The 57,671-nt window shown below is 46.9% G+C and carries 45 protein-coding genes and 1 tRNA gene (1 of these 46 running past the window's edge); 29 read left to right on the plus strand and 17 right to left on the minus strand.

Features of this window, described 5'->3' with window-relative positions; genetic code table 11:
* The 5 genes from NDA06_RS06885 to NDA06_RS06905 form a co-directional block, all read left to right on the plus strand.
* Window positions 1-327, plus strand: a 327-nt coding sequence (locus NDA06_RS06885) for a GFA family protein (protein WP_348251698.1), incomplete at its 5' end; no start/stop codon positions are given.
* A 1,040-nt stretch (window positions 328-1,367) separates the two neighbouring features.
* The gene (locus tag NDA06_RS06890; protein WP_199324008.1) at window positions 1,368-3,713 is read left to right on the plus strand and encodes a CHASE2 domain-containing serine/threonine-protein kinase; all 2,346 of its coding nucleotides are present in this window, start codon (window positions 1,368-1,370) and stop codon (window positions 3,711-3,713) included.
* Window positions 3,714-3,959: 246 nt separating this feature from the next.
* A complete protein-coding gene (gene bchI, locus NDA06_RS06895) occupies window positions 3,960-5,081 on the plus strand; it encodes a magnesium chelatase ATPase subunit I (RefSeq protein WP_190531894.1) in 1,122 nt (373 codons plus the stop codon).
* A 169-nt stretch (window positions 5,082-5,250) separates the two neighbouring features.
* Complete coding sequence (locus NDA06_RS06900) at window positions 5,251-6,033, plus strand: ABC transporter ATP-binding protein (RefSeq protein WP_190412037.1); 783 nt, start codon at window positions 5,251-5,253, stop codon at window positions 6,031-6,033.
* An 88-nt stretch (window positions 6,034-6,121) separates the two neighbouring features.
* Window positions 6,122-7,537: an MlaD family protein gene (locus tag NDA06_RS06905; RefSeq protein ID WP_190985185.1), complete on the plus strand. Its 1,416-nt coding sequence runs from the start codon at window positions 6,122-6,124 to the stop codon at window positions 7,535-7,537.
* Between the two features lie 172 nt (window positions 7,538-7,709).
* Here the strand turns inward: NDA06_RS06905 and NDA06_RS06910 are convergent, their stop codons facing one another.
* From NDA06_RS06910 to rimI, 4 genes are all read right to left on the minus strand, one after another.
* The gene (locus NDA06_RS06910; protein ID WP_190412039.1) at window positions 7,710-8,006 is read right to left on the minus strand and encodes a DUF3288 family protein; all 297 of its coding nucleotides are present in this window, start codon (window positions 8,004-8,006) and stop codon (window positions 7,710-7,712) included.
* A 14-nt stretch (window positions 8,007-8,020) separates the two neighbouring features.
* Window positions 8,021-8,827 (minus strand): MOSC N-terminal beta barrel domain-containing protein, encoded by an 807-nt coding sequence (locus tag NDA06_RS06915; protein WP_190985184.1) that lies wholly within the window; start codon window positions 8,825-8,827, stop codon window positions 8,021-8,023.
* Between the two features lie 341 nt (window positions 8,828-9,168).
* On the minus strand, window positions 9,169-11,649 hold the full coding sequence (locus NDA06_RS06920) for an ATP-dependent Clp protease ATP-binding subunit (protein ID WP_190438830.1): 2,481 nt from the start codon (window positions 11,647-11,649) through the stop codon (window positions 9,169-9,171).
* Between the two features lie 273 nt (window positions 11,650-11,922).
* Window positions 11,923-12,573 (minus strand): ribosomal protein S18-alanine N-acetyltransferase, encoded by a 651-nt coding sequence (gene rimI / locus NDA06_RS06925; protein ID WP_347277014.1) that lies wholly within the window; start codon window positions 12,571-12,573, stop codon window positions 11,923-11,925.
* Between the two features lie 71 nt (window positions 12,574-12,644).
* Here rimI and lysA point away from each other — a divergent pair, with 71 nt between their 5' ends.
* From lysA to NDA06_RS06940, 3 genes are all read left to right on the plus strand, one after another.
* Window positions 12,645-14,111 (plus strand): diaminopimelate decarboxylase, encoded by a 1,467-nt coding sequence (gene lysA / locus NDA06_RS06930; protein WP_190985182.1) that lies wholly within the window; start codon window positions 12,645-12,647, stop codon window positions 14,109-14,111.
* 517 nt (window positions 14,112-14,628) lie between these two features.
* On the plus strand, window positions 14,629-15,543 hold the full coding sequence (cdaA, locus tag NDA06_RS06935) for a diadenylate cyclase CdaA (protein WP_190412044.1): 915 nt from the start codon (window positions 14,629-14,631) through the stop codon (window positions 15,541-15,543).
* Window positions 15,540-16,289 (plus strand): isoprenyl transferase, encoded by a 750-nt coding sequence (locus NDA06_RS06940; RefSeq protein ID WP_190985181.1) that lies wholly within the window; start codon window positions 15,540-15,542, stop codon window positions 16,287-16,289. Before cdaA ends, NDA06_RS06940 begins: the two co-directional genes overlap by 4 nt.
* Before the next feature lie 97 nt (window positions 16,290-16,386).
* On the opposite strand, the gene NDA06_RS06945 is transcribed toward NDA06_RS06940, so the two are convergent.
* Both NDA06_RS06945 and NDA06_RS06950 read right to left on the minus strand, forming a co-directional pair.
* The gene (locus NDA06_RS06945) at window positions 16,387-16,659 is read right to left on the minus strand and encodes a DUF3143 domain-containing protein (RefSeq protein ID WP_190412046.1); all 273 of its coding nucleotides are present in this window, start codon (window positions 16,657-16,659) and stop codon (window positions 16,387-16,389) included.
* 38 nt (window positions 16,660-16,697) lie between these two features.
* A complete protein-coding gene (locus tag NDA06_RS06950) occupies window positions 16,698-17,309 on the minus strand; it encodes a J domain-containing protein (RefSeq protein WP_190985180.1) in 612 nt (203 codons plus the stop codon).
* Window positions 17,310-17,477: 168 nt separating this feature from the next.
* Between NDA06_RS06950 and NDA06_RS06955 the strand changes: the two genes are divergently transcribed.
* Entirely contained in the window at window positions 17,478-17,609 is a 132-nt protein-coding gene (locus NDA06_RS06955) for a hypothetical protein (protein WP_277879603.1), read from the plus strand.
* A 184-nt stretch (window positions 17,610-17,793) separates the two neighbouring features.
* Here the strand turns inward: NDA06_RS06955 and NDA06_RS06960 are convergent, their stop codons facing one another.
* Genes NDA06_RS06960 through NDA06_RS06970 form a run of 3 tightly spaced genes read right to left on the minus strand, consistent with a single transcriptional unit; the run spans window position 17,794 to window position 20,321 of the window.
* On the minus strand, window positions 17,794-18,036 hold the full coding sequence (locus tag NDA06_RS06960) for a hypothetical protein (protein ID WP_190985179.1): 243 nt from the start codon (window positions 18,034-18,036) through the stop codon (window positions 17,794-17,796).
* Window positions 18,037-18,038: 2 nt separating this feature from the next.
* A complete protein-coding gene (locus NDA06_RS06965) occupies window positions 18,039-19,448 on the minus strand; it encodes an O-antigen ligase family protein (protein WP_190985178.1) in 1,410 nt (469 codons plus the stop codon).
* Window positions 19,449-19,478: 30 nt separating this feature from the next.
* A complete protein-coding gene (locus tag NDA06_RS06970; RefSeq protein WP_190412048.1) occupies window positions 19,479-20,321 on the minus strand; it encodes a YaaW family protein in 843 nt (280 codons plus the stop codon).
* Between the two features lie 80 nt (window positions 20,322-20,401).
* On the opposite strand from NDA06_RS06970, the gene NDA06_RS06975 reads away from it, so the two are divergent.
* From NDA06_RS06975 to NDA06_RS06985, 3 genes are all read left to right on the plus strand, one after another.
* Window positions 20,402-21,520 (plus strand): FAD-dependent oxidoreductase, encoded by a 1,119-nt coding sequence (locus tag NDA06_RS06975; protein ID WP_190682617.1) that lies wholly within the window; start codon window positions 20,402-20,404, stop codon window positions 21,518-21,520.
* Between the two features lie 17 nt (window positions 21,521-21,537).
* Window positions 21,538-22,053, plus strand: coding sequence for a GrpB family protein (locus NDA06_RS06980; protein WP_190525499.1), 516 nt, complete (start codon window positions 21,538-21,540; stop codon window positions 22,051-22,053).
* A gap of 421 nt (window positions 22,054-22,474) precedes the next feature.
* The gene (locus NDA06_RS06985; protein ID WP_190438806.1) at window positions 22,475-23,446 is read left to right on the plus strand and encodes an orange carotenoid protein N-terminal domain-containing protein; all 972 of its coding nucleotides are present in this window, start codon (window positions 22,475-22,477) and stop codon (window positions 23,444-23,446) included.
* A 174-nt stretch (window positions 23,447-23,620) separates the two neighbouring features.
* Here NDA06_RS06985 and NDA06_RS06990 read toward each other — a convergent pair whose 3' ends face one another.
* Window positions 23,621-24,988, minus strand: a complete 1,368-nt coding sequence (locus NDA06_RS06990) for a CCA tRNA nucleotidyltransferase (RefSeq protein WP_190682620.1) — start codon at window positions 24,986-24,988, stop codon at window positions 23,621-23,623.
* Between the two features lie 174 nt (window positions 24,989-25,162).
* Here NDA06_RS06990 and NDA06_RS06995 point away from each other — a divergent pair, with 174 nt between their 5' ends.
* The 3 genes from NDA06_RS06995 (at window position 25,163) to NDA06_RS07005 (ending at window position 29,089) form a co-directional block, all read left to right on the plus strand.
* Entirely contained in the window at window positions 25,163-25,411 is a 249-nt protein-coding gene (locus NDA06_RS06995) for a Ycf34 family protein (protein WP_190438801.1), read from the plus strand.
* 604 nt (window positions 25,412-26,015) lie between these two features.
* Window positions 26,016-28,499, plus strand: a complete 2,484-nt coding sequence (locus tag NDA06_RS07000) for an ATP-binding protein (RefSeq protein WP_242047387.1) — start codon at window positions 26,016-26,018, stop codon at window positions 28,497-28,499.
* Between the two features lie 146 nt (window positions 28,500-28,645).
* A complete protein-coding gene (locus tag NDA06_RS07005; RefSeq protein WP_190412119.1) occupies window positions 28,646-29,089 on the plus strand; it encodes a response regulator in 444 nt (147 codons plus the stop codon).
* Window positions 29,090-29,185: 96 nt separating this feature from the next.
* Here the strand turns inward: NDA06_RS07005 and NDA06_RS07010 are convergent, their stop codons facing one another.
* Entirely contained in the window at window positions 29,186-32,539 is a 3,354-nt protein-coding gene (locus NDA06_RS07010) for an EAL domain-containing protein (protein ID WP_190985177.1), read from the minus strand.
* Window positions 32,540-32,991: 452 nt separating this feature from the next.
* Between NDA06_RS07010 and NDA06_RS07015 the strand changes: the two genes are divergently transcribed.
* Window positions 32,992-33,624 (plus strand): DedA family protein, encoded by a 633-nt coding sequence (locus NDA06_RS07015; protein ID WP_190412055.1) that lies wholly within the window; start codon window positions 32,992-32,994, stop codon window positions 33,622-33,624.
* A gap of 92 nt (window positions 33,625-33,716) precedes the next feature.
* On the opposite strand, the gene NDA06_RS07020 is transcribed toward NDA06_RS07015, so the two are convergent.
* Entirely contained in the window at window positions 33,717-34,919 is a 1,203-nt protein-coding gene (locus tag NDA06_RS07020; RefSeq protein WP_190412056.1) for an argininosuccinate synthase, read from the minus strand.
* A gap of 191 nt (window positions 34,920-35,110) precedes the next feature.
* Here NDA06_RS07020 and NDA06_RS07025 point away from each other — a divergent pair, with 191 nt between their 5' ends.
* The 11 genes from NDA06_RS07025 (at window position 35,111) to NDA06_RS07075 (ending at window position 48,641) form a co-directional block, all read left to right on the plus strand.
* Window positions 35,111-36,052: a glycosyltransferase gene (locus tag NDA06_RS07025; RefSeq protein ID WP_190412057.1), complete on the plus strand. Its 942-nt coding sequence runs from the start codon at window positions 35,111-35,113 to the stop codon at window positions 36,050-36,052.
* Window positions 36,053-36,328: 276 nt separating this feature from the next.
* Window positions 36,329-37,126, plus strand: coding sequence for a 30S ribosomal protein S2 (gene rpsB / locus NDA06_RS07030; protein ID WP_190412058.1), 798 nt, complete (start codon window positions 36,329-36,331; stop codon window positions 37,124-37,126).
* Window positions 37,127-37,167: 41 nt separating this feature from the next.
* Window positions 37,168-37,827, plus strand: coding sequence for a translation elongation factor Ts (tsf, locus tag NDA06_RS07035; RefSeq protein WP_190412059.1), 660 nt, complete (start codon window positions 37,168-37,170; stop codon window positions 37,825-37,827).
* Between the two features lie 501 nt (window positions 37,828-38,328).
* A complete protein-coding gene (locus NDA06_RS07040; protein WP_190985176.1) occupies window positions 38,329-40,635 on the plus strand; it encodes an ATP-binding protein in 2,307 nt (768 codons plus the stop codon).
* On the plus strand, window positions 40,580-41,026 hold the full coding sequence (locus NDA06_RS07045) for a response regulator (RefSeq protein ID WP_190412061.1): 447 nt from the start codon (window positions 40,580-40,582) through the stop codon (window positions 41,024-41,026). The genes NDA06_RS07040 and NDA06_RS07045 overlap by 56 nt, the downstream gene beginning before the upstream one ends.
* Window positions 41,027-41,107: 81 nt before the next feature.
* On the plus strand, window positions 41,108-42,280 hold the full coding sequence (locus NDA06_RS07050; protein ID WP_190985175.1) for a hybrid sensor histidine kinase/response regulator: 1,173 nt from the start codon (window positions 41,108-41,110) through the stop codon (window positions 42,278-42,280).
* A 422-nt stretch (window positions 42,281-42,702) separates the two neighbouring features.
* Window positions 42,703-43,632, plus strand: coding sequence for a hypothetical protein (locus NDA06_RS07055; RefSeq protein WP_190985174.1), 930 nt, complete (start codon window positions 42,703-42,705; stop codon window positions 43,630-43,632).
* A gap of 99 nt (window positions 43,633-43,731) precedes the next feature.
* Entirely contained in the window at window positions 43,732-46,242 is a 2,511-nt protein-coding gene (gene recG / locus NDA06_RS07060; RefSeq protein ID WP_190985173.1) for an ATP-dependent DNA helicase RecG, read from the plus strand.
* Between the two features lie 88 nt (window positions 46,243-46,330).
* A tRNA-Val gene (locus tag NDA06_RS07065) sits at window positions 46,331-46,402 on the plus strand.
* Window positions 46,403-46,811: 409 nt separating this feature from the next.
* A complete protein-coding gene (locus tag NDA06_RS07070; protein WP_190531813.1) occupies window positions 46,812-47,585 on the plus strand; it encodes an ABC transporter permease in 774 nt (257 codons plus the stop codon).
* A gap of 165 nt (window positions 47,586-47,750) precedes the next feature.
* Window positions 47,751-48,641 carry an ATP-binding cassette domain-containing protein gene (locus NDA06_RS07075; RefSeq protein WP_190527660.1) on the plus strand — a complete coding sequence of 297 codons (891 nt, stop codon included), beginning with the start codon at window positions 47,751-47,753 and terminating at the stop codon, window positions 48,639-48,641.
* Here NDA06_RS07075 and NDA06_RS07080 read toward each other — a convergent pair.
* Complete coding sequence (locus tag NDA06_RS07080; RefSeq protein ID WP_190527658.1) at window positions 48,638-49,243, minus strand: hypothetical protein; 606 nt, start codon at window positions 49,241-49,243, stop codon at window positions 48,638-48,640. The two genes, NDA06_RS07075 and NDA06_RS07080, sit on opposite strands and share 4 nt — an antisense overlap.
* A gap of 241 nt (window positions 49,244-49,484) precedes the next feature.
* Window positions 49,485-50,444 carry an aldo/keto reductase gene (locus NDA06_RS07085; protein WP_190985172.1) on the minus strand — a complete coding sequence of 320 codons (960 nt, stop codon included), beginning with the start codon at window positions 50,442-50,444 and terminating at the stop codon, window positions 49,485-49,487.
* A gap of 170 nt (window positions 50,445-50,614) precedes the next feature.
* Between NDA06_RS07085 and NDA06_RS07090 the strand changes: the two genes are divergently transcribed.
* On the plus strand, window positions 50,615-51,199 hold the full coding sequence (locus tag NDA06_RS07090; protein ID WP_190424916.1) for a DUF1802 family protein: 585 nt from the start codon (window positions 50,615-50,617) through the stop codon (window positions 51,197-51,199).
* 150 nt (window positions 51,200-51,349) lie between these two features.
* Here NDA06_RS07090 and NDA06_RS07095 read toward each other — a convergent pair whose 3' ends face one another.
* A complete protein-coding gene (locus tag NDA06_RS07095) occupies window positions 51,350-54,949 on the minus strand; it encodes a PAS domain S-box protein (RefSeq protein WP_190985171.1) in 3,600 nt (1,199 codons plus the stop codon).
* A 1,133-nt stretch (window positions 54,950-56,082) separates the two neighbouring features.
* Between NDA06_RS07095 and NDA06_RS07100 the strand changes: the two genes are divergently transcribed.
* Window positions 56,083-56,331 (plus strand): hypothetical protein, encoded by a 249-nt coding sequence (locus tag NDA06_RS07100; RefSeq protein WP_190412071.1) that lies wholly within the window; start codon window positions 56,083-56,085, stop codon window positions 56,329-56,331.
* Window positions 56,332-56,501: 170 nt separating this feature from the next.
* Here NDA06_RS07100 and NDA06_RS07105 read toward each other — a convergent pair whose 3' ends face one another.
* A complete protein-coding gene (locus tag NDA06_RS07105; RefSeq protein ID WP_190531312.1) occupies window positions 56,502-57,464 on the minus strand; it encodes a PrsW family intramembrane metalloprotease in 963 nt (320 codons plus the stop codon).
* Between the two features lie 41 nt (window positions 57,465-57,505).
* Window positions 57,506-57,671, minus strand: the end of a protein-coding gene (locus tag NDA06_RS07110) for a ChaN family lipoprotein (protein ID WP_190985170.1). 719 nt of this gene lie beyond the right edge of the window; the window shows 166 of its 885 coding nt (coding positions 720-885); its start codon lies beyond the right edge, outside the window; its stop codon occupies window positions 57,506-57,508.

The raw sequence follows: 57,671 nt of genomic DNA on the forward strand, positions 1-57,671 counted from the left end.
CATAAGGCAGATGACTGCAACTGTTCCATCTGTAGGAAGAAGGGATTTTTACATCTAATTGTGCCGTCCGAACGTTTTACCTTGCTAAGCGGTGCAGACTTATTGACAACCTACACCTTCAACACGGGTGTTGCTAAGCACACCTTCTGCCGTATTTGTGGGATTCACCCTTTTTATCGTCCCCGTTCCCATCCCGAATCTATTGATGTCAACGTGCGTTGTCTGGATGAGGATGTGGTGTCTCGCTTTCGCATTGTGCCTTTTGATGGGGTTAATTGGGAACAAAACGTACACCTAATTCGCTCTGAAGCATCGGACACGGATTAATAAATCCTCTCACCCAGCTTATCTATCATTGTAGGTTGGTTTGAGGTCATGTAGACGGAGTCTTCAAGAGAGAGTGACCCAACAAAAACTAAGGGAGGTGTTGGGTTTCGTCTTTGTGCGAAACCCAACCGGAAAGTCTGAAGTGAGTGCGAATCAATTTAAGTAGCTGGAACCTGCGAAAATTAACATTTTGCCCGATTGACTACCATTTATCGCAGTCCTCTCCAAACTATTGGGGAGAAAGCCAGCTTGGCGCTGAAATCAAGAGAATTGAGGAGCGTGAATCTTATCTGCCTGCATGAGGACAAAATAGGTAGGATTATTTTTATAAAATACGCTTATAGCTCCAAGGAAATTATTTTTAATTGTTAATTTTGTTTCAATATTGGCTGAATTATTAAATTGAAACTGTAAAAAGCTTAGCCGTCAACAAAGCCAGAAGAGAGTATAGATTAACGTCTAATAAAAAATCCGAATTCAGGAGCAGACAAAAATTCTCATTATTCCTAGCAATGCGACCGATTTTAGCTTAAAAATCCTTCTTTTAGAGGAAAAACTAGAAGCAATGAGTCTATTTTTCTACTGTCTACTACCAACTTTGCCGTCTCTCCCCTCGCACGCTCAATTGCTAAAGAATCTGCCAACACCGAAACTAGCGATGAATGTACCTCAAGCGAAAGAACACGCAAAATAACCACTTAAGAAAGTTACCACCAAGACTTAAGTATGGTAAAGAAGGACTAGAGTGACAAAAGACTAAAGGAAAATAACCGAGCGATCGAAACGGCAGAGCGATACTCACAGTCAGTTACGAACACTAGAATGCAAATAGGGACAGGAGGCATTTATTTCTAAAAGCCATGCAGGCTTGAAGTGGCAAAAGCAGGCTGTTATCGGACAGCAGGGCTAGGGTAACGCAAGCAAATTTGTACGCTGTAAGTATTCCCATACGTCGTAGCGATCGCTTGTTAAGATCGGTAAGTTTTAACCATTCCAACCTTTTAATTAAGCTTTTTACTTTCTAACCTGACAACGTTCCTGTGATAGATCGGCTTTCAAAGGGGAATTTCCATACAGTGCGATCGCACCTAAGACGCACTGCTGCCTTAATCTTGGGACAACCAGCACTTGTGGTCAGTGTGGTGGTCTCCCTCTTAGTGCTGGGAGTCCGGCAACAAGGTCTGCTGGAGACGCTGGAACTAGGTGCTTATGACCAGATGATGCGGTTACGACCAGCCGAAGAGCCAGATCCCCGGATCTTGGTGGTCGCTGTCACCGAAGCAGACATCCAAACCTACAAGCAATATCCCCTGTCTGACGAACGAATGCATCAGATGCTGGCAAAACTGCTGGCAAACGAGCCGCGTACTGTCGGGCTAGATATTTATCGCGATTTGCCAGTAGAACCAGGTCATGCGGCATTCTCCAAGCTGATGAGTAGCGATCGCCGCATCGTTCCGGTGTGTGCCGTCAAAGAGTCGGAAGGTCCTGGCACTCCACCACCACCCAATATTGCTGATGACCAGGCTGGCTTTGCCGATATCGGGAGGACTGATTCTGATGGCGTTATCCGTCGGGGTTTGTTATTTGTCTCTCCCTCCGCTCACAAGCCTTGTCCTAACCCGAACTCCTTTAGCTTCCAACTGGTTCAACGTTACTTGGAAAAAGAAGGAATCGTTGCTTCAGACACCCCACCTCTCCGTTGGAACAACACTGTCTTCAAACCTCTGGAGCCTAATGATGGAGGATATCAAGGTCTGGATGCACGGGGGTACCAAATCCTCATCAATTACCGCTCTGCCAATCGCCCTTTTAACCAGGTAACGATGAGTCAAGTCCTCAACGGTCAGTTTGACCCTAGCTGGGTAAAAGACCGCATCGTTCTCATCGGGGTTACTGCTTCCAGTATTGATGACGCCTTCTATACTCCCTACAGTGGCGCACAGAAGGGAAATCGGAAAATGCCTGGAGTTGTCACTCATGCCCATCTGGTAAGCCAGATGCTCAGTGCTGTCCTGGATGGGCGTCGTTTATTTTGGTTCTGGTCGGATTGGGGAGAAGCTTTGTGGGTATTGGGTTGGTCTGTAACTGGCGGGTTGATGGCTTTGCGGCTGCGGCATCCAGGGCACTTGTTACTGGGACAGGGAGCCGCGCTGGGTGTCCTGTTTGGGACGTGTTGGGTGCTGTTTACCCAGGCGGGATGGGTGCCAGTGGTTCCCTCTGCGATCGCGTTGGTGGGTACGGCTGCCGGTGTCGTGGCTTATAGCTCTCACCAAGCCGAACAAAATCAGAAAAAAATCGCGCTTCTGGTTCAGGAACAGCAATTCAACCTGGCGCAGATGCAAGCACTTCTCCAACAGAAAAATCAGGAATCTGAGATTGAGGAGGTAGCAACTGCGATCGCGCCAGCTCCCCTATCAGTTCTGCCTAATCGCGATGATTATGATGATGATGATGAGACTCAGCCGTGGCAGCCTAGCTTAGATGTAATTACAGAACCTGAGCGACTGGAGCGCCAGCGATTATTAGATTCCTCTCCCGTAAAGTACGGCGACTCCCTGCGACCATCTCTATTGATGGGACGCTACAAGATTCTTCGACCTCTGGCTTCGGGCGGGTTTGGTCATACGTATTTAGCCGAAGATACCATGCGACCTGGTAAGCCCCAGTGTGCGGTTAAGCATTTAATGCCTGCGCTTCGGGATGAAAAATTCTTGAAATTGGCAAAACGGCTATTTTTTACAGAAGCCGCCATTCTGGAAAGCTTGGGGCACCATTCTCAGATTCCGCAGTTACTTGCCTATTTTGAAGAAAACGAAGAATTCTATTTAATTGAAGAATTTATTAAAGGTCATCCGCTCACGGATGAACTATTGATAGATAAGCGCCTACCGGAAGCGCAAGTGGTGGAAATCCTGTGCGGGGTGCTGGAAATTCTGGTATTTATCCATGAAAACCAAGTCATCCACCGGGATATTAAGCCGAGTAATATTATTCGCCGAGAAAAAGACGGTCGCTTAGTTTTAATTGACTTTGGGGCCGTGAAACAGATTCAGCCCCAAGAAGAAAGCGAACAGGAAAACCGCACGATTGCTATCGGCACCCGTGGTTATACTCCAGCTGAGCAATACGACGGACACCCTAGGTTCAGCAGTGATATCTATGCCTTGGGCATGATTGGGGTGGAGGCAGTGACGGGGATACCACCGAGCAAGCTGGAAACTGACCGGAACACCGGCAACATCAATTGGCGCGAATTTGCCTCAGTGCGAGACGAATTTGCCGAGATTTTGGATAAGATGGTGCACTTCCACTTTGTGACTCGTTACCAGTCAGCTACAGAGGTGCTACAGGAGTTGAAACGGCTTCCTAGCGCTCCCGCGTAAACATCATCCGGTAGTCAGGCGGTAGTCAGGATGTGGGTGCTACAGGTGCAGGGGGATTGACATCGTTTGAAAAATGTTTTAGATGAAGATTTGCCTAAAAAATGCGATCGCTTCAGAAAAATTGAACCCATGCGTTTGGCAAAATTCTGAATTCACTCATCTTCAATGGATTCGGAATTTTCGGTTCGGATGAAGCGAAAAGTGGCACAATGAAAGGCGGTGAATAATAAGATGGGTAACAATTCTGTGAGTCCGACAGCCTCAGCGTCCCCTACGGCACGCCGTGTCGTTTTTCCTTTCACTGCTATCGTGGGTCAGGAAGAGATGAAACTGGCCTTGCTGCTGAATGTGATTGACCCCTACATTGGCGGCGTGATGATTATGGGCGATCGCGGAACGGGCAAATCCACCACGATCCGGGCTTTGGCTGACCTGTTGCCAGAAATCGAAGTCGTTGCCGATGACCCGTTTAATAGTCATCCAAGAGACCCCGATTTGATGAGCGACAGCGTGCGCGATCGCTTGGCGAAACAGGAAGAAATTCCCGTCGCCCACAAAAAAGTGACGATGGTTGACCTGCCGCTCGGTGCGACAGAAGACCGCGTCTGCGGCACTATTGACATTGAAAAAGCTTTATCCCAAGGAGTCAGAGCTTTTGAACCCGGACTCCTCGCGAAAGCCAACCGGGGCATTCTCTATGTGGATGAAGTCAACCTACTTGACGACCACCTAGTCGATGTGCTGCTCGACTCAGCGGCAAGCGGCTGGAACACCGTCGAACGGGAAGGAATTTCCATCCGTCACCCGGCGAGATTTGTTCTAGTCGGTTCCGGCAACCCGGAAGAAGGCGAACTGCGACCTCAACTGCTCGACCGCTTTGGAATGCACGCAGAAATTCGCACGGTGAAGGAACCGGCGCTGCGAGTGGAAATTGTAGAGCAACGGGCTGAGTTTGACCAAAATCCCCCGAAGTTTCTGGAAAAATATCTTCCGCAGCAACAAGCATTGCAACAAAAGCTCGTCAGCGCTCAAGAACGCCTGTCCTCGGTGACGATGGACTATGACTTGCGGGTGAAAATCTCCGAAGTTTGTTCGGAGTTGGATGTAGACGGCTTACGGGGCGATATGGTTACGAACCGAGCCGCTCGCGCGATCGCTGCCCTAGAAGGACGCACTGAAGTCACCGTAGACGATATCCACCGCGTCATCACCCTGTGTCTGCGTCACCGGCTCCGCAAAGACCCCTTGGAGTCCATTGATTCCGGCTACAAGGTGGAAAAAGTGTTTGGTCGCGTCTTTGGACTGGAAGCGTCCTCAGCAGAAACCAACACAGCTACAGCGAATGGAGTTCGTCAGGGTGTTCGGTAATCAGGACTGAGAGTGTGTTGAGTGTTGAGTGATTAGAGAGTTTTTCGATTCAACGCCCATAAATTAAAATTAAAAATTTTAATTTATGAGCGTTGAATTTTGAGTTATAAAAGAGTTCTTTAATTCAAAACTCAAAACTCAAAACTTTTTACCAATCCCCAATCTTTCTATGGCAGAGCCACTCATCGAACTAAAGGGAATTTCTAAATCCTTTGGCAACAATGTCATCTTAGATGGGGTCGATCTGACAATTTATCGGGACGATGCGCTGGCAATTATTGGCCCCTCCGGGACTGGTAAATCGACGATTTTGCGGATTATTGCGGGACTTCTGGCTCCTGATTCTGGTGAAGTTTATATCCTGGGAAAGCGACGTCGCGGCTTAATCGAAGATGCCGAAGATCCCCTTGGAATTGGGATGGTGTTCCAACAAGCGGCTTTATTCGATTCGCTGACGGTGGAAGAGAATGTCGGCTTTCTGCTGTTTCAGCGTTCTAAACTGTCACGTCGGCGGATACGAGAATTGGTGGAGGAAAAGCTAGAGATGGTTGGGTTGCCAGGGGTTAGCGATCGCTACCCCTCGCAATTATCGGGTGGAATGCGAAAGCGGGTGAGCTTCGCCCGTGCAATTATGTCCAATCCAGACCATCCCCAAGACAACCCAGAAGTTTTACTCTATGATGAGCCTACTGCTGGTCTTGACCCCATTGCTTCCACAGTGATTGAAGATTTAGTTCGTCAGTTGCAGCAAATACCAGACAGTTGTAGCAGTTATGTCATGGTGACGCACCAAGAAAGCACCATTCGCCGCACTGCTGACCGAGTGGTATTTCTCTATCAGGGACAGGTACAGTGGGAAGGTGCCGTCAGCGAGATTGATACCACCCAAAATCCTATCGTTCAACAATTTTTTAGTGGAAGTGTAACCGGCCCAATTCACGTCATCGGCTAAAATCAATTAAAAATTAAAAATTAAAAAAGGCAGAATTTTTAATGTAAGCATTTTTAATTCTTAATTGTTAATGGTATGAGGAGAACAGATGCGATCGCGAACGGTTCGAGAAGGCTCCGTCGGTTTGTTAATCCTGCTGTCCCTTTTCTTGTTTGGGGGTCTGATTTTGTGGATACGCGGGATGAACCCCGGTAGCCGTAGCTACACAGTCGTGGCAGAATTTGTCAATGCTGGCGGGATGCAAGCTGGCGCACCCGTCCGCTATCGCGGCGTCAATGTTGGGAAAATTACCGCCATCAACCCAGGCTCGAATGGCGTCGATGTGGTGATGGAAATTGCACCGGCTGACTTACTGATTCCGCGTGATGTCGTCGTTGAAGCCAATCAATCCGGTCTGCTCAGCGAAACTTCGATTGACATTACTCCCCTGAAGCCCTTCCAGCCAGACGCGAAGGTAGCGAATCCGCTCGATCCGCAATGCCAGTCTAGCCTGATTGTTTGTGACGAGGATCGCGTGCAAGGTCAAATTGGTGTCAGTTTTGACGAACTGCTTCGCAGCACTACCCGCATCGCCAATCTCTACAGCGACCCCGTATTCTTTGCCAACCTCAACTCAGTTGCTAAAAATACCAGCGTCGCCGCCGTTGGGGTATCTCAACTTACCCGCGAACTCACAGGTTTGAGTCGCTCAGTGCAACAAGAAATTAAAAACTTCTCAGTCGCAGCCAATTCAGTGACGAGTGCTGCCAATCAAACCAGCAATCAAGTTGCTTTGGCAGCCAATCAGATTTCTAGGACCGCGAATCAATATAGCGGGACTGCCACCCAGGTAAATCGGCTCGTCGATAATATGAATAGTCTGGTCGTAGGCAACCGCTCGACTCTCGTCAGTACCTTGAACAACTTTAGCCAAGCCAGCGAACAGCTGCGCCTGAGTGCAAGTAACCTAACAGGGCAAGTCAACCAGTTTGGAGGTGGACAACTACGGCGTAACTTAGAACTCGTGTCTGCAAATGCGGCGCAGGCGTCCATCAATGCAGCGCAAGCATCTGCTAACTTTCGCGATCTTTCCACCGCTCTTAACAGTCCAACGAATTTGGTTGTATTGCAACAAACTTTAGACTCAGCGCGGATGACGTTTGAAAATGCTCAGAAAATTACATCTGACCTGGATGATTTGACAGGAGATGAAGCTTTCCGTAACAATTTGCGAAATTTGGTGAATGGACTCAGCAATTTGGTGTCTTCGACAGAAGACCTACAGCAGCAAGTTCAAGTGGCTGAGGTTCTAGAACCTGGATTGCCAGCAGTCAATCAGGGAACCGGGATCGGAACGCAGCAGAATAATTCTTTGCTCCCCCTTGCATCGCCTTCCTTGACACCCATCGCCCAAAAGAAGCAGTTAAAGTCTGTACAGCGCGAACCAATGGGAAAGGCGTTACCTTCTGCTTACTGGGAGGAAGAATCTATTCAGCCACTAGCTGACTCTGAAAATAAGAATTAGCAAGCCTCAGTTCCATGCTCTCGCCTGGAAGGAGAGAGGCTTTCAATGATTCCTCGTCCTTACAAGGCAATGCATCACCTACACCTGTTGGAATTATGTAGGGGTGAAGCATTCGCGCAAAAACATTTGGGTTTTAAAGATACTGTATCCAAACGAGATTTGCTCTAGCACGCTAATTCCAATCTTCTTCATCTTGCCGCTTGCTGCGACTTTTATAGACAATACTTGTGGCATGAATCTGACGAGTTTTTTCAAAGAGTGCATCTTCTGTCAAGTTCCACTGGCGGAGAATCATATCCAGGTCTTGTTGAATCTCCCTTGCCCCTGGAAAGCCACGATAACGAATGCGTAGACGGGCGAGTTCCGCCAGATTGAAATCATTCATTTCCCCGGTTAAGAGGCTGTTAACGAGTTGGCGATCGCGTCCTTGGAGGGGATGCTGTTGATCTTTGTTTCCTGTCTCTGCCATATAATCTCTAATTTTTAGTTTTTAAGTGTTTGAATTTCCACTTCGTCTCCCACCTGTAAAATATTACCGGCTTCCGATTCAGGGATGCGCGTGTTTACCGAGAGTCGGTAAAAGTGATTGAATCGAGATGAGTCTACCCAACTGGGCAAAGTTTCTTTCCGCGCTTGCACAAATAATTTTTGAAAATTAGGGTAAACCTCACCCCTTAGAGAGTCTCGTGTCGGCACCACACAACGCTGACAGGGATTGACCCCATTTATCTGCACATCTCGCACCAGAAACGGCACCACATCCTCTTCCGCCCCAAACAGCCGATCTTCCCAAAATGCCGGGACGCCCCCAATTTCCAGATTTGCCCGCAGGCGTCGCCGCAATTCATCCCCCGTCAGAGGAGGAAACCAGGAGGCAACTGTCTCCAGCGTGGCGGTACTGATGACTGTTGGCCCGGAGGCATTGGTATCATCTGGAAAGCCAGAGACTAAGTTCTGGCAGAGTTTTACGGGAAAGTCGAAATAGTCGCTCAACCAAGCTTCTAGTTCAGTCCGTTCCCGATTGATGTGAAAAATGTGGGTTTGTTCTGTTCCTTGGACTTCTAAGCAAACACGAGTAATCTTCTCAGTATCCGTATCAATGTCAAAAGAAGTCCGCAGTAAGTGAACTTTCGGATTGCGCTTGGCATTCACGAATTGACCTTGAGCGTCACAGATAGCAAACTCTCGGTCATACTGTAATGCACCACTTTTAAGGATGGTTGCTTTAGTAACGGAAACACCATCTAGAGATTTGATTGGATAAACCAGAATGCGGGCAAGGTAAGACACGGTAATCAATTACAAATTAAAAATGCTTGTATTAAAAATGGACAACTCTTTTTCAATAGAATTTTTGCTTTCATTAGATATTCCGAAAGCTTACCCTATCTTTCGGCGGGGAACGGGAAGCCGCTTCGCTTCTACATCTGAGTTCATCTGTGTTTGAAAATTAAAAGTTCGGTATTTTTGCAAGAAGTTTATTGTTGATTTTTCAGCTTTCTTGAAATTAGGCAATACTCTAATCAAACGCCCGCTACATACAAAAACGGTAGAGAAACTATTGCTTCTCTACCGTATAACACTAAAAATTAAAAATGAATCATGACAAATTCATTTTTAATTTTTAATCTTTAACTTTCAGCCGCTTGGGGAAGTAATTCTCGCTTCTGACCTTGCAGCACTTTCACTTCCTTCGTGGTTTCATCGACATCCACAATTGCCGTGTCTCCATCTGAGACGCGACCGCTGAGGATTTCTTCCGCCAAGCTATCCTCTAACAGGCGCATGATGGCGCGACGCAGCGGACGGGCACCATAGCTGGGGTTATATCCTTCTTCCACCAGACGATCCTTGAAGCGTTCCGTAACTTCTAAGATAATTCCCTGTTCGCTCAACCGTCCGATCACCTCTTTGAGCATGATGTCGGCGATTTCCTTCACCTCGTCCTTCGTCAATTGGCGGAAGACGATGATCTCATCGAGACGGTTTAAGAACTCTGGGCGGAAGTATTGCTTCAGTTCTTCGTTCACCAGCGAGCGAATGCGGGTGTATTGTGCCTCTGCTTCGTTCTCTTGGGTATCGAAGAAGCCAAGCCCTGTGCCACCTTTCTCAATCACCTTAGAACCGATGTTGGAGGTAAGAATCAACAGCGTGTTCTTGAAGTCTACCGTGCGTCCCTTGGCATCGGTCAGGCGACCGTCTTCCAAGATTTGCAGCAGCATATTGAATACATCCGGGTGGGCTTTTTCGATTTCGTCGAATAGCACCACGGTGTAAGGACGACGACGTACTGCTTCGGTGAGCTGACCGCCTTCGTTGTAACCGACATAGCCTGGAGGCGAACCAATCAGTTTGGAAACCGTGTGGCGCTCCATGTATTCGGACATATCTAAGCGAATCATCGCTTCTTCCGAACCGAAGAAGTAAGTAGCCAAAGACTTTGCGAGTTCCGTCTTACCTACACCCGTCGGCCCTGAGAAGACAAAGCTGGCAATTGGTCGGTTGGGGTTCTTTAAGCCGACCCGTGCCCGACGAATGGCTCTGGAAACTGCTTTGACGGCTTCTTCTTGACCGATCAGCCGATTATGCAGCGTGTCTTCCATGTGCAGCAGCTTCTCGGATTCGGATTCGGTGAGCTTGTTCACCGGCACTCCAGTCCAAGAGGCGACAATGTGGGCAATGTCTTCCTCGGTAACGACGGGGGAAACATCATCGCGTTTGTCGGATTCGGTCTTTTTGCTTTGAGCGATCGCGCGAATTTCGGCTTTGATTTCCATTTCGCGATCGCGCAGTTCTCCTGCCCGGTCGAAGTCTTGACTGCGGACTGCGTCATCCTTATCCTTGAGAACCTGACGCAGTTCTTTATCCAATTCCTTCGCTGCGGGGGGCAACTGAGAGTTGAGCAGGCGCACGCGGCTTCCGGCTTCATCAATCAGGTCAATCGCTTTATCCGGCAAGTAGCGGTCGGAAATATAACGATCTGAAAGCTTGGCAGCAGCTTCCACGGCTGTATCGGAGATTTTTAGCTTGTGGTGTTGCTCGTAACGTTCGCGCAATCCATATAAAATCTCAATAGTTTCGGCAACCGTCGGCTCACCCACCATCACCGGCTGGAATCTACGCTCTAGGGCGGCATCCCGCTCGATGTGCTTGCGGTACTCATCTAGTGTGGTTGCACCGATGCACTGCAATTCCCCTCTCGCCAAGGCGGGTTTCAGGATGTTTGCCGCGTCGATGGCACCTTCTGCGGCACCTGCACCAATTAGGGTGTGAACTTCGTCGATTACTAGGATGACATTTCCGGCGCTGCGGATTTCATCCATAATTTTCTTTAAGCGCTCTTCAAATTCACCCCGGTATTTGGTGCCCGCTACCAGCAAGCCAATATCCAGCGTGACTACGCGCTTTTCTTCCAAGATGTCCGGTACATCGTTGTTTGCGATGCGACTCGCCAACCCTTCAGCGATCGCTGTCTTACCAACTCCGGGTTCCCCAATCAGCACTGGGTTGTTCTTCGTGCGGCGTCCCAGGATTTGGATGACCCGTTCGATTTCTTTCGCCCGACCGACGACTGGATCGAGTTTGCCTTCTGATGCCATCTGGGTCAGGTTAGAGCCAAACTCATCTAATGTCGGGGTCTTGGTGCGTCCGCTACTTTGCCCCGCAGAGACTTCTGCCGTCTCTCCCAGCATTCTAATCACTTGCGTCCGCACTTTCGTGAGGTCAACCCCTAGGTTTTCCAACACTCTGGCGGCAACCCCTTCTCCTTCTCGGATCAGACCCAGTAGCAGGTGTTCCGTCCCTATGTAGTTATGCCCTAGTTGGCGAGCTTCTTCTAGAGATAACTCCAGGACGCGCTTGGCTCTGGGGGTGAACGGAATTTCTACCGCCACAAAGCCAGAACCACGACCGATAATTTTTTCCACCTCAATCCGAGCATCCTTGAGGTTGACGCCCATAGATTTCAGGACTTTGGCGGCGACGCCGGTTCCTTCTCCAATTAGACCCAGGAGGATCTGCTCCGTACCGACGAAGTTGTGTCCCAGGCGACGAGCTTCTTCCTGGGCCAGCATGATTACCTTAATGGCTTTTTCTGTGAAGCGTTCAAACATGGCGGATTTCGTTTCCCCTGCTGCGTGCCTGTAATGGTGATTCTAGCATAGGGTTTTTATCCGGCTGTCACATTGAAGATAGATGAAATCTATCCCGCGAGATTTTTCTGACTTTGTTAGTAGAACTCAGCGATCGCTAGTCTCTCGCTACTATCTAAAGTTAGAAAATTGACGGGGCAAAAAAGTGAGTAAATTGACACATTGGCAAAAAACGCCAGTTGAACCACCATGTCCCCTACAACCTTATAACCGAACCTTATAACCGTCAACCTTCTATTCTTGAACTTCATCGGCTTCCAAGAACTGCCGATGAGAGTAACGGAAGCGATCGCCAATTGAGGAATGCCAGTCGCTTAAGGTTTGCGGAAATTCGGGTGCTTGAAGACCGCTACGCCACAAAATCAAAGCATCTTCGCCCGTATCTTTGTAATAGCGCCGACGCCTACCAACTTCCTGAAACCCAAATTTCTCGTAGAGAGACTGGGCAGGTCGATTCGATGCTCTCACCTCCAGCGTTGCCCACTCCAACCGGCGCTTCCAGGCTTTTTTGAGCAAGGCATAAAGCAGTGCCTGCCCCAAGCCCTGACCCCGATAGTTGGGATGTACTCCCAAAATCGTAATGTGTGCCTCCTCTAAGATTGCCCAGAGACATCCGATGCCCACGAGCGATCGCTCTAGAGGCGGAGCTCCTTCCGGACTCAATGCAGTCGGGGCGGCGTTTTCCCCCACGTACTGAGTGGATTGACCGATTACCTCTGGTTCCTTGCCGCTAAATTCTTCTATAACTAGCAAGTCACTATTGGGACTTTCTAACTCTCGCTTGTAACCGTCTAGAGTCCAGAGTTGACCAAAACACAGTTGGTCTAGTTCCACTACCGCCAAGAGCTGCTCTGCTGTCAGCGGCTGAAGTTGCAAAAAAGTCACAGTTTTCAATTGTAGACTGAAAAACAAGACGCATTCACGCCTGTTAAGCATCCAAGGACAACTATTAGATCATGTTATCGACTCAACCAGTCGGGGTTCAAAATTCTGGACGGCAATATTTACCGCTTACGCCTACAACCCGTACAGACGCAAATCATCACGTCAGTGTAGATCGCTCACCCAATCAGGAACTTTTGCCCCTGACGTCTGGGGTTAACAGCCGCGACTGCCTGGAAATTGGTGGTTGTGACGTCACGAAACTCGTGCAGCAATTTGGTTCGCCCCTTTATATTTTGGACGAAGAAACGCTGCGGACAGCTTGTCGTCAATATCGGGATGGTTTAAGCCGCTATTATGGCGGTGAATCTCAGGTACTGTATGCTTCTAAAGCCTGGAGTTGTCTAGCCGTTTGCGCGATCGCTGCGAGTGAAGGCTTGGGGATCGATGTCGTCTCTGGCGGCGAACTCTACACGGCGCTGCAAGCTGGCGTCAGTCCCGACAAAATTTATTTTCACGGCAATAACAAATCCCGTGAAGAACTGACTCTAGCGGTTGAAACCGGCTGCACGGTTGTAGTGGACAACTGGTTAGAGCTACGCACCCTCGTGGCTTTGGAATCGGGACAAGCGCCTAAGGAATCAGAGGTTAACCCCTCTAATCATCCAAAATCCAAAATCCGGATCATGCTGCGGTTCACCCCTGGCATTGAATGTCACACTCACGAATACATCCGCACCGGACACCTCGATAGCAAATTTGGCTTCGATCCTAACCAATTAGAGGAAGTCTTTGCTTTTATCAGCCAGCAGTCAACTTTAGATTGTATCGGGTTGCACGCCCATATCGGTTCCCAAATCTTTGAGCGCCAACCCCATCACGATCTCGCAGGGGTTTTGGTGGAGTGGTTTAAAAAAGCAGCCACCAATGGATTGCCCGTCAAAGAGTTAAATGTCGGGGGTGGCTTAGGAATTCGTTACACCGAATCAGACGATCCTCCCAGTATTGACGAGTGGGTAAAAACTGTCAGCGATGCCATTACCGCAGCCTGCCAATCCCAACAAATCCCCTTACCTAAATTATTGTGCGAACCAGGGCGATCGCTCATTGGGACTGCCTGCGTCACCGCCTACACCGTAGGCTCATCAAAGGTCGTTCCAGACATCCGCACCTACCTATCCGTTGATGGCGGAATGTCTGACAATCCCCGTCCCATCACCTACCAATCCCTGTATCGAGCCGTTGTTGCCAACCGGATGTCGGCACCCTTGACAGAAACTGTCACCCTTGCCGGTAAACACTGCGAATCTGGAGACATTCTGATCAAAGAAGCATCGCTACCGAAAACTGAGCCGGGAGATATTCTCGTCGTCATGGACACAGGTGCCTACAATTACAGCATGGCTTCTAATTACAATCGCCTGTCTCGTCCAGCAGCGGTTTTAGTAGGTCGAGGAGAAGCTAATCTGATTTTGCAGAGGGAAACCTACCAGGATGTAATTCGGCAGGATCGTCTCCCTGAGCGATTAGTAGTTAGTTAGATTGGGAATTTTTTGCACCAATGCGGTCAACTAAAATCCCTGCCGCTTAGTCTCTTCTCACTCAAAGGAGGGAGGCTTTTCTCCCCTTTCGTCAAGGGGGGCAGGGGAATACATATACATAGCCCTCATGTCAAAGAGCATGAGGGCTATGTAGGGGCGCACAGCTCACGCAAACGCTCTTACCATGTGTGTTGAACGCAATGGAAAACCGCTTATATAGTCGATTGATGGAAGATGTCAGTTATCGGAAAATCCTACGACTCACTACCTAATTCGCTACTACCCAAGGGGGCGCTTCAGCTAAAATCGAGCTTTAAGGGAAAAAGAAAGTAAAAAATAGAAGCAGTAATTAGCTATTAACTGTTTAGCTGGGACGTAACCACAGGTACACTAGATTTAGACTCTAAACAGTTAATTCAAGCCAATAGCTAACTGCTCTCCTTGCTTTTTACATTCTTGCCTTCTGCCCTTAAACTCGCCCGTATCCAGCAAACTTCAGCAAATCTGATAAGGTTCAATGAATTTGGGTCCCGGTCAAGACCCTCCCGGAACTTCGACCTTGTTGCTTCAAAGCATTGATATTGTTTTAGTTCTCATCCTCACGTATCTGGTGCTACTCTTTATCGGGGAGCGTCGCACATTGTGGATGGTACGGGGTTTGATTGTCTTAATGCTAGCCTCAGCCGTGAGTAATCGCCTGGGGCTGGTACTGTTGAGTTTTGTTCTGGAAAAGTTGGTAGTTGGCTCGGCTGTGGCGATGGCTGTCATTTTCCAGTCAGAATTTCGTCGGTTTCTGGAACAATTGGGCAGGGGAGAACTGATGCAGTTGCTGCAACCCTCCCGACGAGCGATTCCCAAAGCAGATAGTGTTATTGATGAAATTGTGGATGCGGTCAAAGAATTGTCTCAAAACCGCACGGGTGCTTTGATCGTACTGGAAACGACCGGGCCAATTGATGAGCGGGATTTTTCCGTTCAAGGCGTCAAATTAAATGCTGAGGTTTCTAAGGAAATCCTACAAACTATCTTTCAAACATCTACGCTCCTGCACGACGGCGCAATATTCATTAGTGGCTCCCGCATTGTTGCCGCTGGGGTGATTTTGCCCCTTTCTGAGCGGACGGCATCGCGACAGCTGGGGACGCGGCACCGGGCAGCAATGGGAATTACGGAGCGGGTCGAAAATTGCCTATGTATCGTTGTATCTGAAGAAACCGGCTCTATTTCTTTAGCGGAGAGGGGGGGACTGAATCGCCCCCTAACCAGCAGTAAACTGAAAGAACTCTTAGAGACGCGATTCTCCACGTCAAGCGAAGAGAGGGCCGTCGCCCCCGGTCTACGCAGTTTGGGACGTCAGATTAGCGATCGGGGAAAGGCACTGGTTTCGCGTTTGCTTCGTCTTCCACCACCGGGTTCTCGTGACAAGAAATGACTTCAAAATCAACTGTCTTACAAAATTTGCCTGCTGACCTCGATCGAGACCGCCTGCCCAAACATGTGGCAGTAATCATGGATGGAAATGGTCGATGGGCCAAACGCCAAGGGCTACCTCGAATTATGGGTCATCGGCGGGGGGTCTATGCGCTGAAGGATTTACTGCGCTGCTGTAAGGATTGGGGAATTCCAGCGCTGACTGCTTATGCGTTTTCTACGGAAAATTGGAAACGACCGCTGGAAGAGGTTGATTTTTTAATGACCTTGTTTGAGGGGGTGTTGCGGCAGGAACTCCGGGAAATGGTGCAGGAGAATGTGCGAATCAACTTTATGGGAAATTTAGCCGATTTACCGCGAAGTCTCCAGGTAGAAATTGAGCGGTCAATGGCTGAAACTCAGCACAATGCCAGCATTCAGTTTACTGTGGCAACTAATTATGGGGGACGCCAGGAAATTCTGCAAGCTTGTCGAGCGATCGCGACTCAGGTGCAGGAAGGTATTTTACAGCCTAATGAAATTGATGAAGCTTTGTTTTCACGCCACCTCTATACTGCCAAAGTTGGCGATCCCGACCTGCTGATTCGCACCAGCGGGGAAATGCGCCTCTCGAACTTCCTGCTGTGGCAATTAGCTTATGCGGAACTCTATATCACAGAAACGCTGTGGCCTGATTTTGACCGGGCGGAGTTTCACCGGGCTTTGTGTGCCTATCAACAGCGCGATCGCCGTTTCGGCAAAGTCTGAAGATTGGCAAAGTTGAATAAATTTGTAGAGACGCGATATATCGCGTCTCTATTTTCAGTGATTTCTTGACTTCAAAACTCAAAACTCAAAACTTTTTCTAAGGACCTGCAAAAACAGCGTCTTCTACATCTTGGCGAGTCAGAGAATATTTGAAGGAGCGCAGGATATCTCGTCCGCCTTCACCCGCTTCTAGATAGCGCACGGTTAGCTCCTCCACATCTAGAGACAGCTCTGCTTTCCAAAAAGGTCTAGCAATGTGCCAACAGTGCAGCTGAGTTCGGTCTTGTTGACATCCCATCTTTTTGAGCCACTGTTCAATATCAGGTAAGGGATGGTTATAGAGGGGCGTATCAGCAGTGGGAAGAGTCATAAGTCGTTTTAAGTTGGCTAGGGGCGGATTTTCCCAAATTATCTGTCATCCGGCAAGTAGATTGAATCAACTCGCTTGTTTTGAGGGATGAGTGGGGCAAGGCGAGACCCAGATGCCACGGGTTTAGATAGATGATGAGGATGAATAGGAAGATGAGGCGACGCCTGCTGCTCGACTGGTTGCAGGGTTTCTAGCCCGGAAACCTGGAAGGCGGCTTCTCCTCGCGTTAAGCCAATGGCGATCGCTAACAATAGGCAACCCACAAAGGTTAAACCCATAATGAATAGGACAAAAATCTCTCCTGGAGAGAGGGGGCGATCGGTTGGATCTAAATAGGCTGAGGAAGAATATGCCTTTTTTGCTTGGGAAACCGAAGAATTCAAGTTTGGCGGTGCTTGAATTACGCTAATGCGGGAATAGCCAATTTTTAGGTCATAAGCCAGTCGCCGTTGTGGATTGCTGAGAGTGGAATAGGCTTCGTTTAGCTGCTGGAACTTAGCCGTTGCTATGTTAGCAGGCAATTCTGTGGTATCAGGATGGTAGGATTTGCTTAATTCTCGATATGCCCGCCGGATTTCGATTGGCGACGCCGAAGGATGCAGCCCTAGCAAAGCGTAATGACTGGTCGCTAAGGTTGTTTGATACGGCATCCTGCGACCTTGACTATTCAGATTTTCCCTGTTTTGAGTCACCGCAGCTTCACTCTGCTTGGTTAAGAGTGGTTTTCAATTATTCTAAGCGATCGCATAGGACGCCCCACATTATCTCGTCACATCAAATACTTGCCGTTGCGGGGTATACAAGGAGATTGGGAAAGAATGCGATCGCCCTTCTCCTGTGCTGCGGTAGGTGCTAATCAGTGTTTAACTAATCAGTGTTTAAATGGTTGCTATTTATCCGATGAAGGACGCGCAGGGCATCCACAAGATGGTCGCCCCAATGAACAATAAAATGGAACTTCCAATGCCAGATTGCATAGTTAACGTGACCTCGCTCGAAGGCAACAAAACCTTCTTTGAGATATCGATATATATCCCTTAAATCGTCCCTTAAATCGCCTACAACAACCTCATTTTACACTAATATATTAAAAACTTCCCAATAACAATTGTATTGACCCAGCTTGCTTTGAATTCATTGATAAATTTTAGGTACACCTTCGGTAATTTTAAAACTATCTATCATTTCTTGTTCATCAGTAATAATATTAACCAACTCCATAACTGCTGTGTAATTTTTTGCAAGTGTTTTAGATATTTGCCTAATAAACCGATGTGTCTCTATAGCTTCTTGTTGCTCAATCAAGGTGCAAACTTCTGTTCCAATTTCGACAAAGTTAATAATTATTTCTTGCCTGGTAATATAGTTATAATTCACGATCATGATTCCTCTATAAAATTAGTAGCGATCGCTCTCTTTTGATAAACTGCTCCGCAAATGGCTGCTAATAGCAACCATCCCAAGGTATTCACCCGTAAATCAAATATACTTACATCTACTACATTAAATAATGTACAGGCACCAAAAGCGACTAAATAACTGAAAAGAATTAACCTATTTTGTGGAGACGAGATTAGTCTCATCTCTGCCAATAGTAGGGCAGCTTGAACCATCACCCAGCCAACTAAACCGCAGAAGAAAATGGTTGCGGGGATGCCAGTTTCAGCCGTTAGCATTAACAGCAAGCTGTGAGGATGTCCCAGCCAGACTTTCATCTGTGCCTCGTAAAGTGGCGTAAAATTCCTTAAACCCCAGCCAGTCCAGGGACGTTGCTGAGTCATCGACCAAGCAAACTGCCACTGAGTTGTCCGTAACAACGCCACGGGTCGATCTGGATACATTTGGTCGGTGAGTCGCGCCCAAAAGTAATAGGGGACAATCGTGCGAAGCCATTCGCGCACGGGTGAAGGGCCAAAAGCTGCCCAGAGGATGCTAGTAGCGATCGCCCCCACTCCTGCGATTAGCCAACGCCAACCTTGATAGAAGGCAAAGGCAAGACAGCTAAGAACAACAATCGCCCAAGCATTGCGGGAATTCGTCAAAATCAGTGCAGCAGCATTTCCAATTACCGCTACACTTAGAAACCCGATTCGCCAGGTAATCGGAAAGGGAAAAATATATTTTGTTTTAGCTTTTGCTTCCGCTCTTTTTTCTAGCGTGGCGGTACGTAAGCGGCGAGATTGGGGCGATCGCTTTTTGCTTTCTTCAATCCACAATCCCAGCGCCAGAATAAACACAATTTGCAGATAGGCTGCCAAAATATTGGCGTACATAAACACCGAAGCCATCCGCCCGATGGGATTCCCTTTAGGTTGCAGCGCCCAGCCTACAATACCTTCCAATAGCGCTGGGCTAGCCCAACCCATGAATATCTGTCCGAAGCCAAGAATCACCACGGGTACGGAAGGTAGCACCAAAATCCAAGCTAACCGTCGCAGTTGTGCTGGTGTCTGAATGAGTTCGCTATAGGCAGCAAAAAAGATGAAAAAGGGGAGGAAATTAAACAATCCCAGCAAGGCTTCTAAAGGAAAAGGGGCGAAGCTAGCTGAAATAATTACCCAGGCGCAAAAGATAGCGAATCCGCGATTGAGAGGGCGTCGGATAATTGTGGGATATTTTTTTCTCCAGGTGCCGACTAATCCGATAAATATTCCAATAGCACCCAGAATAGGAATCAAGGGAAAAATTAGGAACCCCAGTTGAGCATAGTTCCAAGATGCTTGCAAGCTGGGGTCGGGATGCCGACTTAAAAATGGGAAATTAAAAATTAAAAACGGGGATTTCTTCATTTTTAATTTTTAACTTTTGACTTTTAACTCCTAAGCAGGTTCCCAGCATTCGGCACGAGTTAGGCGAATTTGCGCTAAGGCAACGATAATAGGGATAATCCGACCGTAGTTGGTCGCGATCGCTCTCCAGCCCAAATCAGCAAAAAACCACGCCCACATCGCAGGTCCCACCAACGCAAATACACTGCGGATGGCACCATAACGGGCAGCACTCATCGCCATCCCACGCTTAGCTGTTTGCAGTACCACGTAATTTTGGAACTGTGCAGCAGCAGCAGCACTGCCTTGGATAACAGTTTCTTTGGCGACTTGATAGCTAGCAAAATGAATCGCAAACTGACGGGCAAGTTGTTGTAGCAGCAGCGGCTGGACAATGGAACTAACGGCAAGGGCACTACCGCCCTTAACGAGTAAAGCCATTGGGTCGTGTTGCAACTGCACTGGCAGGGGTTCGGAGAGTTGAGACTTTGCTAGCGATCGCTGTACTCTGGCAGTTAACGCTTTCTGTTCGTGTCGAGGCATTTGTTTCCACGCCCGACCCATCAGATTGAGAAATACTTCTGCTTCTAAATCAGTTGTCGAAAGTTTTGCAGAATAGGGAATTTTTAGATATCGACAAACTTGGATCAAAATTTGTCGATAAGTGACTTCACCCGTGCGTCCTCGCAAAACTGTCACTCCATCCGCCGCTAAAAAGCGAAATCTCTGCTCGATCGCATCCAACCAATCTTCGTGATCTTGGCTTTGAATGTCGATCGGGTCAGGTGTCTGAACGTAATCTAAGGGGTTAAATTTGCGGCGAAATAGAATATCTGTCAGTTGCTGTAACTCTTCTTCTGTGGCTAATTCCAGCGCGGCTCTCAGCTCGTCCAACTTCAATTCCTCCCAGACCCCAGATTCGGTGCTGTCCCTTATTCTACTTCTATATACTTGAAGACTGAGGGTTATCCGTAGTGTTTGATGTCGCCGTAATTGGTGCGGGTATCGCGGGACTGACCGTTGCTCAACAGTTGCACCAAGCTGGATATAAAGTGGTCGTCGTTGACAAATCTCGTGGCGTTGGGGGAAGGGTGGCAACGCGCCGATTGCAGGGGACTTGTGCCGATCATGGCTTGCGTTATTTAGAACCCCAAGGGCAGTTAACTGAGAAGTTTATTGATGTTTTGCGGGTGAAGCAAAGCGATTTTGAAGGAAATTGGGGGATTGTTCAAGCCTGGACGGATACTATTTGCGGGGAATCAGCAAAGCCGAATTCATCCTCGATCCGTCCCCGTTATGTGGCACCAATGGGGATGAATGCGATCGCTAAATTCCTCGCCACAGGTTTAGAAATGCGGCTGAATCAACGGGTTCAAGAAATTACCCCAACTGATGAGAAAACTTGGCATTTCACTTTTGAGCCGAAAGCCGACCCATTAATTGCTAAAGCTGTTGTCGTGGCAATTCCAGCGCCTCAAGCTTTGATGCTACTGGAACCCTTAGCCAAAACCATACCAACTCAATTTCTAGATAGTTTACGCGCTGTGGAGTTTGACCCCTGTCTCAGTGTAATGGCGGGTTATCCAGCTTCTCGACAGCAAGATTTAAGTAATGCAGAGACGGTAAATTTCCCGTTACACCTAGATGTTACACAGGACTCTGACTTAGCGTGGATTGGTTTAGACAGCAGCAAACGCCCCAATCCCCAGATACCAGTCTTTGTTTTGCACAGCACCGCTGAATTTGCAAACCGTTACCTGGACGCCGAAGATTTAAACCCAGCGGCAAGCCAGATGTTATCTCGCGCCGCCCAGTTACTCGTTCCGTGGCTGGATTCTCCCGAATGGTTTCAAATTCATCGCTGGCGCTATGCTTTCCCCAGTCGTCCTTTGCATCAAGATTGGCTGGACGCTGGGACACCATTGCCCCTAATTTGTTGTGGCGATTGGTGCGGGGGAAACTTGGTAGAAGGGGCGATGAATTCTGGATTAGCCGCCGCCGTCAAGATTAATCAACAGATGGAAATGCGAAGCTTGCCGGGGGAAAGTTTTTTAGAAGCCCTCCAGCAAATATCCGGTAGGAGCGATCGCTAAGGAGTTAATTTAAACCGATGCAAGATTTTATCCAAGTGGTTGATTACGATACCAATTGGCCTATCCAATTTGAGGAGGAAAAACTCCAAATTCTCCACGCCCTCGGTGATGCTGTCTTGGACATCCACCATATTGGCAGTACCTCAGTGCCAGGATTAGCAGCTAAACCAATCATTGATATTCTCGTAGGCTTGGAGGAGTTACCACCCAGCGTCGATCAGATTACATCTGTCGAAACACTCGGCTATCTCTACCAAGGTGAGTTGGGTGTTCCAGGACGGCACTTCTTTCGCAAAGGGATGCCCCGCACTCACCATCTCCATCTGGTGAAACGAGGAAATCAGGTTTGGGAAAACCAGCTGATCTTCCGCGATTTTCTCAGGGCGCACCCAGAGAAAGCGAAGCAATACGATGCTTTGAAGCGCGAGTTAGCGGTACAATTCCGGCTAGATCGAGAAGGCTACGTCCAGGCAAAGGCTCCTTTAATTGAGCAGCTACTCTCAAATGCTAGGGCATGGCGGCAAATTATCTAAGATAAGCAGCGATCGCTACCCGGCGAAAGTTTTTTAGAAGCGATCTCTTAGCATTGCCCGTTTTAACGTTACACAGCCAAATACAACTCTGTTACGGCAAAAGAGCAAACTGCCCAAAGTAGCGATCGCTGCTTGTCTGCCATTAGCTGCTAGTGATTTTCAAGGCGAGAGCGTTCATCAAACACCAGTATTTACAAACCGTTTCATAACATTTGGGGGATGGAAATTGCCATCAACCCTAGGCCCTGTATGGATAAATCCGATTCTTGGCAGCCTTAGATGGTGCGACCTCTGTCTCCCCCAATGTAAAGAAAACTTTACATTTTGTAATGTTTTGTTATATGTTTTAAGACAGGAGACAAAGATTCGTAACCCAGAAGTTTCTGGATTAATAGTTTTAACGAATCTAAATAATGCATCCATGACTTCATCCACGACTTATACGATTGAGTCCGCACAGGGCATTTTCCCTGGAACTCAGATTGCTAATGCGGTTCCAGCTACCACGGAAGCTTTCGATAAGCTCAGCGTTGACGATCAACTGGCATTACTCTGGTTTGCCTACACCGAAATGGGTGTTTCAATTACTCGCGCCGCCACAGGAGCCGCCCGCATGATACTAGCGGAAGGTTTACTAGCCCAAATTAAGCAGATGCCAGCTGCCGCCCAAACGAAAGTGATGGAGGATCTTGCTAACCGTGCTGACACTCCCATCAGCCGTTCCTATTCTTCTTTCAGCGTCAATACCAAGTTGGGTTTTTGGTATGAGTTAGGAGAGTTGATGGCACAGGGTATTGTCGCTCCCATCCCAACGGGATATCAAATGACGCCTGAAGCCGCAGCAGTCCTAGAAACCATCAAGAAACTCGATCCGGGTCAGCAAATTACAGTTTTGCGGAATACCGTCATCAACATGGGATTTGATCCGGCTCTCAACGATTACGCAAAACCCGAAGATCCCTATATAGCACCCACCGCCCTAGCTTCTCGTCCGAAGATCAGTATTGATGGCATCAGTGAGCCTACAGTGCTGAACTATATTCAAAACATGAACGCATTTGACTTTGAGGCGGCTGTGTCTCTATTTGCGGAAAAGGGAGCATTGCAACCGCCCTTCCAGAAGCCAATTGTCGGTCGTGCAGCGATTTCTGCATATATGCGCGAAGAATGTCAGGGACTCAAGATGATGCCACAGAAAGGCGTCTCTGAGCGCATAGAAGATGGCTATACCCAGCATAAAGTCACAGGCAAAGTAGAAACTCCTTGGTTCGGTGCCAGCGTTGGCATGAACATTGCGTGGCGGTTCTTACTCGATCCTCAAGGCAAAATTTTCTTCGTGGCGGTTGACTTATTGGCGTCCCCGAAAGAACTCCTAAACCTAACTCGTCAGTAGGACGTTAGGTACAGTTGCTGAGATAAGATAAGGCACAAATAATCGCCTTAGCAACAAGAACTGTAGGGTGCTGCTCCTAGCACCCTACATTTTTGCTTGAGTCTGCAAGACATCAAATTTTTCACCAAACCACTCATAACGCCCAAATAATTCTCAAAAAGTATTGTAAAAGTTTTACGGCTCTTCCAGTAGTTGCGAAACTAATTTTATGGCTTCTGCGGGAGTAGAGATTTTACCTTCAGCGCGTGCGAGTCCGATAGCGGTGAGAAATTTACCAACTTGTGGCCCAGATGGGAGATTGAAAGTTTGGATCAAATCTTTGCCGGTGATGAGGGGCGCGGGATGAGCAACAGGGTCGTCAGGAGTCAGATAGCGGTTGATGAGGGGTGTCAATTCTGCGACAGATATCCCAGTGGCTACAGCCAGAACGAGGATGACTGGGAAAACCTGTCCGGCTTCTCGAAAAAACAAATACTGCTCTCCTAAAGACATCTGGGATGGTTGCAGCTGCGGCAATAATTTGAGTGCAGTGGTAATGGCGCGAATTTCAGCGCGGCTGTATTTTAAATTCAATAATTGGGTTTCAGCAGCTTCCGGCACGGGTGACAACAATATCGCCAGCTTCGCAATGCCCAACCAAGAAGTTTTTAAGGTATCGCCTACCAAGCTAGATAAAAAGATTGCTAACTCATGCCATGTTTCTCCCAGCAATACCGCTGAACGTTCAACTGCTGGCAAGATTGTAGAGACATTTTCGGAACCTCTCCCCCAAACCCCCTCCCCGTCAACGGGGAGGGGGCTAAGAGGTGGAGTTATTAACCTCGCGATTGTTCCCTCCGTTTGCAGGGGAAGGTTCGGGAGAGGTTGGGGACTTGAGGCACTGGGAAACCAAGTTGCGAGTAAACCATCCTCAACGGCAGTAATTATCCAAGGAGTGCCTTCAGAAGTGTTAAGGAGATAGGCAAACTCTGCTTGCACTCGTTCTGCCGATACTTGCCCCAGTAAAGGTGCAAGTTGCCGAATTGCTGATTGGGTATCCGACTCAATCGTAAAATTTAGTTGGGCAGCTTGGCGGTACGCTCTTAATAGCCGTAAAGGGTCATCTTGCAGATTTTTGGGGGAAACCATCCGAATGATGCCCTGTTGCAAATCTGCATAGCCACTAAGAGGGTCGATGAGTTCGCCAGTGTAAGGATTGTAAGCGATCGCATTCATTGTATAGTCGCGCCGCTGCAAATCGATTTCTAAATTTGACCCTTCGGCTTGGGCAATATCAACGGTTGCTTGCTCAAATACGACTCTGGCAATCTGTCTCTGGGCATCTAACAACACAAACCCCGCTTTGTAGCGACTGGCAATCTTCCGCGCTGTTTTTACCGCATCTGCCAGTAAGACAAAATCTAGATCCCGGTACTCGCGGCGGCGTCCCAGCAAAGCATCTCGCACAGCACCCCCCACCATATAAGCGGGTTCCGGGAGCAATTCCAGGCTAAAAGGCCAAGTTTTTGGCGATAGGGTAGAGGTGTCTGTGTTTAAGTGCATCTGTATACTTACCCCATTTAGATAATTTTCCGAGTCCACGCACAGGAACAAGCGTTTGTGTGTCTGTGAATTTATTCGCCTCAAAGACACATTGCAATAAAAATCAACCCAATAGGTAATTAATAGACGTGTTGACTGAGCTAGATTAACAGAAAAGCCTCTGGAGGCTGTCCTATGTGTATTTGTGTTAACTGCCAATACGTAGACCGCTGCACCACCTATCATGCGGTAGAAATGCAGCATCAGGTGCCTCATCTAACTGAAGATCCCGATTTTGAAGCCACTGAACCCACCATCAATGTCAATATCCGCACCGAGGGGGAAATGATTGAGATGGAATGGGATGTTGTGGGTTGTCTCAGCTTTAAGCGGGAAACCGGCAAATGGGCGCGGTTGCGTCCCGGCGAGTTAGTGCCAACCTGAAAATATCTAAATCAGATTGCGCTAAGCTACGCTGTTTTACAAACTTTAACGCGACGGCTACTGCTTGCCTCAGTAGCCGTTTTGTTGCATTTAGGCAATTCAGGCGACTGCATAGAGTCGAACTTACTCAGAAAAATCGTTGACTTGTCAATAATTGCTCAGATACAGACGACCCGCGTAACAATTGGCTAAGAATCTGAGCTGTTTTAGAGTTATTGCAGTAATTAATAAACTAATGCTTTTTTATCTTCTTGCAGCAATGATCCCTTAGCAAGTAGGCAAAAATGAAGAGAACTGGTGAGAAACGGGTGGAGATGGTAGTAGGGATTAGGTAAGCGATCGCTCTAAACCACATTTCTTAATAATTAGCATATTAATCTGAATTAATTTATGAAATATTAGCCATGATAATTAGGAATCTTTAATAGTTCTTATGCCTTTTTAGTTTTGCGAAGACACATATCATCTTACCTATATCCCCGCCCTCACTCACCACTACACTCAAAAAAGGGGAGGTAATAAGAAGTCCAGTTTGTGAGTAAAGCGACTGGCTCTAACAGAATTTATCTGGCTCAACATCAATCAAGAAAAACAAGCCGTAGTTATGAATTCAAGTCCTTATCTCCCAAAAATAACACCGTTTTACGCCCGAAACAAAGCCGCTTTTGGACTAAGTATTTTAATCGTCGCCGGATATTTAGGTAATTATTTCCGTTGGTCATTATTTTTCGATATAGATTTCCTATTTGGCAGCATTGCCGTTTGGATTATAGTATTTTTGTACGGTACAGGTTGGGGTACTTTTGCAGGCTTCATTTCTGGCATTTGTACCTATTTTATTTGGCATCATCCCTACACGGTAATTACCTTTACCGCTGAAGCATTCTTTGTTAGTTTATTGTTTCATCGTCTACGTCAGAATATCGTGCTGCTAGACGGAATTTTCTGGCTGTTCATCGGGATGCCTCTCATTTGGCTATTTTATGCCATTATCTTGCACGTAGATACTACACAAGCGTTGATTATCTTGTTAAAGCAGCCTGTAAACGGGATTTTCAATGCTTTAATTGCTAGCTTGATGCTGACTCATTTACCGATTCATAAATGGCTAGGTCGTCCTCAAGCAGTTAGCACGCTTTCTTTGCAACAAACTGTTTTTAATTTGTTAGTAGCTTTTGTCTTCTTTCCTACTCTAATTCTTATGGTTTTAGACAGCCGCCGCGTAATTGATAACATCAAGACAACAGCTAATGCAGAACTCAAGGCGGCTTCTATAGATTTAGTTGTTGAAATGCGTTCTTGGCATCAGCAACATCTAAAGGCAGTTCAAGAATTTGCTCAGATTGCTGCTGATGAGCCTACCAAATTGGATGCATTGCAGTCAAGTATAGAATTTGCTAGACGGACATTTCCAGATTTCCATGAGATTTATGTAGTCAATGCCGAAGGTAAAGCAATTGCATCTTCACCACGACAGAATGAAGCGGGAGAGTCCACTATTGGATTGAATCTTGCTGTTAAACCCTACTTTAAGGAAATAAATAATACTCTGCAACCTACTCTATCGGATGTAGTGAACGGACAAAAGGTAATTCTCAGCGTACCCGTGCTAAGAGATAATCGCTTCCGTGGTTTAGTCATTGCAGAACTCGATTTGAACGGTATTGACGAACTCCTAAAATCAAATGTTGACGAGCGGGGACTGCAAATTACTCTCGTCGATCGCAGAAAATCTGTAATTGCTAGTACTCTGTCTGAGCGAGTAGCAATGCAAACATTTGATCGTCGTAAGGATGGTGAAATTCGTCCAATTGCGCCGATGACTTATCAGTGGCTACCGATAAGTGGCAGTCGGCTTGTCATGGTGCGTTGGAACAATTCGTTCTTTGTGCAAGAGACTCCGATTGATAGCCAACTTCCTTGGACTCTCATTGCAGAATTGTCTGCGACACCAAACGTCCGCCATATAGAGCGCGTTCATACCAATAGTTTAGCGATTTTGATGCTAATTTCAGCGATCGCGCTCATCTTTGCAACCCTTCTAAGCCGCAGCTTAGTTAGCCCCCTCTCAAAACTAGCGCAAGTAACGACAAATCTGCCTCATAAACTTTCAGAGCAAGAATTAATCGATTGGCCTAATAGTTCGGTGACAGAACTGGACGCTCTAGTTCGCAACTTCAAGTCAATGGCTGCGACCCTTAATCAAAAGTTTTGGGAAATCAAAAGCACCAATGAAATGCTCGAAGAACGGGTGCAAGAACGTACCCAAAAATTATTAATTATTAATACAGAACTCGAAGCTGAAATTGCCGAACGACAGCGAACAGAGGAAAAATTAAAAGCTTATACCTTCAAATTGGAACAAAGCAACCGGGAATTGCAAGACTTTGCCTTCGTCGCTTCCCACGACTTGCAGGAACCATTGCGGAAAATTCAAGCCTTTGGCGATCGCCTCAAACTCAAATACGGGGAATCCCTAACTAATGAGGGGAAGGACTACCTAGAGCGGATGCAAAAAGCGGCGCAACGGATGCAAACTCTTATTAATGACCTCCTAGCCTTCTCGCGGGTGACAAGCAAAGCTCAGCCTTTTACTCGTGTCAATATCACCAACGTGCTACAAGAGGTCTTGTCTGATTTGGAGGTGCATATCCAGAAGGTAGGCGCACAAGTAGAAATTGGCGAGCTGCTAACGATTGATGCTGATCCGTCGCAGATGCGGCAATTATTACAGAATTTGATTAGCAATGCGCTGAAGTTTCGGCGTCAGGAAGAAGCACCCGTCGTCAAGATTTGGAGTCAATTACTAGAGAGGGGCGAGCAGCTTTGGACACAAGACTTATCAGCTCGTCCCATGTGTCAAATTATGGTCGAAGATAATGGCATTGGTTTTGACGAAAAGTATCTGGATCGGATCTTCACAGTTTTCCAACGCCTACACGGTCGTAACGAGTATGAAGGAACGGGAGTTGGTTTAGCGATCTGCCGTAAAATAGTCGAGCGTCATGGTGGTACTATCACAGCAAAAAGCATATTAGGGGAGGGGGCGACATTCATTGTCACGCTACCTGTTAAGCAATCTAGGTGATAGATTTTGGAATTTTAAATTTTAGATTTTTGCTGATCAATCTCAGAAAGCAAGCCTTTTTTCGCGACTGCAAATTATGCGAAAGTACTGGAATTTGGTGTGAGTAAAACGCTGTGAATAAAGCTGGAAAATTAATTACCATCTTGATGGCTGACGATGATGAAGACGATCGGCTGCTAGCAAAGGATGCATTAGAAGAATGCCGACTCGCTAACGATCTACACTTTGTTGTAGATGGTGAGGATCTGATGGATTATCTTTACCATCGGGGTAAGTATACTCAGTTAATAAAATCGCCCCGTCCAGGTTTAATTCTGCTGGATCTGAATATGCCTAAAAAGGATGGGCGGGAGGCTCTCCAGGAGATTAAAGCCGATCCCGAACTGCGACCTATTCCAGTCGTCGTGCTGACTACATCAAAGGCTGAGGAAGACATCTATCGTTCTTACGGTTTAGGCGCAAACTCGTACATTGCTAAGCCAGTCACATTTGAATCTCTAGTTTCTGTGATGAAAGCTTTGGGAAAATACTGGTTTGAGATTGTTGAATTGCCACTAAAGGAAAATGAAGCGGAAAACTCAACACTATAAAATATAGTTTTGCAGAATGCCTAGTTAGGTTTCGCCTTGGCAAAACCTAACATTAAGCAATACTAAATTTCAGTCATCTACTCAGCGCACATAAGATTATTGAGGTTTTGCAAAGATTGAGGCAAAATAATTGAAATCGGTGGTAAGCTGCTGTGTTGTAACAATTAATTCTTTTGCTGACTCTTGAGTTAAGGGTTTAGCGAAAAAATATCCTTGCCCATATTCGCATTCCATTTCTCTCAGTTGAAAGAGTTGCTCGGCTGTTTCCACCCCTTCTGCTGTCACATTTAACTCTAAAGTATGAGCCAGGGTCACGATAGCACGGACAATTTCTAAACTGTCGTCTTTCGCCCCAATTCTACTAATAAAAGAACGATCAATCTTTAACTGATCGATGGGAAACCGATGCAGATAGCTTAAGGATGAATAGCCAGTGCCGAAGTCATCAATATGCAGATGCACGCCTAAAGCTTTTAGTTGGAAAAGCATTTTGATTGCCGATTCTGCGTTTTCCATAACTGCACTTTCAGTAATTTCTAACTTCAAACTTCGCGCATCCAGGCGAGTCTCCCGCAAAATTTGATCGATTTGCTTGACTAAATCTGGTTGTGAAAACTGTTTGCTGGAAAGATTAACACTGATTGTTAATAGTAATTCTGGATAAAATTGCTGCCAATCATACATTTGGTAACATGCATTGTAGAGTACCCACAGCCCAATGGGAACAATTAAACCTGTTTCTTCGGCAATGGGAATAAATTCCGCTGGAGAGATTAAACCGCGCTCCGGATGCTGCCAGCGTACAAGCGCCTCGAACCCGTCAAGCCTGCCAGTTGTCAATGACACAATGGGTTGATAGTGAAGCTGAAATTCATCCCGCTCGATCGCACGCCGCAAGTCGTTTTCCAGTTGCAAGAGTGCCACCGCGCGGGTATGCATGGTGGTATCAAAGACTTCATGACGCGCTCTCCCCATCGATTTGGCACGATACATTGCGGTGTCAGCATCGCGCAGGAGATTTTCCGGACAGTCATATCCGATTGCTGGGGCGCTTTGCGAACCACCCCCGATGGCAATGCCGATGCTTGCTGTCGTGAATACCTCTTGCTCGTTAAGGCTGAAAGGATGCATAAGTTCTAAGTGGATGCGCTCGGCAATGTCAGTGGCGTTATTGATATTTTTGACATCGTCGAGCAGGATGGTGAACTCATCTCCACCTAACCGTGCAACTGTATCTCCACCCCGCAGGCAAGCTTTCAACCGCTGCGCGATCGCTACCAGCAATTGATCGCCAATCATGTGTCCCAAGCTGTCATTAATCACCTTGAAGCGATCAATATCTAGAAAAAGGACGGCGAAGAAATAGTCACTGGTTCGTTTTGACCGTTCAATTGCCTGTCCCAACCGATCCCTAAACAAGGCTCGGTTTGGTAAGCCTGTCAACACGTCATGAAAAGCATCATGGAGGAGTTGTTTCTCAACTTGCTTGCGCTCGGTGATGTCAGTTTGAGAGCCAGCCATGCGAGAGGCTTTCCCATTCGTGTCTCGTACAGCCATCCCCCGGATTAGCATCCAACGGTATGTTCCGTCTTTGTGTAGTATGCGATGTTCGTTCTCAAAATGGGGGGTCAGCCCTTCCAGATGTAAAGAAATCTGCCCTTTCAACTGCTCGATATCCTCAGGATGCACTCGCTCAAACCAGGCATCAGGCGTATTGCTAATTTCGCTCTCCTCGCAGCCCAGCATGGATTTCCAGCGGGGAGAAAAATAAATTTCGTTTGTTTTTAAATTCCAGTCCCAAAGTCCGTCGTTAGCACCAGAAACGGCGAGTTCATAACGTTCTTGACTCTCACGCAAAGCCTCCTGGGTCTGGGCGGCCTTGGTAGCTGCCCCTACGCGCTCGGTAATATCTTGGAAGGTAACGACTGCACCCACCAACTGACCATTTTCTCGAATCGGGGTGCTGATGTATTCAACGGGAAAGCTCGTACCGTCTTTTCGCCAAAAGACTTCTTCTTCTATTTGTTGAACTGTGCCATCCTTAAAGGCTGCATAAATTGGACACGCTTCTCGCGGATAAGGAGCGCCATCGGCTTTTGAATGGTGGCAAATAAAATGCAAGGGTTTGCCAATGAGTTCTTCAACTTCCCATCCCAGCATTCTCGCAGCAGCTGGATTAACAAAGGTGGCGTTTCCATGAATATCCAAACCATAAATTCCTTCACCGGCTGAGTTGAGAATTAGTTCGTTTTGGTGGCGCAGTCGTTCAATTGCCTCTTCGGTTTGCTTGCGAACCGTGATGTCGTTCTGCAACCCGATGAAGTTGATGAGTTTCCCTTCGTTATCAAAAACTGGGTTGATGGTGAGTTCATTCCAGAACGGTGTCCCATCTTTGCAGTAGTTCAGGACTACACACATAATCGGTTGCTTTGATGCGATCGCTTCTCGCATCACTTTCACAACAGTGAAATCGGTATCTTTCCCTTGTAGAAAGCGGCAATTAGAACCCATCACTTCCGCCGCCGAGTAGCCGGTGATGGCAGTAAAAGCAGGATTGACAAAGATAATTGGATTGTCAGGTAAAGTTGGATCGGTGATTGTAACTCCAGTTGTCAGGTTAGCGATCGCCGCCGCTAGCTGGCTGTTTTCGCGCATAGCTGACCGCAAGGCTTCTTCTGCCTGCTTGCGTTTGGTAATATCGGCAGCCAAACCATCGATTCGGATGACATTCCCATTCGCGTCACGCCCTAGATGAGCGCGATTGCGAATCCAACGCTCTTCCCCGTCCGGTCGGAAAATACGATACTCTTCGTCTGCTGCACCGACTTGGAGTAACGCTTGCGTCATCGCTTCTATTCGTTCTCGATCCTCTGGGTGAATCACCTCCAGCCAGAGGTTCGGGCGCTCGAAAAACTGGGAGACTGGACGACCATAAATTTCCGCCGCCGCCGGACTGATGTAAATCGGCTCCCTAGTGATGGCTGAAACCGACCATACGCTGTCATCGAGCGAACCAAGAATATTCTCTAGCCGCGATTCACTCTCCCGCAGCGCCTCTAACGTTTTGACTCGCTCGATCGAGTAGCGGATCGCCCGCTCTAATAGCGGCGCGTCCATCTTCCCCTTAACTAAGTAATCGGCAGCTCCCGCTTTCATTGCTGCAAAGTCTACTTCCCGATCTCCTTGCCCGGTCAGCAAGATGATCGGCGCTTTACAATTAGTTGAAATGGCTTCTTGTAACAATTCCAAGCCGTTGTGTGCGCCAAGACGATAGTCCACTAAATAGACATCATGTTGATGCATCTGAATCTTTTCTAAAGCAGCATCATAACTATCTACCCATTCGAGATCAAACTTTTCTCGCTCAATTTCTGAGAGGAGATCGCGCGTCAGAATATAGTCGTCCTCGTCATCCTCAATTAAAAGCACTTTTATTGAGTCTTTAGACATAAAATAATATTAGAAACAAAATACCTCTATCTTAGAGTTCCTCTCCTCAAGGGTAAAGCTAGAGAAGTCCTCACTCAGTCACAGTTGCAAATTCACTCACAACTGGTTTTTGGTTTGAGTCCTGACGAGCATTACTTTTTAACAGTCTTAATAAGAATAAAATTAAAATTTGGCATCTGTCCGTCGGTATACCTGCTGAAAATGTTTTTTTAAGGCGAAGCAGCAAATCGAAAAAGACGTAAACTCGCCTGTTTAATCCTTATTTCCTCAAGAAAGATATTGGGCTGCCTATTTGCCGATGAAGAGGAGTGCGATCGCCCTTGAGTGCTAGGGGCAAAATCCTCGCCCGTAGCCGTCTCGATAACAATCTCAAGATTTGCCGCCCTGATTGACATCCTGAGCGGATCGAGCCACTATCATAGAAGTATGAATCTATGTAAAGACCCAGATAAATGTCTTTAGAATTTGTATCTGTGGAGAATATCAAAGAAATTGCCCACCACTACGGTTACTGGGCAGTTTTTTTGGGGATTTTGCTGGAAAATCTTGGCATTCCCATCCCTGGTGAAACGATTACACTTGCCGGGGGTTTCTTGGCGGGAAGTAAGGAACTGAGTTACTGGTTCGTGCTAGGGAGTGCGATCGCTGGTGCAGTTGTCGGTGGTACTTGCGGTTACTGGATTGGCAGAAAAGGCGGCTGGCCCCTGCTGGTGAAAGTTGGGGGATTTTTCCGCATCCGCGAAGAAAAACTCTTACAACTCAAGCAACAAGTGAGCGAGAACGCCGGAAAAACAGTGTTTCTCGGTCGTTTCCTGGCTGTGCTGCGAATTGTCGCCAGTCCTCTCGCTGGAATTGCCCAAATGCCCTTCCTCAAGTTTATGGCTTATAACATAGCTGGGGCGACTGCTTGGGCATCGGTAATGGTCACGTTGTCCTTTTTCGCAGGGCGACTGGTACCCCTGGAACAATTAGTTGTGTGGGTCGCTCAATTTGGTTTAATCGCGTTATTCCTGTTGATTGCCTGGATTGCCGTTCCTCTGTGGCTAGAGTCCCGCGAAGCCAAGCGTTCAATCGAGGGAGATTAGAAAAAGTTTTGAGTGATGAGCGATTAAGTTTTGAATGAAAAGAATGTGTTTTCTCACTCAAAACTCAAAACTCAAAACTCAAAACTTTCAAACTAACCTCTCGCTTTTTGCGACCAAACGCGAGTCGGTAATCCCCAAACGTAGATAAATCCTTCAGCAGCTTTATGGTCAAACTGGTCTTCAGCCCCATAAGTTGCTAACGTTGGGCTGTAAAGGGACTTCTCAGATTTACGCCCCACAGTCATCGAGTTGCCCTTAAAAAGTTTAACTCGCACCGTTCCCGATACCCGCTCCTGTGTTTGTTGAATGAAGGCATCCAGGGCGGCTTTGAGCGGACTATACCAAAGACCGTTATAAACTAGCTGAGTATAAGTTTCTTCGATACCGCGCTTGTAGTGGGTCACATCTGCGGTTAAGGTGAGACTTTCTAAGTCGCGGTGGGCATGAATTAAAACCATTAAAGCCGGGGCTTCATAGATTTCCCGCGATTTGATACCCACTAGGCGGTTTTCGATCATATCGATCCGCCCAACGCCGTGATTTCCGGCAATTTCGTTGAGTTTCGTAATTAGCGCGACAGGCGGCAAAGCTTCACCGTTGAGGGAGATCGGGATGCCTTTTTCAAAGCCAATTTCAACGTATTCTGGCTCATTGGGCGTGTCAGCGATCGCTTTGGTCATCGCATAGATTTCTTCTAGCGGTTCCGTCCAAGGATCTTCTAGGGGTCCCGCTTCAATGCTGCGACCAAATAAATTGCGATCGATACTGTAGGGAGATTTCTTTTTCACGGGCGAAGGAATCCCATAACGCTCACCATAAGCGATGGTTTCCTCTCGGCTCATCCCCCATTCCCGCGCTGGTGCCAACACCTTCAAATCTGGGTTCAGCGCCGCAATCGATACATCAAACCGAACTTGGTCATTGCCCTTCCCCGTGCATCCGTGCGCCACCGCATCCGCACCGTATTTTTCAGCCGCTTCGACTAAAAGTTTGGCAATCAGCGGACGTGCCAAAGCAGTCTGGAGGGGATAGCGATTTTCATAGAGAGCGTTCGCTTGAATCGCTGGAAACGCATAATCTTTGACAAAACTTTCTGTAGCATCGGCAACCAGCGATTCGCTAGCACCCGATTTTAGCGCTTTTTCCCGGACTGGCTCTAGTTCGTCTCCCTGTCCCAAATCCGCCGCCAGGGTAATTACCTCTTCAACTCCCCATTCCTCCTTCAGGTATGGGATGCAGACGGAGGTATCGACTCCCCCTGAATATGCCAGCACAACTTTGGTAGCACGACCCATTGATCTCTCACTTCCGCAAAACAACGAGTTCTTATTATGCAACTAATCTATGCCAAGTCTTGTCAGGAATAGCACAGATTAATCTACAGCCATAGTCATCTGGGGCACCAAGGGATAGATGAAAATGCTTTCTGTTCATTGGCTTACAGTTCTTTGAGAGATACTAAAAGTGTTGTCATCCGGGGGAAATCGTGTTTTTTAGCGTTGTCATTCCAACTTATAACCGCAAGCCGATTCTAGAAAAATGCCTTAGAGCAATGGAACACCAGCAGTTGAGTGCTGGTAGCGTCGTCAGCGGCTATGAAGTGGTGCTGGTGGATGATGGTTCGACGGATGGCACGTTGGAGTGGTTATCCCAACACGCCGCTGAATTTCCTCATGTGCGATCGCTCTTGCAAGACCATCAAGGGCCAGCCGCCGCCCGTAATCTGGGAGTAGAACAGGCTCAGGGTGACACGATTATCTTTATTGATAGCGATTTAGTCGTTACCGAGCATTTTCTCCAAGCACACGCCGACGCCTTAGTTGAGGGAGAAAAGAACCTGGGAAGCGATCGCCTCTTCACCTACGGTTGGGTGATCAATACCAATAACTTCGAGAATCCCACCTCGGAACCCTACAAAATTACGGATTTTTCCGCTGCTTACTTTGCCACGGGGAATGTAGCGATCGCTCGTAAATGGCTCGAAAAAGCTGGATTATTTGACACCCGCTTTCAACTTTACGGCTGGGAAGATTTAGAACTCGGCATCAGGCTCAAACAATTGGGTTTAAAACTGATTAAATGTCCAGCCGCAGTCGGCTATCACTGGCACCCCCCCTTTGCCTTAGAACAAATTCCCCCCATGATCGATCGAGAAATCCAACGGGGACGGATGGGCGTTTTATTCTATCAAAAGCACCCTACCTGGGATGTCAAAATGATGATTCAAATGACCCTCCTTCACCGCATCCTCTGGGGTCTTCTTTCCATCGGTGGCAGACTCAACGAGCGCACAATGGCACCCTTTTTGCAATGGCTGATTAATCAAGGTAAACCCCAATTAGCCTTAGAAATTGCTCGAATTTTCCTTAATTGGTACAACGTTCAAGGTGTTTATGCAGCCTACGCTGAAGCTAGGCAAAAAGCATAATTTACAGCTTGTACTGCCAAGTATGCGAGTGAGCGATTTATTTTGCGCGATCGCTAATCTTTTAATATTTTCCTTGCCAAATATCTAGAAATCGGCTACCGCAACTGTGCTAGCCTATTTTTCAATGTTTTTCCTGCAAATTTTCCCATCAAAGCCCTTAGAACTCTGATAAACTGGAAGAGTTGTCTAAATTCGTACATTCCGCACATTCAGGGTTTCGGGTGTTTCCGCTGGAAATACGCCTGGATGGAGGATTAACCCGAAAGGAAAATAAATATGTCAGTTGTTTCTTTGGCTCAGATGATGGAGTCGGGTGTTCACTTTGGGCACCAGACCCGCCGGTGGAACCCAAAAATGGCTCCATACATCTATACGTCCCGCAATGGCGTCCACATCATCGACTTGGTTCAGACTGCCCAGCTGATGGAAGATGCCTACACCTATATGCGAACCGCCGCAGAACAGGGCAAGAAGGTTCTCTTCATCGGTACCAAGCGTCAAGCCGCAGGAATTGTGGCTCAAGAAGCCGCTCGTTGTGGTTCTTACTACATCAACCAACGTTGGTTGGGGGGAATGCTCACCAACTGGACGACAATTAAAACACGGGTAGAGCGCCTAAAAGATTTGGAACGCCGGGAAGAAACCGGAGTCCTCGACTTACTGCCCAAGAAAGAAGCTTCGATGCTGCGCCGGGAAATGACCAAATTGCAGAAATACCTCGGCGGGATTAAGCAAATGCGGAAAGTTCCCGACATCGTCGTGATCGTGGATCAGCGCCGGGAATATAATGCAGTTCAAGAATGCCAAAAACTGGGGATTCCTATCGTCGCGCTGCTGGATACAAACTGCGACCCGGATGTAGTGGATATTCCCGTTCCAGCCAATGACGATGCTATCCGCTCCATTAAGCTAATAGTGGGTAAGTTGGCAGACGCTATCTATGAAGGTCGTCACGGTCAGCTAGACGCAGAAGCAGAAGAGGATTACGAAGATTACGAAGGCGCTGAAGACGATATCGAATACGAGGAAATCGACTCGGTTCCTGATGAAGAGGAAGAAGAAACCGAGGGATAATTCAGCGTTAGAACATCAATTCTTAGTTAGGAACTGAGGAAATGGCGGAAATATCTGCAAAACTCGTGAACGAGCTGCGCCAAAAAACTGGTGTCGGCATGATGGACTGCAAAAAAGCGCTAAAAGAAACCGATGGCGATATGGACAAAGCCATTGAATGGCTGCGTCAAAAGGGAATGGTTAGCGCTGGGAAAAAAGGCGATCGCCAAGCCTCAGAAGGACTCGTCGGTAGCTACATCCATACCGGAGGTCGAGTCGGCGTCCTGGTGGAAGTGAACTGCGAGACAGACTTTGTCGCCCGCAACGAAGCCTTCCAAACTCTGGTGCGGAACATAGCCATGCAGATTGCAGCTTGCCCCAACGTTGAATACGTGAAGGTTGGCGACATTCCCGCTCAAATCGTTGAGAAGGAAAAAGAAATCGAAATGGGGCGGGATGACCTAGGCAACAAGCCGCAGAACATCAAAGAAAAGATTGTTCAGGGTCGAATTGACAAACGCCTGCAAGAGTTGAGCTTGGTCGATCAGCCCTACATTCGTGACCAAAGTATCACGGTGGAAGAGTTGATCAAGCAAAATATTGCGACGCTAGGTGAAAACATCCAAGTCCGTCGCTTCGTCCGATTTATTCTCGGTGAAGGACTGGAAAAGAAAGAAAGCAATTTTGCTGAGGAAGTTGCAGCTCAAATGGGCGGCAATTAATCAGCAAGTTTTCTGGCTGAATCCCTAGGAAAGACAGGTTTCCATGATGGAAACCTGTCTTTTTTTATCTTTATTTTCAAGAGATTTTCAGCGCTTGTAGGCACGATATTCCCATTCTATATATCTCAACAAATTAACACCTTGGAAACTCTTTATAAAGACAGAAACACTAAAAGCAGAAAAACTTTTTGTTTTGGTGGAATTCTTAACATCCTCCTTAGGAGTGTTGCCTCGATCCTTGTGCTAGACTTTTGAGCGCGAGCAGATTAAGGGGACACTGGGAAACACCGTTGAGGAGTGCAAACTCACTAGAAAAGTAACGAAATTTTTCAGCCCCTAAATAGACAAGCATTGTATCTTGGAGTTCAGGATCGAGCTGACTATTTGCCAGTAATACAGCGCTACGAAAGGGACATTTAGCTGGTGCGGGAAATCCTTTTAGGGTATTCAATCCTATAGATAATCTACTTCTGATAGTTCCAGAAAAAAGGAAGGATCGTAATGGAAATCAATTTACAAGTGCCAGGGATTAATATAACTAGCTTGAAAGAAGCACCCATTCATAATGCTAGTAAAGTTCAGCCTCACGGAATAATTTTCGTTCTCGCAGAACCTGAGTTAACAATATTACAAGTTAGCAGCAATATATCCACAGTTTTCGGAATCTCCCCCGAAAATATGCTGCAAAAGAAATTAGAAGAAGTTCTCGACCCATTCCAAGTAGACAGAATTAAAGCAGGACTATTAGAAGAAAATCTTGATTTTATCAACCCTATCAAGATTTGGGCTAGAAGAAAAGGCGATGAGTATTTAGTCTTTGATGGCATTTTCCACCGGAATGCAGATGGATTTTTAATTTTGGAATTAGAACCTGCGATTTCCCAAGAAAATATCCCCTTCTTAAGCTTTTATCATCTAGCCAGAGCCTCTATCAACCAGTTAGAAAAAACATCAACTCTGGGTGACTTTTGTCAAATCATTGTGAAAGAGGTGCGAAAAGTCACCGGATTTGACAGGGTGATGCTATATAAGTTTGATGACGATGGGCATGGATCTGTCCTCGCTGAAGAAAAACTAGAAAGTATGGAGCCTTACTTAGGTCTCCACTTCCCAGAATCAGATATTCCTAAACCAGCTAGAAAGTTATTTACCTCGAATTGGATCAGGTTAATCCCGGATGCCACTTCTCAATCTGCTGAACTTTTTCCGATTCTTAATCCAGTTAATCAGCGTCCGCTTGATTTAACGAACTCTATTCTTAGAAGCGCGTCTCCTTGTCATATCCAGTACTTGCACAATATGGGTGTGGGTGCTTCTCTGACAATTTCTTTGATGAAAGATCAAAAACTTTGGGGACTGATTGCTTGCCATCATCAGTCCCCAAAGTATGTTTCTTATGAGCTGCGGAAAGCTTGCGAATTCTTGGGGCGCGTCATCTTTTCAGAAATATCAACCAGAGAAGAAACTGAAGATTACGGCTATCGCATGAAGCTGGCATATATCCAATCAGCCTTGGTTGAATATATGTCTCAAGAAGAAAACTTTATTGATGGTTTAGTTAAACACCAACCGAATCTGCTGGAGCTTGCTAACGCTAAAGGTGCTGCCGTGTGCTTTGGCGGGGATTGCACGATGGTTGGTGAGACTCCCACAGAAGAAGAACTCAACTTTTTAGTCCAATGGCTAAAGAATAACGTCGAGGAAGAAGTCTTCTATAGCGATTCCTTACCTCAGATTTATCCAGATGCAGAAAGTTTCAAAAACGTTGCCAGTGGCTTATTAGCGATTCCGATTTCTAAGAATAACTATGTTTTGTGGTTTCGACCGGAAGTGATTCAAACCGTGAATTGGGGTGGCGACCCAAATAAGGCGTTTGAAGTAAACCAGTCAGAGGGAAATATTCGTCTGTGTCCTCGCAAATCATTTGAGCTGTGGAAAGAAACGGTTCGCTTAACGTCTTTACCCTGGAAACAGGTAGAAATTAAAGCCGCACTTGAACTCAGAAAGGCAATTATTAACATTGTGCTGCGCCAAGCTGATGAACTTGCCCAATTAGCTCAAGATTTAGAACGTTCCAATGCTGAGCTGAAAAAGTTTGCTTACGTCGCCTCCCATGACTTGCAAGAGCCACTCAATCAGGTAGCGAACTACGTACAACTTTTGGAGATGCGCTATCTAGAGCAACTCGACGAAGACGCGAAGGAATTCATTGGCTTCACTGTTGAGGGAGTCAGCTTAATGCAGACGCTAATTGATGACGTGCTGGCATACTCTAAGGTGGATATGCAGGCTATCGAGTTTGAAATGACAGGGGTGGACACGGCTTTAGACCGCGCCTTGGCTAATTTGCGAGGACGCATCTCGGAAACGGGAGCTGCGATCGCTCACGATCCCTTGCCGACGGTTATGGCAGATAGCACCCAGTTGATGCAACTGTTCCAGAACCTGATTGGCAATGCTATCAAGTTCCGCAGCGAGCAACCGCCAGAAATCCATGTAGGAGCTTCTCGACTAGAGGATGCGTGGCTATTCTCAGTACGGGATAACGGGATTGGCATCGATCCGCAGTTTAGCGATCGCATTTTTGTTATCTTTCAGCGTTTGCATACGCGGGATGAGTATCAAGGTACAGGAATGGGTTTAGCAATTTGCAAAAAGATTGTTGAGTGTCACCGAGGGCGCATCTGGGTCGAGTCCCAATTAGGTCAGGGTGCAACATTCTACTTTACGATTCCAGTAGGGGGACGCGATCGTGAGCGTAGAAACGGAAGAAAACCACAAAACAATCTTTTTAGTCGAGGACAATAAAGCCGATATCCGCTTAATCCAAGAAGCCTTAAAAAATAGCTCGCTCCCACACCAAGTCGTGACAGTCAGAGATGGTGTGGATGCGATGGCTTTCTTGCGCCAAGAGGGCGAGTATGCTGATGCACCTCGCCCTGACCTGATTTTGCTGGATTTGAACTTGCCGAAGAAGGATGGTCGAGAAGTCTTGGCGGAAATTAAAGCCGACCCCAAGCTGAAACGCATCCCAGTAGTAGTGCTGACAACTTCTAAAAATGAAGATGATATTTTCCACAGCTATGACTTGCACGTAAATTGCTACATCACCAAATCCCGCAACCTCAGCCAGCTCTTTAAAATTGTTAAAGGAATTGAAGAGTTTTGGCTGGAAACTGTTACCCTGCCATCGGAATGATGACAAGAAATTTTCGTATCTTGTTAAAATGCAAGCAGTTGCCGAGCGGGAACAGGAGGGGAGGGGAGATCCCAGAAAATTATGCCTGGAAGCTCAATAAAAATCTTGTTGATTGAGGATAACTTGGCAGAAGCCAGATTCCTGCAAGAGCTTCTGAAACAAGCCAAGTTCAAACAGTTTAGTCTGGTGCATGTCAAACGATTGAGGGAAGCGCTCAATCGACTCAATGAAGATTGCTTTGATGTAATTTTGTTGGATCTGACCCTACCTGACAGTGAAGGTTTGTGTTCTCTAGCTCCCCTAAACAGCCACGCTTCTGGCTTACCGATTGTTGTGCTGACAAATACGAATGACGATGAATTAGCGATAGAAGCAGTCCGACAGGGGGCACAAGATTATCTGGTTAAGCGCCAAGTTAATGTAGAGGTGCTAGTGCGCTCTTTGTGCTATGCAATTGAGCGAAAGCAGGTTTCGGAAACATTACGAACAGTTAATGAGGCGTTAGAAATCCGAGTTCAGGAACGAACGGCTGAGCTAGTGAAAGCCAAAGAAATCAATCAGTCTAAATCTGAATTTGTTTCTATGCTTTCTCACGATTTCCGCAATCCCCTGAATAGGATTCTCCTTTCTGCTGGATTGCTCCAAGACTACGATCAAAAACTGAGCGATGAGAAAAAAAATACTCATCTCAAACTGATTCGTTCAGCAATTAAAAATCTGGCTCAGCTATTAGATGAAATTACGTTTATCGGGAAAGCTGATTCAGGGCAACTTCAGTGCCAACTGATTCCCCTTGATTTGAAATCATTCTGTCACAAATTGGTCGAAGAGTTGCAACTCTTTACACTTGACAAATATCAACTTATTTTCACTTGTCAAGAGGACTTGGGAGAGGCGTTATGGGATGAAACCCTACTGCGGCATATTTTAGATAATTTACTCGCTAACGCGATTAAGTATTCACCGGAAGGCGGCACAGTGCGTTTTGAACTAAGAAGCCACGAGAAAACAGTCGTCTTTCGGATTCAAGATCAAGGAATTGGCATTCCCAAAGAAGATCAACCTCGGCTGTTTCAGCCTTTCAATCGTGCTAGAAACGTCGGCACAATTCCTGGGACTGGGTTGGGGTTAGCGATGGTCAAAAAGTGTGTGGAGGCACATGGGGGTGAGATTTCAATGATGAGTGAAGTCGGAGTCGGCACGAGTTTTACGGTGACGCTGCCGTTGATCGGAGAAGCAGCGTTATCAGAATAGAGGCGGCTAAATCGGTGAATTTCAGCGAACCGACAGGGAGGGAAATGGAGAATCGGTAGCTTTTTTGCCACGCCCTGACACTACTGCCTATCTATCGGATACCGTTTCACGAATAAATTATCACAAAGGCGATCGCTTTAAAGCTCTTTAGGTAGGCATTTCAAAGGTTATAGGGGAGTAGGGTATCGGCGGCAAGGAGAGGGGCGATTAGAGGCTCTTTGATACCAGGGAAGTGGTTTAGGGTCGATCTCAAAGTTAGTTCTACATCGCGTTATTATGAGTCGTTAGTCAATAGGGATTCGTCTGTTGCTTCTGACCGATAGACGAATAACCGAATGACCGAATGACGAGGAATCAGTATTCTAAAGTAGGGAAGTACATCTGTACGCCCGTACCGTCCCGATTGACAGATGTAAGCAGCAATGGCGAGAAGAGTAGAGGAAATTGAGCGGGATATGGCAGCGCTGGAAGAAGCAATCAAAGCGATCGCTCTAGAATTCCACGATACCTACAACGATTATCTGACTGCCTTAGGACAAGCCATGCGGCAGCAGTTGATCGTGGCGAGTTATTATCTTTGCACCCAAGTCTATCCGGAAGCGTTTCTGAGTCTGTCTCTTAGAGAACGACAACAATTGCAACAGAACCTTCAGCAACAGGCAAGGCTTGCTCAACCCCAACTGCGAAACCTTGAAAGAAGCCGTCCCGCGGAAACATCGCGCGGGGGACTATCCCAAGAACCCTCTCCAGAAGAGGATTTCCCTACCCCGACTGATGACTTAGCCATCGAGATGCTAGCACCACAAGACACTCTCGACACCCCAAGTCTCAATAGCGATCGCGATCGCTCAACCAGTCGCTTTACCTTTTCTAACGTCCCGACAAACAACCCAGAGGATTTGGCTCGATGGCAGGAAGCGGTGGAAAACGCCATGAGCGAAACCTTGCTCGCTCTTTCTTGCCAAAGCAATCGTCTACTACAGGAAGTGGGGATATTACCGAAAAACTTTCCGGAAGCTGTTCTGGAAGCTGCTGTTAGAGCGGAGCCATCTGGTGAGCCTGTGGTGGGACGCCCCAATCTTTTAAAATTTGTGGTTCAAATAGAAAATGAGCCGGTAGAAACGTCAAATCTCCCGACTTTACAAAACTCTCCTTTAATACCGATTATCGCCATCCATCTGCGGTTATCTGAGATTGAATTTGCTGATTCAACGGTAATGGCAGGACGCAACCAGATTCGGACCCTCAGCGCACGGCTTAGCACCCTGCGCCGAGAATTTCAGAAGAAGCAACGAGAGCGCACTGTGGCTGCGGCAGAAGCGGCTTGGCGTGCCTGTTGGTTTGAAGAATAATGGGAATCGTCGTAAGGATTGACAATATCCGGGTGAGGACGGCTATTGGCGGGTAATCAGCCATTCGCTACTAGCAATTAACAAAAAAGGGGAGAGAAGATGCAAATAGAATCACCGGATTGGCTGCGATTGCAGAAAGCCCTTTCAGTCGAGGCAGAGCGGGGCTTTACAGACTTAATGGGGAAACAATATCGTTTCAGTGAATTCTTAAGTCTGGAGTTCGGAAAAACCCCATCTTTTTTGCCGCTGATAGAGCGACATCGGTGGCAAGAGATGGCGTCTCAGTTTGCCCGTTACCCGAACCTCACCCTCTCCCAGCGACAACACTTGGTCTTGGAAACGCGCCGATTTCTCCATCAGATGCAACAAGTCATGGAGAGGCAAGCGCGATCGCGATCGCATCAACGAAATGAAGACAATCAGCAGCAAGTAGAGACAGTTAAATCGCCCCCATCCCCCGATACTCAAGCCCCGCGCACCACGCCCCTCGTCCAGTCCAACGCAGCGATTTCTCTTGACCAACCGCTGACCAGTTTGCCAGATGTGGGAGTTAGAAAAGGCGGGTATTTAGCCAAGCTGGATCTGCATACGGTGCGGGATATCCTCTTCTATTACCCCCGCGACCACATTGACTATGCGCGTCAGGTGAATATCTCTGAGCTGGAATCGGGTGAAACGGTGACACTGATAGGAACGGTGAAGCGCTGTACTTGCTTTAGTAGCCCAAAAAACAAGAAATTAACCATAATGCAGGTGGTGCTGAAAGATCGCACGGGTCAAATCAGCCTCAGCCGCTTTTTTGCCGGTTCTCGCTACAGCAATCGCGGCTGGCAAGAAGGGATAAAAAATCGATATCCCCAAGGCGCAGTCGTGGCGGCTTCTGGCTTGGTGAAAAAAAGTCAATATGGTCTGACTTTGGACGATCCACAACTGGAAGTTTTGGCAAACCCTGGAGACCCGATTGACTCCCACACCATTGGTCGAGTGGTGCCGGTGTATCCCCTAACAGAGGGCGTAGCGGCAGATATGGTGAGACAGGCGGTCATTGCTGCTCTCCCCGCCGCCGCCCAGCTCAAAGATCCTTTACCCACGGTTTTACGCGATGGGTATGGATTGATGAAGTTGTCGGATGCGATCGCAAACATCCATTTTCCCGCCGACAGCGCTGCCAAGGAAGCCGCCCGTCGCCGTTTAGTCTTCGATGAGTTTTTCTACCTTCAGCTGGGTTTCCTCCTCCGTCGCCAAGCCCAACGTCAAAAGCAATCCAGCGCTATCTTGGCTCCCAGAGGGAAGCTGATTGAACAATTCCACCAAGTTTTGCCCTTTCGATTAACAGGTGCCCAACAGCGGGTACTCAACGACATCCTCAACGATTTGCAATCATCCACCCCGATGAATCGGTTGGTGCAAGGCGATGTCGGTTCTGGTAAAACTGTCGTAGCAGTCATTGCTATCCTCGCCGCGATTCAATCCGGCTACCAAGCGGCGCTAATGGCTCCCACTGAAGTTTTGGCAGAACAGCACTATCGCAAGTTAGTCAGTTGGTTTAATCTTCTGTACTTACCCGTAGAACTGCTGACGGGTTCCACCAAAACTGCCAAACGCCGCCAAATTCATGCCCATCTAGAAACCGGCGAACTGCCTCTATTAGTAGGGACTCATGCTCTGATTCAAGAGAAAGTCAATTTTCATAAGCTGGGGTTAGTGGTAATTGACGAACAGCACCGCTTTGGAGTCGAACAACGGGCGTTGTTGCAGCAAAAAGGCGAACAACCCCATGTATTAACCATGACCGCCACGCCAATTCCCCGCACCTTGGCGCTGACAGTTCATGGGGATTTGGATGTGAGCCAGATTGATGAGATGCCACCGGGTCGGCAAGCAATTCATACGACCGTACTCACGGGCAAAGAACGCACCAATGCCTACGATCTAATCTGCCGCGAAGTTGCTCAAGGGCGTCAAGCTTATATCGTCTTGCCCCTGATTGAAGAATCGGAAAAATTGGATGTGCGTTCGGCAGTGGAGGAGCATCAGCGCCTCTCAGAAAGTATTTTCCCTCAGTTCCAAGTCGGATTACTGCACGGACGTATGACTTCAGCGGAAAAAGATGAGGCCATTACCCGATTCCGCGATAACCAGACTCAAATCATTGTCTCCACCACGGTAATTGAAGTGGGCGTGGATGTGCCGAATGCAACGGTGATGATGATTGAGAATGCCGAACGCTTTGGCTTATCGCAGTTGCACCAGTTGCGGGGGCGCGTTGGTCGCGGTGCCGCTCAATCTTTCTGTCTTCTGATGAGCAGCACCAAAACCGCAGATGCTCGTTACCGCCTCAATGTATTAGAACAATCCCAAGACGGCTTTTTTATTGCCGAGATGGATATGCGGCTGCGCGGTCCTGGTCAAGTGCTGGGAACTCGCCAGTCTGGGGTGCCAGATTTTGCCTTGGCGAGTTTGGTGGAAGATCAGGAAGTATTGAATATCGCGCGGGATGCCGCCGAGAAAGTGATGGCACAAGATGCCAACTTAGAGCGATCGCCCTTATTAAAAGCTGAGTTAGATTATCGTTACCAGCGCTTAATGGGTGGGGCAATCTTAACATGATTGACCGCGATCGCTGATTCAAATAACTGCTTCCTTTCTCTAGAAGGGTTGTTGGCTGTGAATGCCTGTGATAAACTTAAAAACCTAAGGGCGATTAGCACAGTGGTAGCGCACTTCCTTCACACGGAAGGGGTCACTGGTTCAAATCCAGTATCGCCCATGTATGTTGTACATTAACAAATTATTTGTCATGTCACTACAAGCATAAGTTGTCCAAAATGGTCACTTTATGCTTGTAATTCTCTCTGGTCAACTTATGCTTGTAGCTCGTTGAGCGATCGCACAGTAGTTTTATTTCTCTACCTAAAAAAGTTGTCAAAGCAGCATCGGCACAAGCTAAGCTAGCCAACCTAGCCCCTACCACTACAACACTCATCATCGATTTGAAGTCGCGGCAAGTCTAGCGTCTGTTGTTGAAAAACTGTGGGCAGAGGCTTGGGAAAGGGAGAGTGTTTTAATATCCTAGCAACAGCGATCCGAACATATTAAGTAGTTGTGCGTCTAGAGATAGGTTGCGAAAAAGCGTACCTTAATAATTGACTTATCTGGTATTGGGGTAACTTCTCACCATGAAATACGGGCGTGAAACGCTGGCAGTTTGCCAGCGAATTTTGATTGAATTATTACGACGGCGACGCAGCCTGATTTTTTGGTGTATTTTTCCAGTCTCTGTTTTGCTGATTAATGGGGTTATTCTGGCAGAAAATGCCAAGTTGTCTATGGCTGAGGCTTTTGAAAAGGCTGCTCCCTCAACACTGGTGGGTGCTGCACTATTTTTTAGTTGCTTGGGTGGTAGTGTAGCAACTGTGGTTGCAGAGCGAGAACAGCAAACCCTCAAACGTCTTTTTATCTCACCGCTCAGCGGAACGTCTTATTTCTTAGGAATTTTCCTAGCTCACAGCTGCATTGGTGTCGGTCAAGCCATTTTAGTTTACACGATTGCTGCCTTTTGGAATGCTCAGTTTCAGGGTTCTATTGTGCTAGGAATCCTGATTATTTTTTTGAGTATTATTTCTTATGTTGGTGTTGGGTTTATTCTCGGTACGCAGTTTGCTCGTCGCACAGAGGATGTCAATGCTTTGGTGGCAGCATTTGGGGTGCCTTTATTAATTTTAGGAGGTGCCTTTTTACCGACTTCGCTGTTTTCAAAGACACTGCTAAAAATTGCTAAGTTCAATCCAATTTATCACATGAATGAAGCCCTAATCGGCGTATCTGCTGATGGCAGTGGACTGGGAGAAATTGCATCTCACTTTTGGTTTTTATGCGTGTTTGCAATTTTAATGGTTGTAGGAGGATGGCTGTCCTACCAGCGGATGTTGAGTCTTGAAAGGAGACTGTGATTGTTTAAAAATAGGGATGTATACATAGTTTTTAACGTGGGGTTACGCTAGGCTTTACGCAAAAGCCAGCAAAGTTTAATTTTATTCTTAGCGTATTTGACGAGTTTTTTGCTACATTCCGTGTTTAAAGAATATCGTTCAGCTTGTAATCAATTAGGGAATATTGTGCTACGAATTGAGAAGCTAAATAAATCTTACGGAACACGAGCTGTTTTACAGGAATTAACGCTGCATATCCCCCCTGGAGAAATTTACGGTTTACTGGGACCCAATGGAGCGGGAAAAACCACAACGATTAATATAATTTGTAATTTATTACGGGCGGATAGTGGAGAAATTAAGATTAACAACCAACCTGTCTCAAACGCAACAAAAAATCTGATAGGGGTTGCACCGCAAGAAAATTTACTTTACAAAACCCTAAGTTGTGAGGAAAATCTCCATTTCTTTGCTCGGATTTATGGCTTAACAAATCAGCAGCGGCGTCAACAGGTAGAAGCAAGTTTAGCGGCTGTTAATTTATTAGATAGAGCAAAAAGTCCGGTGGAAACGTTGAGTGGTGGAATGCAGCGGCGGTTAAACATTGCGGTTGCTTTGGTACATCAGCCTAAGTTGATCGTTCTGGATGAACCCACGACTGGATTGGATATTGAAGCGCGTTACGAAATTTGGGAGTTAATTCGGAATCTGAAAAATCAGGGGATTACAATTCTGCTCACGACTCATTTATTAGATGAAGCCGAACGCCTTTGTCAAAAAATCGGGATTCTCAAAGGGGGTAGTATTTTGGCGGAGGGAAGTTTAACAGAACTGCGAAAATTAGTGCCAGCAGTAGAAGTTGTGGTGGTGGAGACGCCGGAGGAGGAGCAAGCGATCGCTCGCGCGGAAAAATATAATTTCACTCCTCGGCGTTATGGGAATGACTTAGCTTTTTGGCTACCAGAACATCTAGAACTAAAGGAAATTATCTCCTGTTTTGATGGAATTCCTCTCGATTCGATTGCGCGGCAACCTGTACGCTTAGAGCATATTTATGTTGAGGTGACGCAAGGTTAAGAATTGCGCGATCGCAATATTTCTGTGTAGCAGACTAACCAAAAATAAAGTGCAATATTAATTTCGCTGAACAACTTTGGGACACCCTCTAGCAAGGCGGGAACTGCATCGCCGCTTAACTTTAGCGAGTCTACAGCGATCGCGCTAAATAATAAACCGATACCACTTAGTAGCAGAATGTATGGTGTTGATTGTATTTTCCGCCTGAAAGCTAATCCGTATCCCAAGGTCGCTATGGCATATACGACGATGGTTATCAACTTGGGAATTCCTGCTCTTAAAAGAATAATGTGAATCCGAAAAATTTCATTAACGAGGAAACCTCCGGTTATGATTGCCGAATACAAAATAAATAAATTTCGGGTTTGTTGTGGTTGAATCGTTCTTAGCAGTACAAAACTAAAAGTGCAAACAATGGGCGGTACAGCACATAATAATTGGAACGTATGAGTTAACAAACCCGCATTCGGATCTGGTGGGGCAAGTGGCGGCTCGAATAATATTCCTGCTGATGCACCAAAAAATTTGGTATAGACAATCAAAGCAATAACTGCTAGGAAAGAGAAACTATTGACCCAAAACGCAGAGCGGTAACTTGCCATAATTTAACTAGAAACGCTATCTCCTCAATAGAGATACACGATTCGCGCCAGCAGTTACGAATTATTGCTGTAAGAATCAGCTAATGGTTCGCCACAAGCAATTTTATATGTTTCAATCTGCTAATTAAATAAGAGAAAATAGGAGAAAGCTGCCGCGATCGCTACTGTTAACTCGTACCGATACAGCGCTTTCACGGCTGACTCCCTAAAATTCTGATGCGAAAAATTCTCTGCGTTCCGATCACCAATTCCACATGATGGGGCTATCGTCTAGACGATCGGTGACAATCCGCCCAATTGCATCAATTTCCTGCAATTCATCAGTGGATAGTTTAATATCACCCGCCTTAGCGTTGTCTATGACTTGTTGGGTATTTCTCGCACCCGCGATCGCATTCGTTTGTGGTTGGGCAATTAACCACGCCAATGCCAGTTGAGCAAGGCTACACTGATGGCGTTCGGCAATCGGACGCAGTTTATCCAAAGCTTGCTGGGCGCGTTCGTAGTTCTCCCCTTGAAAAAGCTTATTTTTCGCACGATTATCCGCTGGATCGAATTGATGATCGGAACCGAATTTTCCAGTTAATAATCCTTGAGCTAGAGACGAATACGCAAGAATTGAAATCTTGTTTTCAACGCAGTAAGGCATGGCATCCTTTTCCACCCAACGCCAAAACAGGGAATACGGCGGTTGCAAACTATCGATGCGTCCATACTGGGCAGCTTCTTCCAACTGGGCGCGGGAGAAATTAGAAACCCCAATTGCCCGAATTTTACCTTGTTCCTTCAGGTGGTTAAGGGCGTTCATGGTTTCTTCAATGGGGACTATTTCGCTTTTAAACACTCCAGAGGGCCAGTGAATTTGGTATAGGTCGATATAGTCGGTTTTCAGGTTTTTGAGAGAGCGATCGCACGCTTCAATCACTTGGTCATACTTGAGATGATTGGCAAAAACCTTGGTTGCATAAACCGCTTGGTCGCGCACATCTGATAGCGCTTGGGCGACAATCTGCTCAGAATGCCCCTCGCCGTAGACTTCAGCGGTGTCAACGGTGGCGATACCGGCATCAAATGCCCCCCGGATTGCTTTGATCGTGTCGGCGTCTTCAATTCCCACCCACATCCTTTTGCCAGCTTGCCATGTACCCATGACAATCGGAGAGATTTGAATGTCAGAAGTGCCTAAGTGTCGTTTTTCCATGCGTCAATCCTGGTTTATCGGCTTCTGTCTTCATATTAGGCAACACTTGGGAAGGGGGACGCGATCGCTTGCTTCGTTTTCAACATCAAATCAAATCAGCATCAAAGTAACGATGTTAACTGACCTGTCGTGTGGTCGCTGTTAGCCTGGAATTAGAATATCCGAGACTTATGCAATCCACGACGACCACTAAAACCACACCTCACGCCCTCAAAGAATGGGCGGTTGCTGTCGATGCCTTAGAACAAGGCAAAACGATTATGCTGCTACGCAAAGGCGGCATCCGCGAGGAAAACAACCGCTTCACCGTTGCCGAAACAGAAGTTTTGCTCTACCCGACTTATGAACATCAACAGCCCGATTTGCTAAAAGCGGAATATTCCAATCTGGTGCAACCCGTCGCCTCCGGTTGGCATCCAGAAACCATCCGAATCGGTGCTTGGGCTGAAATTACTGATATTTTGCCTGTGAGTGAAGAATCAGCGGTGAGAGGGCTGCTACCATACCATATTTGGAACGAGCAATTTGTCAGCGATCGCCTCAAATGGAAGCCGCGTCAGCCGATTTATGTGCTGCTACTACGCACTTACAAACTGATTCAAGCGCAGATTATCGCTTACCGCCCGGAATATGGAGGTTGCAAGTCGTGGATCGATCTTGCAAGCGCGATCGCAATTGAGGATGCAAAACCTGTTTTAGATGATGCAGAATATGCCCAGCAAGTCACAACAATTCGGCAAATAGCTAATTGGTGAGAGGTATTCCATTATCCGCTATGTCAAATCTGGTTAATTCGCCGTAATTCTCCGGAACCCCACCCCGCCATGTCCTGCGGCTCCGGCTCCCCTCCTCGCAAGCGGGGAGGGGCTGGGGGTGGGGTTCTTTTATTATGGAAACCGGACAGATTACCCATTACCAGAAATTGGGTGCGTCAGCGGTAACTCTAAAGTAAACGTTATCTCTTCAGAAGCACTCCTGACTCGAAGAATGCCACCTAAATGTTGGGTGAGTTTCTGCACCAGCGCTAATCCTAAACCAGTTCCGCCCTGCTTCCAGCGATCGGCACGGGGAATGCGGTAGAACTTGTCAAAAATGCGGGGTAGCTCATCAGGCGGAATCTCGACCCCAGAGTTGCTCACCTTGATTTGCATCATTGCCGAAGCGGCACGGACTGTTACTGTAATGCGTTCTCCTGGTGGGGTGTACTTGCACGCATTATTGAGCAACTCTGTCAAAATTCGCTCCACACTGGCTAATTCCGAGACTAGGGTGGGCAAGTTTGAGGGAATATCAACCTGTAAGATTTGTTCGCGTTCCTGTATGCGGGAGCGAAAGGATTCAATAATATTCGGCAACCACTCTGGTAGATCGATTGCCGTGGCAAGAAAGCTGGGATAAGACGCAGCTGCTAGCCGTTGCAAGTCTAGAAGGTCATTGATTAGCTCAGTTTCTCGGTTGCACTCTGTTTGCAATATTTGTAGATAGCGCTGAGAGCGATCGCCTGTCGGAGAAACCTTGAGCATTTGGATCGCCATCTTCATATTGGCGATAGGAGTCCGCAATTCGTGGGAAACCGTGCTGAGGAAGTCATCTTTGAGTTGATTGAGTTTCTCCAGTTCCTGCACTTGGGCAAGGGATGTTTGATAAAGTCGGGCTTGACGAATTGCGATCGCGCATTGATTGGCTACCTGTTTGACCAGCCGAATCTCCAGATTGTTAAAGGTATAATCTGGGTGATGGAATAACCACAAATCCCCCAGGACTCCTTGATCGTCGAACATCGGACAAGCTAACATCGATGCCTGACCGTGGATAGAGTTGCCAGAGAAGGAACACAATTGAAAATGCTTCCCTTGCCGGAGGGGTCGATAAATTTCCGGAAAAGAAGCCATTTGCAAGACGCGACCCTTCGAGGAAGGCATTGAGGCGGCGTATTCGTAGCAAATCGTGGCAGTTTCTTGTTCCAAGTTGTAGAGCGAAGCATGGCAGCTGCTCATGTTGAAAGAGAGTGCCAACTCCCTAACTGCTGCTTGCAAAATTTGGCTTTCGTCCAGACTATCGCGGACTTTGTCTGTGATGCGTTTCAGCACCGCATCAAAGCCGAGTGCTTTTTGCAACTGGGTAGTACGTTTTTGCACTTGGCGTTCCAGATTGGAGTTCATCTGTTGCACCTGCTTAAACAGTGCCGCTTGCTCAATGGCGATCGCTAACTGATTCGCCAATGAAGTCAGTAAGTCAATTTCTAATTGCTTCCACTGTCGGGGTTGCGAACACTCATGGACACAAAGCAACCCCCACAGTATAGGCGTGGGGGAAGTGGTGCAAAACACCGCATTCGCTCCCGTATTTTCTGCGACGGTGAAGATTTCGTCCCTGCCTCTTTGCAAAATCGGGACTATCAAAGTCGCTCTGACTTGAATCTCAGCCAGTAGGTCAAAATGATATTTATCTAAATCTGCGGTATGAATATCTTCTATCGCGGTGATTTCCCCTTGTTGGTGGCGCTGGACATAAATGTCTCCTAGTGGTTTTGAGATGGTGCTTCCCTGGAGAGACTTACACCCAGAACCGACCGATTCCATCATCACGACTCCACTCCAGTCTGGCTGGAAACGGTAAACGATTACCCGGTCGGTCAGGAGCAATTCTCGGACTTCAGTGACGGTTGTATTGAGAATCTCGTCTAAGTCTAAAGATTGGCGAATGCGTTGAGCGATCGCTGCTACCAATCGCTGTCGTTCAGTCTGCTGCGTTAAAGCGAATTGTGCGAGCTTCTGTTTGGTGATATCCAGAGTAGTGCCAATCATCCGCACCGCTGTGCCTGTTTCGTTGCACAGCAACTGGCTTTTTGTCATCATCCAACGAATGCTGCCATCAGGCCAGACAATGCGAAATTCCTGTTCGTAGCCCTGATTTTCTTCCAAGGCACGAATCGCTGCTTGCTGTACGGATTCGCGGTCTTCCAGATGAATGTATCCGAGGAAGGCTTCATAGGTTTTCTCAAAGCTACCTGGCGTCAAACCAAATAGCTTTTCATTGTTGTCAGTCCAGGTCACTTGATTCGTGAGGATGTTCCAGTCCCAAATGCCCATTTGTGCAGCTTCCAGAGCTAGTCTCAATCGCTCCTCACTTTGTTGCAGTGCCTCTTCTGCTTGCTTGCGTTTCGTGATATCGAATCGAATTGCTAAATATTGGAACGGTTTTCCTTGGTCATTTAGAAACGGCACAATCGTAGTATCGACCCAGTAACAAGTGCCATCCTTCGCTCTATTTTTAATTTCCCCTTGCCAAATTTTTCCGTTAGAAATCGTTGCCCAAAGATTTTGAAAGAATTCTTTTGAATGGAATCCAGAATTGATCAAACGATGACTTTGTCCAATCAATTCTTCTCTGGCATATTTAGAAATTTGACAAAACTTATCATTAACATAGTTAATCGTTCCCTTCTCGTCAGTTGCTACTGCGATCGCCGCTTTATCTAAAGCAAACTTGATGTCTGATAATTCCTTCAAAGATTTTTCTAATGCCTGTTCAGCTTGCTTACGTTCGTCAATATTTTCAATAACCGAAATGAAATACTTCGGCTCACCCGTTGGTTCCCGTACCAGCGATACAGTCAAATTAATCCAAACTTGAGAGCCATCTTTGCGGATGGAGCGCTTCTCGATGGAATAGGTCTGAATCTCTGACGCCAACATTTGGCGGACGTGTTCAAGATCCGCATTCAAATCGTCGGGGTGAGTAATATCCTGAAAAGTGCGCTCTCGGAGTTCCTCTGGCGTGTAACCCACAATATCGCAGAGTTTTTGATTAACCAGTAACCACTGCCCGTCGATGCTGACGTGAGCGATGCCAACAGCAGCTTGGTTAAATGTTGCCTGGAAGAACCTGTCGCTTTCTGTGCGTGCCTCTTGCACTTGCCTACGGTTGTTGATATCGGTGAATATACCGATTGCACCCTGAAATTGACCATTTTCGGCAAAGAGGGGACTGGTTCTAGCGAATACCCACAACTCTCGATCGTTTTTGCAACGCCAACGCCACTCATGCTTTTGTTGGGTTCCTTGCTGCATCCGCTGGTAATACGAGTGTGCTTCAGCAAGGTCTTCCTCAAAGAGGAAATCAAATGCAGAACGACCCAGAATTTCCTCACTTGAATAGCCGAGCATTTCGGCGGTTTGCTGGTTAACGTATGTCGTTTTTCCCTCAGCATCGATTATCCAAATGCCTTCACCCGTCGCCTCCAGCATTCGCCGATACATCTGTTCGTTTTGGCGCAGCAGTGCCTCAGTTTGTTGGCGCTGATTGATTTCATGTTGCAATTGTTCGTTAGCTTGCGCCAGTTCCGCAGTCCGGTTTCTTACCCGCTTTTCTAACTCTTCATCAGCTTCGTGCAACTTCGCCTCTGTTTGCTGACACCGGGTTAATGCAGCTTGCAACGCTTCTTTGGCTTTGAGAAGCTTTAGAGTTTGTGCTTTAAGCCGCATATCAAACTCTCTAGACATTCTGCGTTTTAATCTGCTCATCATAACTAGCCGCGTTGCAAAGTACAGTGCTACGATTAGCTTCTTCTATCTTCTTCAGTTACGAATGCGATCGCTCATAAGTTTTCTGGACTGTAGAAGACCTTTAAGAAGCTACGCTCACCATTTTCCCGCTTCTTCCATCTTCAAGGCAGGGGATGCCGCGTATACCGACATAGGTTGCGCGATCGCAATCTCCTTTTGCCTAAAAGACATTTGCCTACTTTGATATGCTATAACTTTCTCCTTGAACAAGGACTTACTACCGACAGACCAGCATCAGTCGGGCATTTTGTCTGATTCCCCAGGCATGGTTTTGTGCCTAGATTTATTAGAGCCTATATAGATCCTATAGAGTTTCAGAAGGGTTACACGTTCCCGTTTTTGCGAATTTGGCAATCATCTACGCGGTTTTTTCATAACTTCATATCAATTTTATGTTTCATATTTTACTGAATACATCTTGCTTGTTATATATTTACACCGATTAAGTGCATTGCCGCATTTGCTGATGCGAGAGCTAAGTCAAAGGGAATTCACCCGATTGGCTGAGACTCAACTGTGCTACCAAGACAATGTTTCCCCAAAAAAAGCGACTGGCAACGACCTTTGAGCAAAAGTAATTATAGCCATAGGTCAAAGACTTTGGGTGAGTGGCGTGAAGAATTCGTCTCAATCGGTTCGGTGTCAAAGCGATCGCATTGATGTTGAGTTAAGAATGAATGCTATTAGACAACTTATTCCACAATTGGCGCTATATACAACTAGGCTAAGTCACCAGTTTCTATTAGCTATTTTGCATAAATTGTCAAGAAAAAAGTGATAAGTTTTATAACTACATTGCGCGAGCTTGATTGGAGCAAAAATTTTGTGAGTTCTTTAGAGGTATGTTATTGTAAACGATTAATAAATCCAACTTTACTTGGAGCAGCAGTTCATCCTAAGAGATTTTCCGGTCAAATCAAGTCGAGCGGCTTTGAGCCGTCTTAGCAACTCTTAGTTGAGCTGTATAGACAGCTATTGTTAAAGGATGTTAAAGGAAGCTTCCTCCAAGCATTTACCCCAAGAAAATCTGCTCAAGGGTTCACCCCTTTTTTTGAGAAAGGAGTTTTCTGATGCCTAAACAAATGTCCTGGTTGCCTAAGTCTGCGACGGATGATGAGAAGATTTTGTATTTGCAAAATCAACCCAATGAACCCTGGCGACCTTACACAGCCTTTCCGCAATACGCTGTACCCGACTACCGCGAACCAGGAATTTCTAGGGGTTGGGCAACTTACCAAAAGTTAATCCGGACAGGCTGGACTTTGGTTCCTAGTGAGAAGGCGCAGGAATTTTCTATTATAAATTCAGAGCAAAGCTGATAAAAAATACCAGCAAGCAAAGAAAATTAACAATATTAAGTGTAGAAATGCCTGCTACCCATAAGTCTCTGGAGACCGTTTTTGCTAATGCAGCGTTGATTGATATCTAAAACATTTCTTAGCTCCCAATCCTAGAAAAATTGAGAACCAAGAAAAAGTTGCACAGGGCGTTAATTTCTGAATTGTTTTAATTGTTTGCGGAGTAGGGCGATTTCGGTACTGTTACCGCTTTCTTCGCCCATTTTAAATAATTGAAATTTCTTTTGAGCCAACTCGGCTGCGGTTTGAATGAAAGCGCGTTGTTGTTTGGGTGCTACGCGCAACCGCGCGAGGGTGTTGGAACGCCTGTTACAGAGTGCTTCGTAGTCAGCAGATGAAATTACAGTTGGAACTTCGTCGCTAAGGTATGTTTTAAGCATTTTGCGATCGCGATCGGCAGCGACAAACCCTAAAACAATCATTAAAGCTGCCAGGAACCCGTAATTCCACAAAGCGATCGCTAGGGTCGCACCACCGCTGGCTTTTGCTAAAATCAGTGCGCCATTGTGGATTAAATGGGCACTCATCGCCGCAATCAACCCGCCAGAGATTAGCAGTATTTTCGTAAACAGGTTATGCCGATGGCGTGCCAAACCAAACCCGATGCCGGTGAGGGCTGTCCAAAAGCCGTGCATGAAGCCCAAGACGATGACACGTAGCAGCAGCAGCTGTCCCCATTCTTCCCACGTCTTTGTACCCTGCAAGTACAGGATATTTTCTACATAGGCAAATCCGAAACCCGCCATCGCCCCATAGACAATCCCATCTACCCAGCCATCAAATTCTCTGCGATACCACAGGTAAATAATTGCTACAGCAGCGCCTTTGAGGATTTCTTCAGTGACGGGTGCATTGACAGCCGTGGTGATGAATTGACCCCCAAGACTTTCTGCACCAAATATCAGTTGGATGGGTACGTTTAGAATTAATTGCACAATGATGCCACCCACCACTGCTGGCAGCGCCCCCCACAAAAATGCCGCAATCAGGTAGCGTGTCGGTTCTTTCTCAAACCGATCGATGCTAATCACGATGCGGATGTAAATAAAGGTGGGAATTGCTATCAAAATAGCTGTGATTAGGAACCTATCCATAGGGAGAGTTTAATTTTCTTCGTTTATAACTTATTGCTCAGTTATTTGCCAGGTGATGTTACCCACAAGTAATCAGCGATCGCTTTATCAGTTTGTGCAGGCTCTTCTACCGTAGGATTGAGTAGAATCGATCGCTGGATTATTTTATTGCCCAAGCGTCGAGCAACACGGCTGGGAATTCCATAGCCGTAGACTATATGAGCTTGT

The organism is Trichocoleus sp. ST-U1 (genome assembly GCF_039961835.1).
GTDB lineage: Bacteria > Cyanobacteriota > Cyanobacteriia > Cyanobacteriales > FACHB-T130 > FACHB-T130.

Excerpts from the sequence above, each read along its gene's own strand:
- NDA06_RS06900 (WP_190412037.1), top strand. The coding sequence starts at position 5,251 with ATGGCAGAGCCACTCATCGAACTAAAGGGAATTTCTAAATCCTTTGGC.
- NDA06_RS06905 (WP_190985185.1), top strand. The coding sequence starts at position 6,122 with ATGCGATCGCGAACGGTTCGAGAAGGCTCCGTCGGTTTGTTAATCCTG.
- NDA06_RS06910 (WP_190412039.1), bottom strand. The coding sequence starts at position 8,006 with ATGGCAGAGACAGGAAACAAAGATCAACAGCATCCCCTCCAAGGACGC.
- NDA06_RS06920 (WP_190438830.1), bottom strand. The coding sequence starts at position 11,649 with ATGTTTGAACGCTTCACAGAAAAAGCCATTAAGGTAATCATGCTGGCC.
- lysA (WP_190985182.1), top strand. The coding sequence starts at position 12,645 with ATGTTATCGACTCAACCAGTCGGGGTTCAAAATTCTGGACGGCAATAT.
- cdaA (WP_190412044.1), top strand. The coding sequence starts at position 14,629 with ATGAATTTGGGTCCCGGTCAAGACCCTCCCGGAACTTCGACCTTGTTG.
- NDA06_RS06940 (WP_190985181.1), top strand. The coding sequence starts at position 15,540 with ATGACTTCAAAATCAACTGTCTTACAAAATTTGCCTGCTGACCTCGAT.
- NDA06_RS06945 (WP_190412046.1), bottom strand. The coding sequence starts at position 16,659 with ATGACTCTTCCCACTGCTGATACGCCCCTCTATAACCATCCCTTACCT.
- NDA06_RS06950 (WP_190985180.1), bottom strand. The coding sequence starts at position 17,309 with ATGCCGTATCAAACAACCTTAGCGACCAGTCATTACGCTTTGCTAGGG.
- NDA06_RS06955 (WP_277879603.1), top strand. The coding sequence starts at position 17,478 with ATGCGATCGCCCTTCTCCTGTGCTGCGGTAGGTGCTAATCAGTGTTTA.
- NDA06_RS06965 (WP_190985178.1), bottom strand. The coding sequence starts at position 19,448 with ATGAAGAAATCCCCGTTTTTAATTTTTAATTTCCCATTTTTAAGTCGG.
- NDA06_RS06980 (WP_190525499.1), top strand. The coding sequence starts at position 21,538 with ATGCAAGATTTTATCCAAGTGGTTGATTACGATACCAATTGGCCTATC.
- NDA06_RS06985 (WP_190438806.1), top strand. The coding sequence starts at position 22,475 with ATGACTTCATCCACGACTTATACGATTGAGTCCGCACAGGGCATTTTC.
- NDA06_RS06990 (WP_190682620.1), bottom strand. The coding sequence starts at position 24,988 with ATGCACTTAAACACAGACACCTCTACCCTATCGCCAAAAACTTGGCCT.
- NDA06_RS06995 (WP_190438801.1), top strand. The coding sequence starts at position 25,163 with ATGTGTATTTGTGTTAACTGCCAATACGTAGACCGCTGCACCACCTAT.
- NDA06_RS07000 (WP_242047387.1), top strand. The coding sequence starts at position 26,016 with ATGAATTCAAGTCCTTATCTCCCAAAAATAACACCGTTTTACGCCCGA.
- NDA06_RS07005 (WP_190412119.1), top strand. The coding sequence starts at position 28,646 with ATGGCTGACGATGATGAAGACGATCGGCTGCTAGCAAAGGATGCATTA.
- NDA06_RS07010 (WP_190985177.1), bottom strand. The coding sequence starts at position 32,539 with ATGTCTAAAGACTCAATAAAAGTGCTTTTAATTGAGGATGACGAGGAC.
- NDA06_RS07015 (WP_190412055.1), top strand. The coding sequence starts at position 32,992 with ATGTCTTTAGAATTTGTATCTGTGGAGAATATCAAAGAAATTGCCCAC.
- NDA06_RS07020 (WP_190412056.1), bottom strand. The coding sequence starts at position 34,919 with ATGGGTCGTGCTACCAAAGTTGTGCTGGCATATTCAGGGGGAGTCGAT.
- rpsB (WP_190412058.1), top strand. The coding sequence starts at position 36,329 with ATGTCAGTTGTTTCTTTGGCTCAGATGATGGAGTCGGGTGTTCACTTT.
- tsf (WP_190412059.1), top strand. The coding sequence starts at position 37,168 with ATGGCGGAAATATCTGCAAAACTCGTGAACGAGCTGCGCCAAAAAACT.
- NDA06_RS07040 (WP_190985176.1), top strand. The coding sequence starts at position 38,329 with ATGGAAATCAATTTACAAGTGCCAGGGATTAATATAACTAGCTTGAAA.
- NDA06_RS07050 (WP_190985175.1), top strand. The coding sequence starts at position 41,108 with ATGCCTGGAAGCTCAATAAAAATCTTGTTGATTGAGGATAACTTGGCA.
- NDA06_RS07055 (WP_190985174.1), top strand. The coding sequence starts at position 42,703 with ATGGCGAGAAGAGTAGAGGAAATTGAGCGGGATATGGCAGCGCTGGAA.
- recG (WP_190985173.1), top strand. The coding sequence starts at position 43,732 with ATGCAAATAGAATCACCGGATTGGCTGCGATTGCAGAAAGCCCTTTCA.
- NDA06_RS07070 (WP_190531813.1), top strand. The coding sequence starts at position 46,812 with ATGAAATACGGGCGTGAAACGCTGGCAGTTTGCCAGCGAATTTTGATT.
- NDA06_RS07080 (WP_190527658.1), bottom strand. The coding sequence starts at position 49,243 with ATGGCAAGTTACCGCTCTGCGTTTTGGGTCAATAGTTTCTCTTTCCTA.
- NDA06_RS07085 (WP_190985172.1), bottom strand. The coding sequence starts at position 50,444 with ATGGAAAAACGACACTTAGGCACTTCTGACATTCAAATCTCTCCGATT.
- NDA06_RS07090 (WP_190424916.1), top strand. The coding sequence starts at position 50,615 with ATGCAATCCACGACGACCACTAAAACCACACCTCACGCCCTCAAAGAA.
- NDA06_RS07095 (WP_190985171.1), bottom strand. The coding sequence starts at position 54,949 with ATGTCTAGAGAGTTTGATATGCGGCTTAAAGCACAAACTCTAAAGCTT.
- NDA06_RS07100 (WP_190412071.1), top strand. The coding sequence starts at position 56,083 with ATGCCTAAACAAATGTCCTGGTTGCCTAAGTCTGCGACGGATGATGAG.
- NDA06_RS07105 (WP_190531312.1), bottom strand. The coding sequence starts at position 57,464 with ATGGATAGGTTCCTAATCACAGCTATTTTGATAGCAATTCCCACCTTT.